A 45,586-nucleotide genomic window follows, 5' to 3' on the forward strand; every position below is an offset into this window, starting at 1 on the left:
CTGGGATGATCGTCTGTTGTTTGCGGGCACTGAAGTGGCCCCTCAATTCGGGGGCTATCTGGAAGGTGCGTTGGAAGCGGCAGAAAATGCGTTGAAACTTGTCGCAAAAGAAAAGGTGTAAGAACATGACGTCAGACACTGTATGGCAGAGGGCACCCGATTTTTTGCCTGCGAAACAGGATCAGACAGGACCGGATGTTGTTAGCGCAGTAAAATAGTCTTTGGGTGTTCCCTCCGGCTCGGCTAGCACAAATACAAGCGCAAAGAGTGTCAGCTCATCCCAGTCCTGTACGGTTTCAGGCGCAATGGAGCTGCCGAAGATGAGCCTGAGATGCGTCAGGGTTATTTCCAGCACATCAGTCGCCCACGGCAAATCAACCTTTTCAACCTCGGCGCCCATATCTTGGAACACCCGAACAGCCTGCTCCAGCGCGGCAGCGATTTCTAGATCGACCGGGAGTAACCCTAAGTCCGGCCACACTGCTATGCGAAGTCCCCTGGCGCTGACTGAAGCCGGCGCGATCCGTTGAAAGGGCAGCATTGTTAGATCATCCGGATGTGTGCCGGCAGCAGATTTTGAAACAGCAAAGTATCCGCAACTGTTCGCGCCACTGGGCCGATGTGACAATAGCCATCCAGGTTGAACGGCGCGTCCACAGGGTTTCGTCCACGTGGTGGTTTGTAACCGACCACGCCAAAACAGGCGGCAGGGATTCTGATCGATCCTGCGATATCGGACCCGGTGGCAAGCGTTGTCGAACCCGCTGCCAGCGCGGCACAGGCTATGCCTGAAGACCCGCCAGGGGTCATATCTGGATTCCACGGATTGCGCGGGATGCCCCAGCGTTTCGGCCATGTAACCGCAGCACAGGAATACTCGGGCGCGGCACTACGAGCGTGCACAATACCACCTGCCTCCAATACCCGTTGATCTATGGGCGACGTGACGGGTTGTGGCACGTCTTCCCACAGGAGTGAACCACCAGAGGTTGGTTGTCCTGCGACATGATCGGAATCCTTGACTGCGATGCAAATGCCATCCAACGGATGTAGAGGCTGAGAACCTTTTCCCAAATACCGCGCCTCGGCCTCACGAGCAACGGCGCGGGCTTAGTCGAAATCGGTATAGGTAAGCGCGTTTATCTCTGGCTCTGTCCGTTCAGCCAGGGCAATGACGGCATCCGTAACCTCAACTGGCGACAATTTACGCTGCCGGAATGCCGCCAATGCCTCAGTCGCTGACAGATAGGTCAATTAGTTCATGCGTCAGTCAACTGGGCCTGAACCGACTGCCTCATGATCGAGGTGATCTGATCGATTTCCGCGTCAGTGCATGTGTACGGTGGCGCAATCGCCAGAACCGGTCCGATGATCCGAAAGAACACACCAAGACGTTCAGCTTCTTCACCCACAGCACGCGCCTGCGCGTCGGTCTCGAATTCGACTGCGGCCAACATGCCTTGATTGCGTACATCCAATACTCCAGGATTTGTGCGCAAAGGCGCCAATCCATCCGTGATCCGTTGACCGAGACGCCCGACATGCGCGGGTAAATCCATCTCTTCATATATATCGAGGCATTCCAGCGCGACCGCCGCCCCAACCGGATGGCCTCCGTAAGTGACACCATGGCCCAATGTTCCATTGCTGTGACCCAGAGATTCAATCGCATCATAGACTTTGCCCGACACCGCAACCGCGGACATCGGGAAGACCGAGGCCGTCAACTGTTTTGCCACTGTCATCATGTCGGGATGAATGTCGTAGGTTTCACAGGCAAACCATTCGCCGGTTCGCCCGAACCCGCAGATGATCTCATCAGCGATTAGCAGGATATTGTGCTTGGCCAGAACGTTCTGGATTTCCGCCCAATATCCCTTGGGCGGAAGGATTACGCCTCCGGCTCCCATCACAGGCTCGCCGATAAACGCCCCGACCGTCCCGGGATCAGCGGCTTTAATCAGCGCGTCAAGTTCACGGGCGCGGCGTTTGGAGAAATCGATCTCGCTCTCACCTGGTTCTGCATCGCGCAGGTAATGGGGTCGCCCGGTGCGCAAGACCGCGTCCAGCGGCAGATCGAACCCGTCATGACAATAGGCCAAACCCGTCAGCGCTGCGCTCATCTGACCTGACCCGTGATATGCGCCCTCGCGAGCGATGATGCGCTTTTTCTGCGGGCGATCCTCTGCGTTCCAGTAGTACCGGACAAATTTCGATGCCGTTTCCACAGCCTCGGATCCCGAGGTGCCAAAAAACACCCGATCCATCCCCGGCAAGCGCGCAACCAGCCGAGCTGCCAGTTGATCTGCAACTTCCGGCGTGCGCCCCATGAACGAATGGTAATAGGCCAATTTACCCATCTGGTCTGTCATCGCGCGCGTCAATCGTTCGGGGGTGAAACCGAGCGACGCACACCAAAGGGCCGACACTGCGTCGATATAGGTTTTGCCCTTTGCGTCGAAGACACGAACCCCTTCTCCGCGCAAAAATTGCGTCGGCGGGGTTTCTTCTGCCACTACCGGATCAGTAAACGGGAAAATCTGGGCCAAGGGAGCCTCCACAAGTCGTTTCGCCACAGATTGATAAAAGCTGAAAACTCAGTCAAATTCGAAATATTCCTGCATTGTGAGAGTTTTCCTCATGCCAGAACGAAGCTTGCCAAATCTCAACGCGTTGCGTGTCCTGACCGCGGTCGCCCGGGAAGGCGGGTTCTCAAAAGCGGCCGAGCGTTTGGGTGTCACGCAATCGGCCGTCAGCAAACAGATCGCTTTGCTTGAGGCTGAACTTGGTCAACCTCTGTTTATGCGGTTTCACAGGCGAGTCGAGATCACGCCGTTCGGGCGGCAAGTCGCGGATCTGGCCACTGATGCGTTTAGCCGTATCGAAACAGGATTGCGCCACGCAAAAGATACCGCGCCCGAACAGATCCGGTTCTATGGGGATGCGGACTTCACCGAGCTCTGGCTGTTCCCTCGCCTCCGCCGGTTTGAAGCAACTTGGCCTAATACCAGAATTTCGATCTCGGTCGAGGTTGCTATGAACAAACCACCCGAACAAAACTACGATTGCGCGGTGATCTGGGGTCGAGGAGACTGGACCGGCTGCCGGTTTGACCCACTCCTTACTAATTCCTTCTTTCCCGTGGCCGCCCCTCATTACTTTCAAGCGCTGAATCGTTCGCCGCAGCTATCCGACATACCCGAACCCGACCTGATCCACGATCAGACCCGGTTCTGGTGGCGCGCCTTTCGAGAGGCAATTGGCGACCGCAGCCTGAACCCCGACGCTGGACGCATTTATAACCGGTCTTCATTGTGCCTCGCGGCCGCAGCGCGGGGCGATGGTGTAACAATTGGAGACGAAGTTACCGCATGGCAGTACATCGAGAATTCGTCACTCGTTAGTCCCTTCCAAACGCGCCTGCCTTCTCCGGACTCCTATTATTTTGTTCAGCCTGAGAACTCTCGTGGATCAAACGCCTTGACGCAGTTCAAGTCATGGCTGTTTGCTGAAGCCGCCGCGCACAAGCGTTTCTTCCGTAGGTTCTGGAAACAGCGAAATTAGCCGGTCTTCTCTGGCAGATAGGATGGTTGCGGCGATGGAGTTTGGCTCGTGAGCTATTTGAAAGCTTCAGAACCGCCCAAAGGTCTGAAATTCCGAGATAACGTGTATTAGTTTTAGGATAATTTCCTAAAGAACGAACGCCGAATTGTGAGTGGATTGCTGCTATCTGCAATTACCATGGCAATCGCAGATGCCCACCGAACATTTTTCACATTTCTGTTGACAGCCCGTCCCATGCTCGGGCAGCATTTTTTCGGAACGGAAAAGCGTGAGAGCGGTCATTTATGGCGCGATGCATGACTGAAAATCAGGGACGCCGGGCGACCGGCTGCGATCTCGTCGTCTGACGTGAAGCTGGTTTTTGTCGCTTCGGCTGGTGCCGGAGCGAGAGTCTGCATTCCCTCTGACTTTTCTCCTTTTCTGGTATCCCTACATGCGCGAAGAGAACGGGCTACGCCTTGCCGTCGATATCGGCGGTACTTTCACCGATACGGTTCTGGTTGATGGCCGGGGGCATATCCTTGCCACCACTAAAACACCGACCACCATAGAAAACCCGACCCTAGGAGCACTTGCGGGTGCAAAACATGTGTTAGCTGAATCCGGGTCGGAATGGTCACAGATCGGTGGTTTCATCCATGGCACGACCCTGGCCACCAATGCTTTGATCGAGCGGCGCGGTGCGGTTGTGGCAACAGTCACGAGCGAGGGGTTTCGCGATATTCTCGAGATCGCCTATGAGCGCCGCTTCAACCAGTACGAGATCAACCTTGTCAAACCTGATCTGATCGTGCCGCGTTCGCGTGCCTTTACGATCGGCGGACGGATGGATGCACGCGCGCAGGAATTGCAACCGCTTGAAGAGGAGGCCGTTTCCCGATTGGCCGCAGAGCTTGTGGCCTGTGGCGCCGAGGCCGTGGCGATTTGCCTGATGCATGCATATGCCAACCCGGCGCATGAGCTGCGGTTGCGTGATCTTCTGCGCGCGAGGTTGCCCGATCTCGTGATCTCGCTATCGCACGAAGTCAGCCCCGAGGCGCGTGAGTTCGACCGGCTCTCGACCACGATTGCCAACGCTTATATCCAACCGCAGATGGCCAGCTATCTGGCTGATTTCCAAGCGCGATTTAACCAAGAAGGATTGACTTGCCCAATCCTGATGATGACTGCGGCCGGGGGCATGACGACGATAGAAACCGCAGCGCGTCTGCCCATCCGGTTGGTTGAATCCGGTCCTGCGGGCGGGGCCATTCTGGCCGCGCGCCTCGCTGCTGAGACGAGCGAGCGCGAGGTGTTGAGTTTCGACATGGGCGGCACCACGGCCAAGCTTTGCCTGATTGACCAGTATCGCCCACAGGCAGCCCGCAAATTTGAAATCGCGCGCGCTGCGCGGTTCATCAAAGGCTCTGGCATGCCGGTACGCATTCCGGTGATCGAGATGATCGAGATTGGCGCGGGCGGCGGATCTATCGCGCATGTGGACCGGTTGTATCGCCTGCAGGTCGGACCAGAAAGCGCAGGGTCTGAGCCCGGGCCGGCCGCCTTTGCCAAGGGCGGAACTGAACCGACAGTGACAGATGCCGATGTCGTGCAAGGCCTGATCGAACCCGAGCGCTTTGCCGAAGGGCGGCTTAGGATCGATATGGACGCGGCGAAAACGGCGCTTGCCTCGGGTATTGGAGAGATTCTGGGGCTTGGCGCGGTGCAGGTGGCAAATGGGGTCAGCGAAATTGTCGATGAGAACATGGCCGCCGCCGGGCGGATGCACGCGGTGGAATCGGGCAAGGATTTGGCCGCGAGGCTGATGATCGCTTTCGGTGGGAATGGACCCTTGCATGCAACTCGGGTTGCAAGGCGCGCGCAGGTTGATCGCATCCTGATCCCGCGCGATCCCGGCGTGGGCTCAGCGGTCGGATTTCTGTTCGCACCCGTATCTTTTGAGATCATACGGTCGCGCTATGCCACGCTTGAGGCGCTCGATCTTGACGCGCTCAACGCCTTCTTTGACGCGATGATTGAAGAAGCTGAGGCTGTGGTAAGGGCAGGCGCGCCTGAGGGACGGCTGACCCGACGACGGCGGGCTTTCATGCGCTATCACGGGCAAGGGCACGAGATTGAAATCCCACTGCCTGACCGGGCGCTGGAAAAGACAGACATGCCTGCATTGCTTGGGGCATTCGAAAAGGAATACAGCCACCAGTTCAGCCGTGCCGTTCCAGGAATGACGGTCGAGATCCTGAACTGGGCTCTTGAGGTCTCTTCGGAGTCGCCCGCGCTTACGTCCCATTCTGAAGTTCTTGCGAAACAGCCTGCGCAACCAACCGGTCAGCGCCAAATCTTGTGTGAGGTATCCAGTGAATGGCGCAACGCGGACCTTTTTGATCGCTCTGCGCTTCGCCCGGGCGATCAATTGGGCGGGCCCGCCCTGATCATCGAGCCGCAGACCACAACTTTCGTGAGCGCCGATTTCTCCGCCGAAATCGATGGCGGCCTAAATATCTGGCTCACACGCAATCGGGAGGGCAACCGATGAACACTACAAACACGCGTCTTCAGGTGATGTGGAACCGGCTTCTGGCCGTGGTTGAAGAACAGGGACAGGCGCTGATCCGTGCGGCTTTCAGCCCTATCGTGCGAGAATGCGGGGACATTTCAGCTGGTATCTTCGACCTGCAGGGTCGCATGTTGGCACAGGCGGTGACCGGCACACCGGGCCATATCAACACTATGGCCGAGGCCGTAAAAACATTGCGCGGTCGCTTCCGGCTTCAGGACATGCGGCCGGGAGATATCTACCTTACCAACGATCCATGGATCGCCTCGGGGCATCTGAACGATTTCTTGCTGTTGATGCCGGTGTTCCACCGGGATCAGGTGGTTGGCTTCACTTCCTGTACCTCGCATTTGGTCGATCTGGGTGGGCTAGGCATGGGCCCTGAGGGTGCAGATATCTATGACGAAGGTCTGCTCATCCCGCCCTGCAAACTGATGGACGAGGGTGTGTTGAACACCCTCCTGATGGAGATCGTCAAAGCCAACTCACGCGAACCCGTCGCCAACGAGGGCGATATCTATGCGCTGATCGCGTGTTGCGAAGCTGGCGCTAAGCGGCTTGCGGGCATGATGGATGAGTTCGGCATAGACCATTTGGATGAACTTGCCGACTATATCATCGACGCCTCATATCGCGCTTCCGTTGAAGCCATCGCAGAACTTCCGAAAGGGACGTGGCGCAATGTGCTGAAGGTGGACGGTTATGAGCGTGAGATTGATCTGCACGCAGCCCTGAGCATCGGCGAGGATCGTGTTGAGCTGGATTTCACCGGAACATCGGGGCTGTCCAGCAAGGGCATCAACGTGCCGCTCAACTATGCGACCGCCTATTCGGTCTTTGCCCTTCGCTGCATAATCGGGCCGGATATTCCAAACAATGCAGGCTCACTTGCACCATTTCACGTAACCGGGCCGAAGGATTGTATCCTGAACGCTCAGCCTCCCGCACCAGTGGCCATGCGTCATACGCTGGGGCAGATGACGCCCGATCTGGTCTATGGCTGCCTCTCGCAGGCTGTGCCGGATTCCGTACCGGCCGAAGGGGCATCGTGTATGTATGATTTACCCCTTCGGCATGCGCCCGAGGCGGTTTCGCGCGGCGATGAGCAGTTTGCGTTAGAGCTTGTGTTCAGCGGCGGAACAGGCGCGCGGCCCGGTCTGGACGGCTTGTCGGCCACCGCCTTTCCGTCGGGCGTCTGGGGAAGCCAGGTGGAAACCACCGAAGCGGTCGCGCCGGTTCTGATCACCCGGCGTGAGCTCAAGCCGGACAGCGGCGGGTCCGGACGGACACGTGGAGGATTGGGACAGCATATCGAAATGCGTTCGTCAAAGGACGAGGATTTCATGCTATTCCTTTCGGTTGAACGGGTCTTGAACCCCGCGCGGGGCCGGTTCGGCGGAGAAGAAGGTGCACCTGGGCGCATCCGCATTGGCAAGGACGGACCTGACCTGCCAGGCAAGGGCGAGGTCCGGGTGAAGGCGGGCGAAACTCTGATCTTTGAAACTCCGGGGGGTGGCGGCTTTGGGGATCCGCAGGATCGTCCGTGCGAAGATGTTCAGCGCGACCTTGAAGAGGGACTGATAAGTCAAAAAATGGCGCGCGAAATTTATGGTATCGATCCATGATCAACCCCGTCGCCCATATCAATGCTATGTCGCCATATGCTCTGGCTGAACTGAATGCGCCCGAAGGCAAGCGCCTGATCTCGCTGTCGCAGAACGAAAGCCTGCGCCCGCCCAGCCCGCGTGCGATCCAGGCTGCTGCCAAGGCTTTGGAGGCGGCGCATCTTTACCCCGATCCGGACTGGGGCGAACTGCGTGCTGCCCTGTCCGCACTGCACGGCATCCCGGCCGAGGGCATCCTTTGCGGCAATGGGTCGATGGAACTGATCGCTGGCCTGACGCATGTCTTTGCCGATGAGCGAAATGCAGTACTGGCCCCGGCGCATGCCTATCCGTTCTTCCGAACTGCCGCGCAACTGGTGCGGGCGCGTTTCGACACTGCCCCCGAGGAGAATGGCAGCGTATCGGTGGATGCCCTACTAAAGGCTGTCCGGCCAAACACACGCATCGTAATTGTTGCCAATCCCGGCAACCCCAGCGGTACCCGCATCCCGCGCGCCGAGCTATTGCGCCTTCGCGACGGATTGCCGGGCAATATATTGCTAGTGATCGATGAAGCCTATGGTGAATTTGCCGATCATCTGGGTGAGCACATGTTCGATCTGGTCGCGCGGGGCGACACGGTAGTTCTGCGCACCTTCTCCAAGGCATACGGTCTGGCCGGAATGCGGGTGGGCTGGGGCCTGTTCCCTCTCAACATCGCGCGCGAGCTTCGTAAAGTCATGAACCCCAACAACATATCGGTCGCTGGACAGGCCGCTGCCGCTGCTGCGTTGGCGGATCAGGCTTATATGGTCGCAACCTGCAGCGAAACGGCTGCATTGCGCGACAGGTTTCGGATCAGGCTACGACAGGCCGGGTTTGACGTGCCTGAAAGCTACACCAATTTCGTGCTGATCCGAATGGCTAACCCCGAGGCGGCAAGTCGCGCCGATGAAGCGCTGCGCAGCGAAGGTGTCTTTCTACGTCCACAGGGCGGCGCCGGGCTTGCCAATTGCCTGCGCGCGACCATTGGTGTCGCAGGTCATCTCGACATCGCAGCCGGGTTATTGGAACGCTGGGCAAAGGAGGAAACGCCATGAACAGTTCACGCGGACGCGCCCGCTTTGGCATTCTGGTGCCTTTCACCAACACCAATCTCGAACCTGACATGGTGCTGCTGCGGCCCGATGGTGTATCGCTGCATTTCGCCCGAATGGGGGGCTATGATCAGGATGAGATTCCGGATGCTGACCAAATGCACGGGCTTGGCGCGGCCGATCTGGACGAGCCTTTGGGCCTGCTGCAGGGCGTGCGCCCGGATGTAATCATGTATGGCTGCACCTCAGCCACGCTGACCCATGGCCCGGCCTTCGACCGGGGACTCGCTGAGCGGATCAAAGTCCAAAGCGGGGCCGAGACGGTAACGGCAGCTGGGGCATTGGTGCATGCGCTGCAAACTCTGGGCACGACCCGCATCGGTTTTGCCTCGCCTTACGTGCCCACGATAAACGACATGGCCATCAGATTTCTGGCCGCATCCGGTATTGAAACCGTAGCCCGGTCGGAGGTGAGTGGTAAGCTCGACAATTACGGTCAAGGTGATCTGGACCCGCAGGCGGTGTTTGATCTGGGCCTTGCCGCCAACCATCCCAAGGCCGAAGCGATTGTGCTGTCCTGTACTGACATGCGCAGCGTCGAGATTATCGCGCGTCTTGAGCAGGCTGTAGGCAAACCGGTCATCACGTCAAATCAGGCGATGGCTTTTCAGGCCATGCAGCTTGCAGGTTTCAGTGAGGCCTTGCCGGGATATGGCCAGCTCTTGGAGAGAACGCTGCTATGAGTTTTGATAAAATCGCAGAATTTGTGCTCTCGCGCCGGGACATGCCGCAAAGCGCGATTAACATGTCAGCAACGCTGCTTATTGACACGGTTGGCGTGGCGGCAGGGGCCGCCGACATGGAAGCAGGGCGGATCGCGCGCGATCATGCGTTTGCCTTTCACGGCGCAGGTGCCCCGGATCACGCCGCCCACATAATGTTCGATGGCCGCCGTGCTTCGGTCCCGGGGGCCGCCTTTGCCGCGGCCACGCAGATCGACAATCTCGATGCCCATGACGGATATAACCCGACCAAGGGCCATATCGGATGCGCCGTGGTTCCCGCTCTTTTTGCCTTCGCCGAAGCCCGGTCGGAACTGACCGCACACGATGCGCTGATTGCGCTGGTCATGTCCTATGAGATCGCCGCGCGGGCTGCCTTGGCTCTTCATGCGACGGTCAGCGACTATCACACTTCCGGTGCATGGAATGCGCTGGGGGTGGCTGCACTGGGTTGTCGCCTGATAAGTGCAAGCCCTGATCATCTCCGCCACGCGTTGGGAATTGCCGAATACCATGGCCCGCGCAGCCAAATGATGCGCGAGATTGCCAACCCGACCATGCTGCACGACGGCTCGGGCATGGGTGCGTTGGTCGGTTCAATGGCTGCGTTGATGGCGCAGGACGGGTTCGAAGGCGCACCTTCGATCACGGTCGAGGCCGATGACGTTGCCCAGCACTGGGCTGATCTGGGCGAGGTCTGGACGATTGAACGGAACTATATCAAACCCTATCCGATTTGCCGCTGGGCGCATGCAGCACTTGATGCCCTGTCCGGGCTGATGCGCGATCATGCGTTCTGCGCAGACGACGTAATCCGGATCGAGGTGAACACGTTTTCCCAAGCGGCGGCACTGTTTCCCGACATGCCCGCGACCACATCACAAGCGCAGTACTCCCTGCCTTTCGCGCTTGCGGTGATGCTGGTGCATGGCCGCATCGGGCCAAAGGACATTTCCGGCGCTGCACTGAGCGATCCGGAGATAGCCGCCGTTCTGGCAAAAGTCTCGGTGCGTGAGGAGCCCCGGCACAGCCAGCGCTTCCCTGTCGGGCGGTGGTCTGATGTCGTTGTCACACTGAATGATGGCTCCCGGCTTGCCTCGGGCGATGTGCAAGCGCGCGGCGGGCCCGAAGCACCAATGGCGCTGAGTGAAGTCGAGGCGAAATTCCGTGTGATGGCTGCGTCACTCCCCGAGCCTCGCGTCACGGCGATGTGGAAAATGCGCGAGCGTATATTGCAGCCGGAGGCCAAGTTCGACGAATTGGCTCAGCTTGTCTGCGCCCCGACGGAGGAAAACCATGTCTGACACCCCGCGTATCGTTTTACATAACGGCGATACTACTCCGCTGGTCCGATGGTTGCGCGCTGAATACCCGCAGGCAGATTACCGCGAATGCAACAGTTATGAGGCGCTTCCTGCCCTGATCGAAAGCTACCGACCCGAGATTGCCTATTCTGTCCGCTTTGCGGGTACGCCGGGCTTTCCGCGGGATGCGTTGATTGGGCCTGATGGCCCACGTTGGATCGCCAATGGCGGTGCTGGCACCGACCATTACGGCCAATGGGATCCCCAGAAGACCACCATCACCAATGCCGCAGGCGTGGCTGCTGGGATGATGGCCGAGTATATCCTCGGCGGTTTTTTGCACTTCACGCTGGATGTACCGGGGCTGCAAAAGGACAAGGCCGCCCGGGTTTGGAACACCCGAATGGTTAGACCGTTATCGGGCAAGACGCTTCTGATCGTTGGGCTGGGCCATACCGGTCAGGCGGTGGCGGCGCGCGCCAAGGCCTTTGGCATGGAGGTTCTGGGAACCCGCGCCCGCCCCGTGCCGATGGAGTATGTCGATCAGGTACATGCAGCGGATGAATTACATGACCTCCTGCCCCGCGCGGATTTCATCGCAGTCTCGACACCGCTTACCCCAAGGACACGCGGTCTGATCGGCGCGCAAGAGATTGCGGCGATGAAGCCCGGCGTTATCTTCGCGGATGTTTCGCGCGGTGGCGTAGTGGACCTGAGGGCCCTGCACGACGCGCTGAAGGCCGGACACATAGCGGCTGCGGCGCTCGATGTGTTCGAGACCGAACCCCTGCCCGAGACGAGCCCGCTCTGGGCGCTTGAAAACGTGATCATCTCGCCGCATTGCTCATCGGTATATGCCGAATGGGAACAAGCTTCATTCGAGTTGTTCATGCAAAACCTCGGTCGCTGGATACGCGGTGAGGAACTGCTCAATGTCGTGAACCCTGCCCGTGGGTATTGATAGGGACGCCTTGGCAAACCGGTTTTCAGGGGTCACAACCCTGCTACTCACCCCCTACAAGGATGACCTGAGCGTTACCGAAGGCCCAAATCCAGACTATGCAACTTTCTGCCTAGCGGGTGACTAAAATTACCTCTCAAATTTCAGAACCCCCAACCTCTGACGACGTACAGATTGCCTTTGATCAGCCTCATTTGTGTGGTCCAATTTGATTGTTAGTTCATGACCGGCCTTTGGTCCATTTGAACGATGGTTTCCGGGGCCGGGGGCTTATATCCCAGAGCGCTGTGCGGACGTTTTGTGTTGTAGTGTTTCCTCCATTCTTCGATCAAAATCTGCGCTTCTTCTAGACAGTAGAAGACTTCTCCATTCAGGAACTCACCTCTAAACCGCGCATTGAACTTTCACAGTAACCATTCACCAATGGGCTGCCTGGCTCGATGTATTCAAAGCCGCGATCACCCATGTTGGTGCACACATCGAGCATATGGGTGCGCGTCGACTGCCCAAGGCGTTGAAACCTATTCAGTTTGCGCTGGTCTCGATTCTGGAAGATACGCGGGCCGAGCTGCTGGCCGCGCGCAAATATTCCGGGCTGCTGAAACTGTGGAAATCCTTTCACACGGTTTCAGGCCATGCTGAGGTGCAGGAAACCGATCAGAACGGTGTGTGCTATGTGGTGACCGATACCGCGCCCGCCACCAACAACCTGCTGGCCCGTAATGCGCGCGCTCTTATCGATGAAGATTTCGTAGACGATCATCCCTGGGTACAACAAGGCCGCCGGATGTTCCGTGATGCAGGCCCTGATTGGGACCCCGAGGATATCCGCCGGGTCAGCGTTCTGCTGGGCAATGACATCGGGCAGATGCGGTTGCAGTTTAACGCCAAGACCTATGTGGTCGAACCGCCCTATAGCGACGACAATATGGGTATTTGGGATTTTGGCGATCCGCCCGAGGATGCCGAAGAGGAGACGGACACAGTTTTAGCTTAGATGAGGATCGAGCAACAACAGCAGGACAATCCTGACACCGACCCGCAATCGCTGCCCGATCTGGACGAAATCGAGACCAAGCACCGCCCGGTCAACTCCGAATAGGATGCGGATTTGCCGCTCTGCAAATTACCGGAATGGGATCACAAGGCGGCCAGCTTGCGCGCCAACTGGGTCACCTTGGTCGAACCTAAGCCCAGGACGGCTCCGCCGCATAGAATTGACACAATCGTGGCCAAACAAGCAGATGTGGCGGCGCAGATTGAAAATCTGGTGCGCCAATCCAAGATCGGCCAGACGCGGCGTCTGAAACGCCAGCACGAAGGCGACCGGTTGGATCTGGATGCCTGCATCCAGCATCGTATCGATCTGCGCAGCGGCCAGATCCCCGATATCGGTCTTTATGAAACCACCGCCTTTTCTCAGCGTGATCTTTCGGTTCTGGTGCTGAAGGATATCTCGGAATCCACCAAGGATTTTGTCAATGGCACCACCAAATCCATCTATCAACTACAGCGCGAAGCGACGGCGCTGCTGGCCGAGGCGATGCATGGTATGGGAGATCCTTTTGCGCTTCACGCCTTTTGTTCGGATGGTCGCAGCGCATTGAAATACCACCAGATAAAAGGGTTTGGCTTTCCCTACGACGTTCAGGCCAAAAGTCGGTTCGCCGGCTTGCGTCCGGGATATTCCACTCGGATGGGGGGTGCGCTGCGCTTTGCTGGGCAAGAGATCGCGGCCCAGAAAACCCGACGCAAACTGGTTCTGGTCATTACGGATGGCGAGCCTTCGGATATCGATGTGAGCGATCCGAATTACCTGATCGCCGACACCCGTAAGGCGGTTCTGGGGCTGACGGCAAACGGGATCGATGTGTTCGCGGTGGGGTTGAACGGCTCTGATAACACTGCGCTGCCGCAGATCTTCGGCGCGCGTAACACGTTGCAGATCAGCGACTTGGAAAGCCTGCCTCTGCTGTATTTCCGTCTGGTTGGATAAGTGCAAGATGGTTCTGTTGCAATATATTGAGAACAGTGAGCTGTTTTGGCGGATGTATGCGCCGCGCCCTGGATACGACATGGTCGCGCAATGCCTCGGGGTCTGATCAGTATGGTCGGTGAAGAAGGACGTTCGTCGTCCATGGTTCCAATCGCCATAGATGATATTATGACGTGTCTGACGTCAGCGCGTATGGGTCCATTTAGGGTTGTTTGCCAAGAGAGTGTTTGTTGCTCATTGTTACGACCAAGGAATGTATGATGAGAAAGACAACGAAGAGCCCTGGCGAGCAGATCGTCAAAGATATCAAGCGCGCCACACGCAAGCAGTATTCCAGTGAAGAGAAGATCCGGATCGTGCTTGATGGGCTGCGTGGCGAGGACGGTATCGCGGAGCTGCGCCGTCGCTAGGGCATGTCGCAGGGCCTTTACTACAAATGGTCCAAGGACTTTATGGAGGCCGAAAAGAAGTGTCTGGCCGGGGACACAGCGCGGGCTGCAAAAAGTGATGAGGTCAAGGATCTGCGCAGCGAGGCAAAGGAACTCAAGGAAGTGGTCGCTGAACAGGCGCTTAAGCTGCGCCTTTTTAATAAAAAAGCATGCTCGGGGATGGCGACAACCACGAATGAGGTACGCCGCATCAGAGAAGCTAGAGATCATTCGGTTAGTGGAAGAAAGCCATCTGTCAACACGTCGGACATTGGCTAAGCTGGGCATTCCTCGCACCACATACTACCGCTGGTATGATCGTTATCTGCAGCGTGGTGAGGCGGGCCTGCGGGATCAATCGCCGCGACCAAAGCACGTCTGGAACCGGGTGCCAACCGAAGTGAAGCGCAAGGTTGTCGCCCTCGCGTTGCAGGAAACGGAGCTGTTATCACGCGAACTGGCAGTGAATTTTACTGATCAAGAATGCTATTTTGTGTCGGAATCCACTGTATATCGCACGCTCAAGGCGCATGATCTGATCACTAGCCCGGCCTTTATGGTCCTTAAGGCGGCAGAAGAGTTCCAGCACAAGACAACAGCTATCAACCAGCTTTGGCAGACCGACTTCACCTATCTCAAGGTGATCGGCCGGGGTTGGTTCTATCTCAGCGTGCTCCTGGATGATTATAGCCGCTTCATCATCTCCTGGAAGCTTTGCACCAATATGCGGGCCGAGGATGTAACGGACAAATTAGATCTGGCGTTGCAGGCGTCCGGCTGCGATCGGGTTCATGTCGTTCACAAGCCACGCCTGCTCAGCGGCAACGGATCGAGTTGTGTCTCAGGGGATCTGGCCGAGTGGTTGCATGCCACTTATTCGCATTTCCAAAGCGTGGCCGTGTTTTGACGGATGATTCCTGTCGGCGAATGGGTTTCGTGTTTACCGCGAAAACCGGCCGAAATAGGCTTACTTTTTAGTGACTTGCGATATTGCCTAGCCCGGATCGATCAAAAGATGACTGCTCGGCTTTTGCTTCACGAATTCGTCCTCTATCCAGCGGAGAATGCGCCGTTGGCCCCCGAAAGCAACCATTTCTATCGGATCATCAAAGCAAACCCAGCGGAAATCGCTGCGTTCATGATTCAATGAAACCTAGGCAGTGGCATCTACGAATGCAATAAAGACCGGTGCCATGGTGATGGCATCGCGATCTGCTTCGTAAAACTGCTCGCAAATATCCGCCGAATACAAAGTTCTGGGCCGCAAGCCGGTCTCTTCGGCCAGTTCTCGAATTGCGGCCTGCCAAGCTGTTTCACCGTCCTCAATACTACCAGCAACTTGGCACCATTCGCCAATCAACGTCTGGGTCCACTTAAGAAGAAGGACCTCATGACGCCCGTGCGTCTGTCGAATGGCGACAAGCGAAGCAATAAACGACCTGATAGGGATTTCCGCCATCTGAGCACCTTGGGCCGAGAATAAACTGGTCTAAATAGGTTTAGAGGATGGTTGGCTGGAGGCAAGCTCGGCTTTGCTCAGACAACCGACTTCGTTTATGGAACATCTATGGCTGCGTGTGACGTGTAAATCTGATGCACCTTATTGGGGTCACTGACCATTACCGCCGCTGGCCCTTGAAAGCGCGCGAAGCTTACTCTCCCAAGGCGGGATCTTTCCAATCTTTGCGATGAGAAAGTCCATGAACACACGGACCTTGGGCGAGAGTACATTTGACTTAGGGTAGATCATCCACAACACATTTTCTTCTGCCGCTTCATAATCGGGTAGAACGTGTTCTAACAGTCCGGAGGACAGCTCTTCGTGTACGCTCCAGACCGCATTCATCGATATGCCCGCCCCCTCTATTGTTGCGCGCTTTTGGGTTAGCCCGTCATCCACGATCAATTGGCTCTTTTTGTCCCCGTACTCAAACATCGCTATGTCCCCTTGAGCAGATTTTAGGGGCCTTGGATCGAGATTGCTGAAAGCAATAAGCCTGTGATGCGCCAAATCGGCGGGGGTTGCGGGGGTTCCGTGGGCCCTAAGGTAGGATGGAGACGCACAGAGTATGCGTTTGTCATCTGCCAGCTTGCGCCCCTTCAGACTTGTGTCTGAGAGCGGGGAATACCGTAGGGCAAGGTCATAGCTGCCCTCGATAAGATTGAACTGAAGGTCAGACATGCGCAAATCCAGCGTCACATCGGGGAAGGTGTCGAGAAATTCGGGGAGGATTGGTGCGATATAGATCTGTGCGAAGGTGCTGGGAGCAGTAAAGCGCAGCGTTCCGCTTGCTTTGGCTGACCCTTGTCCTAGCGCAGCAAGCGCCGCCTCCTCCTGCGCAACCATTTCGCGTGCAAAGGGAAGGAAATCAACGCCCTCGACAGATAGGGATACTCTGCGCGTGGTCCGGTGCAACAGCTCGGAGCCCACCCTGTGTTCGAGCTTGGCAAGCTTTGCGCTTGAGACAGCTGGAGCCATGCCCAGCTTCCGTCCGGCTGCGCTAATGTTCAGCAATTCTGCCGCGAGGATAAACAGCCGCAGCTCGTCTGTATCTATGCCCATTATGTCAGCTTTCCGAATTCTGAATACAAAAGTGTCCACTTTATTTAGTAAATATCAGAAGCCATATGTTTGAAAAGGAAATGTCGCAGATTTCAGGAGATCGCTGCAATGACAGGGACCGCCACAGTCAACTACCATGTCAGGCGGCTACCACCCGACCTATGCGATGCAGATGACGCAGGCACCGTTCACCGACAACAATGTCAGGCTGGCTTTGAAATATGCTATCAACCGGCAAGAGCTGGTCGACCGGGTCTTGCGCGGGCACGGTACCGTTGCCAACGATCACCCCATCGCACCGACAATGCCGTTCTATGATGCTAGCATCGAACAGCGGCAATACGATCCAGATCGCGCCAAGTACCATATCAAAGAGGCTGGTCTGGATAGCCTGAAGGTCAGCCTGAGCGTCGCCGATTCAATATTCGCAGGGGCGGTGGATTCTGTTGTTTTATATCGCGAACACGCGGCAGCGGCAGGTATCGACCTCGAAGTCGTGCGCGAGCCCGCAGATGGGTACTGGTCGGACGTTTGGCTTAAGAAACCGTTTGTGACCTCAGCCTGGGGTGCGCGCCCAGTGCCGGATATGATCCTGTCAACCGCCTATCAAACAGGTGGCGCTTGGAACGAAACGCAGTTTTCAGATGAAAAGTTCATGCAGTTGATGGTTGCGGCACGGTCGGAACTGGATCAGGCCAAGCGGGCGCAGATGTATTCGGATATTGCAGATGTATTCGGATATTCAGGTGATCCTGCGTGATAAAGGTGGTGCAGTTGTACCGTTCTTCCGCAACCACCTCTATGCGCGACGGTCCGAGGTCGCCCGCTCAGATCAGGTTGCTTCGAACTGGTCGCTTGACGGGTACAAACCGCTTGAACGGTGGTGGATGGCCTAATCTAATCTCCCCTACTGAAGGGTGCCATCCTGGCACCCTCTTTTTCTAAAGCGCGCGAAACATGCATCTTCTTCTGAAACGTCTTCTCCAACGCCTTGCATTGGGGTTGGTGACACTCTTTGTGGTATCGCTGGTCATCTTTCTTTCGATTGAACTTTTGCCCGGTGACGCCGCCGAGCAGGTTCTGGGACAGTCCGCGACGCCCGAAACCGTCGCCGCATTTCGCGCGCAATTGGGCTTGGACGTTCCCCCGCATATTCGCTATGTCGACTGGCTGGGAAATTTGTTGCAGGGGGATTTGGGTACATCGGTCGTGTCCGGTTTGCCGATCACCGAACTGATCGGTGAACGGATCAAAAACACACTGTTCCTAGCGATATTTGCGGCATTGATGGCTGTTCCGATGGCTTTGATTTTGGGCGTCGTTTCCGCGCTGTATCGTGAAACCTGGCTGGATAAATCCATTAACGTCCTCTCATTGACAGCAATATCAGTGCCCGAGTTTTTCGTGGCCTATATTCTGGTATGGCTATTCGCGGTTCAGCTGGACCTGTTCCCCTCCATCTCATCGGTATCGGACAGCGCCTCTTTTTCTGACCGAATATATCTGACTTTCGTGCCTGCGCTAACCATGACCGTCATCGTTATGGCCCACATGATGCGCATGACGCGCGCCTCGATCATTAACGTCTTGGCATTGCCTTATGTGGAAATGGCTCGGCTAAAAGGGGCAAACCCACGCCGTTTGATCGTGATCCACGCATTGCCGAATGCGATTGCTCCGATTGTCACGGTGATTGCGATCAACCTGGCCTATTTGATCACTGGGGTCGTGATTGTCGAAGTTGTCTTTGTCTATCCAGGCATGGGCCAACTGTTGGTGGACAGCGTCGCCAAGCGCGATTTCACGGTTGTTCAGTCGTCCTGCCTGATCTTCGCAGCAAGCTATATCCTGCTGAATTTGGCATCTGATTTGATCTCAATCGCGACCAACCCCCGCCTCATGCACAGGAACTAAGACCAAATGAACAGATTTCTGCATGAGTTGCGCAAAGTACCGCCAACGGCAAAGTTTGGGATACTTGTCGTATTCATCTATGTGTTTGTGGCGCTCTTTGCGCCACTGCTTGCCCCGTATGGTGAAAGCGAGATTGTCGGCTTCGAATTTGAGCCCTGGTCAGCGCAATACTGGCTTGGGACAGACAGTCTGGGGCGCGATATGGCTTAACGCATGATCTATGGCGCGCGTAACACCATCGGAATTGCCCTGATCACAACCATCATTGCCTTTCTGGCCGGCAGTATCGCGGGTTTCTTCGCGGCGGCCTTGCAGGGTTGGGTCGATCAGCTGCGGTCGCGCGCTGTAGATGTGGTGATTTCGATTCCGACACTGATTTTTGCCCTGTTGCTGCTGACAACATTTGGCACGTCAGTAGGCAGCCTGATCTTTGTCATTGCTTTGATCTATTCCACCTTCGTGTACCGGATCGCCCGAGCTGTCGCGATGGTGGTGGTTGTGATGGATCACTTCGAAGCCGCCCAGATCAGGGGTGAGAAACTCTGGTGGATGATCACGCGCGAAATCCTGCCCAACGCTGCATCGCCGCTGGTGGCGGAGTTTGGATTGCGATTCTGTTTCGTATTTCTGACCATTTCAGGACTGTCTTTCCTGGGATTGGGCATTCAACCCCCCGCCGCCAATTGGGGATCGATGGTGCGTGAAAACGCGTCGCTGATCACCTTTGGTGATCTGACCCCACTTATTCCGGCCTCAGCCATCGGATTGCTGACGGTTGCGGTGAACTTCATCGTCGACTGGATGCTGCACAAAGCCAGTGGCTTGAAGACGTGAGGGCGCAAGAGATGACCAAACATGACCCCCTTCTCAGCATACGAGATCTGCATATCGAAGGTCTGGCACAGGACAGCTGGACACCCATCGTCACCGGCGTCGATCCTGAATTGTCCCTTGGCGAGGTTCTGGGCCTCATCGGCGAAAGCGGCGCAGGAAAATCGACGCTTGGCCTGGCCTGTATGTGATACGCCCGGGATGGGTGCCGGTTCGCAGGCCGTAGTGTTCATTTTGATGGCATCGAATTGACCAATGCATCTCGGGAAGATCGGCGCGGGCTGCGTTCATCGCGTATCGCTTATGTCGCCCAATCCGCTGCTGCCAGTTTCAATCCCGCGTTCAAACTGATCAAGCAACACGCTGATTTTGCTGTTCTGCGGCAGCTAATGACAAAGGAAGAGGCCCGCCAGGGCGCGATACGTCTTTATCGAAAACTGCAATTGCCCAATCCGGAAGACATCGGATTTCGCTATCCGCACCAGGTATCCGGGGGCCAGCTGCAGCGCGCCATGACGGCCATGGCCATGGCCTGTCGTCCGGATCTGATCATCTTTGATGAACCAACAACGGCGCTGGACGTGACCACTCAGGTCGAAGTGCGGGCCGCCATACGTGACATCGTGGATGAATACAGCACCGCCGCAATCTATATCACGCATGATCTGGCCGTCGTGGCCCAGATGGCCGACCGCATCAAGGTTTTACGCCATGGTCGTGAAGTGGAAGATGCCGAAACTCAGACTATGCTGAAAGACCCGCAGCAGGACTAAACCAAGTCGCTTTGGGCGGTACGGGAATTTCGAACAGACGCCAAGCCTCCTGTGCCTCCGGCGCAGACCCCTGTGCTCTCAGTCAATTCCATTACCGCGCGATATCCCGGTGCGGAAACCAACGTGCTGGATGACGTATCGATCGATTTTCATGCAGGCCGCACTGTTGCAATCGTTGGGGAAAGCGGTTCGGGAAAATCGACGACAGCCCGGTCGATAACGGGGTTGTTACCGCCCCTGACGGGCGAGATTTTTCTGGATGGCGCGCCGTTACCCAATGCGTTCCGGGCGCGGTCTAAGGGTCAGCTTCAAAGCGTTCAGATGATCTATCAGATGGCCGATACTGCCCTGAACCCCAAACAGCGGATCGGGGAAATGATTGGCCGCCCAATGACTTTCTATCGGGGCCTCAAGGGGCGTGAGCTGCTCGAAGAAATTCGGAGCCTGCTGGACGCCATCGGTTTGGAGCCTGACAAGTTCATCAATCGTTTGCCGTCAGAACTCTCAGGCGGCCAGAAGCAACGTGTTGGTATTGCCCGTGCGCTTGCCGCCAAACCTAAACTTGTTATCTGTGATGAAGTCACCAGCGCGCTGGATCAGTTGGTCGCCGAAGGTATTCTGAGGTTGTTGGCCGATCTGCAAAAACAGTATCATTTGGCCTATATGTTTATTACCCATGACATCTCAACCGTCGAAGCCATCGCTGATGATGTTGTCGTCATGCGCTATGGCCAGATTGTCGAGCAAGGGCCAAAGGCGCAGGTTCTGTCTCCGCCGCATGACGATTACACACAACTTCTGTTGTCCTCGGTGCCACAGATGGATCCGGGTTGGCTGGACGAGACAATCAGCAACCGCCGCAGCGCTCAAGAAGGGTGAATGCTCTAGCTTTCTACATATGCGGCAACAGTTACTCCTTTGAAGGTTTTCAAATATCTTCATGATATTCGGAATCTTTTCTGGGAAAACTAATCATGCACCTTGAATTCCGTCATCTAAGCGCGATCAAGACTGTGCATGAAGCCGGCGGGCTGGCGCGAGTGAACATAACGCAAAGCGCGCTGAGCCATCAGATCAAGGGGTTGCAGGAACAGGCCGGAGTTGACCTGTTCATGCGTAAAATAAAGCCTCTGCGCTTGTCCGCTGCAGGGTTGCGGTTGCTGCGTTTGGCTGACCAGATCCTGCCGATGGTTGAGGCCACGCAAACCGAGTTTGCTGGTCTGCGCGAAGGCAGGGCAGGCCGTTTGCATATCGCTATCGAGTGTCATGCCTGTTTTGAGTGACTTTTTCCGGTACTTGAGGGCTTTCGGGAATCCTGGCCCGACGTCGACATAGACATACGCCCCGGACTTGGTTTCAACGCTCTGCCTGCGCTGAAAAAGGAAGAAGTTAACCTGGTCATTTCGTCTGACTCCGAGGACATTTCCGGCGTCGATTTCATTGAGTTGTTCGATTAAGTCCCGAAATTTCTTGCCTCCAGCAGCCACGCTTTGGCCGACAAACCATTCATCGAAGCCGCCGACTTCGCTGACCAGACGCTGATCACTTATCCCGTGGAACGCTAATGGCTTGATATGTTCAACCATCTGCTCAACCCGGCCAAGGTGGAACCGGACCAAGGTCGGCAGGTAGAATTGACCGCCGTCATTTTGCTGTTGGTTGCGTCTTCCAGGGGGATAACCGTTCTGCCGGATTGGGTACTGCGATCTGCGAAGAATTCCACCGATTACGTCACAAAACCCCTCACCAAAGACGGTATCAGACTGCATCTCTATGCCGCCGTTCGCAGCGATGAAGCAGGTCAGGAGTTTATGTCCGACTTCATCACGCAAGCACAGCGGGAAACCCGATGAAGGCAAAAGAGCACGAATTGACTTTGGTGTTGTAGCGCAGTTCGTGCCTCTTTTAAGTTAGGCTCTGGCAAAAGAAATTTTTCTCAACGTAGATTAAAGTACACCAAGAAATTTATTAGAGTGAGCGCCGCCGATCGACAATACAGCGTAATCAAGCCAAAGGGATGAGCCAAACTCTCTTCTACTTCAAGCCGCCATTGGCCTCAAAAGCCCCTGATGACGGACAATCCTAAATTGACCGGCATTGCTTGAGCTGTCCGCGGAAGAACCTCTAGCTGTCCAAGAAGAACGCATTGGCCTTCAGGGCGATATCCATAGGTCCAAACCATGGGGCGTGGGCATCTCCGGGAAGAAGTTGCAGCCGCGCGCCTGGGATTGAGCGTGCTAACCACCGCCCATGGTCCAATGGTACAGCGTGGTCCTCTTCACGGTGCAGCACAAAGGTTGGCACATCGATTTTGGGTGCGTCGAGCTTTGCATCGATCTTCCAGCTTAACTCGAGCATGGAAGCTGCCTGTTCCGGATCAGCAGCAGCACGTTGTTGAACGGCAAAACGGTGCCGATCGTCAGCGTCCGCCGATGGAACGAAGATATCTGCAAGGGCGCGCGATCCAACGCCCCAATGCTGCCTTATCAACGCAAGAAGCATTTTCTTTGAGGCTGGTGGGGCTAAATCTTCACCAGAACCATAAGCGCCATAAAAGCAAATGCGCTTAACACGTTCAGGGTGGGTGGCAGCGTAGCGAATAGAGACCGGACCCGCAGCAGAGATTGCAAACAGTGCAAAACATTTGGTTCCGAGCGCCTCGACCATGTCCTCTAGAACTGCAACTTCATCTTCCAGCGTCTCATTCGGAGATGCATCTCGACTCAGGCCTGAGCCTGGCCTGTCATAGCGCAATATGCGAAGCCCCTTTCCCAGCGAAAGGAAGAACGCCCTTATGTCAGGATGATCATGCCACAAGTCCGAGGCCGTGACCCAAAACGGGGGGAGGATGACGAGCGGACCACTGCCATGGATCGCATATCCGATGGAACGACCTTTCCGGTCCGTAACATAGCCGATTTCGGGTGCTGTCGATTCATCGGTTCCAGAGCTGGAGTTAACTTGCGCCACAAGAGATTCGGCAACAGCTACAGGCTTTTGTGTTTCACCAGCTGGAAACATCTCTTTCGCGCACCCGTCAAAACGATACCCAACTTTTGGTAACGTGCGGATAAATCGCTGCGTACGGCCATCATCGCCAATCGCTTTTCTTGCGGTTTTGATCCGGCTGGTGATTGCATCATCTGAAATCGCGCGCCCGTTCCAGATCTGTTCAACTATTTCATCTTTGGTAACGGTCCGCCCATTGGCTTGTATCAACAGAACCAGCAGATCAAAGACCTGTGGCTCGATATGCTGGGGGATCTCATCGCGTAACAACTTGCGACGATCGAGGTCCAGAACGCAGTTGAAGAACGTATAGATCACGGGTTTCTGATCTCCGAGCTGTTTAGCGCGATGTTCACAGTGAACTCGAAAATCCAGCGTTTCTTCATTGCTTCTCCAGAACTCCGCCAAGTGTACTGCGCACATCGCCGACATGGTCTTCGCATCGTCACCAGACAGAAAGCGAGATCATGTCTTTTTACAATAAACATATCCTTCCCCGAGTTGTCGATTGCGGCTGTGGCGGGCGGGCTTTTGAAGGCCAGCGTAAGCGCATTATACCCAAAGCGCACGGAGTAGTGCTGGATCTGGGAATCGGTACGGGTTTGAATATACCGCTTTATGATGAGAGCCGTGTAACTAAAGTCATTGGGCTGGACCCTTGCCAGAGCAGCTTGAACATGGCGAGGAAGCTGGTGGATCCGTCACGGATTTCGGTCGAATTTATCCACGCCTTTGGCGAAGATATCCCGCTTGAGGATGAGTGCATCGATACAGTGATCCTCACCTATACTTTATGCACGGTTCAGGACGTCGCTGCCGTACTGCGTGAAGTCAGACGTGTGCTGCGCCCGGATGGCGAAGTGCTGTTTTGTGAACATGTCAGTGCGCCCACACCGTGGATTTCACGATTTCAGAGCATCGTCAAACGGCCTTGGGCATCGTTGCTTGGCGGCTGTCAGCTGGATCGCCGGGCTGCGACCGCACTGCGGCGTGCAAAATTCCGGGTCGATGCAGAAACAGTGCGTCTGAGCAAGGTTCCGTTCCCCATCGCATGGCAAACAACCGGCCATGCGCGCCCGCTGAAACCCGGCGAGAAACCGGACCGCAGCGCGACTGGGCCAGACCTTCATCTTTCCATTTGATTGAATGAAAGGAGTAAACCAGATGGTTTTTCATATTTCCACCGAACGGTTTCCCGGCACAGATTGCGGACGGGGATCACCAATTCTATTCGTTCACGGGGCAGCCTGCGATCATCGGATTTGGGGGCCACATATCCAGAAACTATCCAGACTCTACCGCTGCATCGCGCCAACTTTGCGCTGGTTCGGGTCAACTCCTTGGCGACCTACGGATTTAGAGTTTAATGAGAAGACCCATGCGAATGATATGGCGTCAATCGTTGATAGACTGGATTGCGGCACTGTCTTCGTCGTGGGGTGGTCCTATGGCGCGAATATTGCGTTGCGGCTAGCGTTTGATAGGCCCGATCTTGTTTCCGGCATCGCTGTTTACGAGCCAAGCGCGACGAGCTTAATCAGCTCGCCGATGGAGATCATTACCCATCAACTGCAAATGCAAGAGACGTTTGTGCCTGTAACGGAAGCGGCAAGTACGGGAAACGCGTTCGAAGTGCTGAGGGCTTTTGTTGAAACCGTCGGCGGCCTTGGGACATTCGAAAACCTACCGCCAGAATTCCACCAGATTTGTCAGGAGAATGCACATACGCTGATTCCGCTTCTGAACTCGAAGCACCGCATCAACTCTGTCACGGCTGCAGAGCTTGCCACGCTGTCAATGCCGATCCACATCGCTTGGGGCGATCGGTCAGGTGATGTCTGGACAATACCAAGCAAAGCTGCAGCCGGCCTCGCAAATACCCAAGGATACAACATCCCCGGTGCAAATCATGTTTGGCCAGCACATGACCCAGCGGCCTTCCTGTTATGGCTGCAAAGGGTGCTTGATCACGACGCGGACCCACTGCCGTTTCCGGCTGCAGCAATCGGTTAACAGCTGCACGGGCTCGGCTCACGACCATGCCAATAGGATACTGTGGTGGGTCGGGCGAAACAGAGGGCGCAGTGCGAGTCTATTCCACATCTGCGGTGATTTCGCCGGCGCGGCCAGATCTATTGAGATGTATGCTGTCGTATTACTACACTCCTGATACCTGCGCCTTGGCAACCCATATCGTTCTTGAAGAGGTGGGCGCGCAATACGAGACGTACCGGATCGACTTTGCGACCAAGATGCAGGCCTTTGAGAGTTATTTATGCTCAACTCTTCACGTGGCCCCCGCCCGTCGGATGAGAGGGTGCCGCTGGACCGATGACGCCACAGCGATCGAAGCACTAAAGCGAAGGTGCCAGACTCTGAAACTGCATGCTATCGGTATATTGAGGATGAAGCCTTCGAAGGGCCTTGTGTTTATGGCACGAACTATACCGTCGCCGGACCATGAAGCACGCGGTGTATTGCACTTTAAGATACCATCCTTTGAATAGCTTCTTCAGCGTGGTAACGAGGTTCGTTTAGATTGCGTGCCGGGTTTAAGATTTTACATGCTAAGACCCACGTCGTTTCGTCTAAACTTTGATGCACTCGTCGCTAAGCAATCTGGTCTGCGGAAAATTGATTTGGATTGATGTTCAGAAAGAAGTCTCAACTGCAAAAGTGTCGTCCTAGTTTCTGAAGCGACCGGAGCGTTGATGCGCATTGTATGAGCCTCATGAACCCTGATTGTTGGGCGTTTCTGATTCTCAACCGCTATCTCATCCAAGGTTCGACCTAAAATTTCACAGTGCCCTGCCAAGATTTTTCATTTCCGAATTAACTTTACTGAAAAATGAAAAAAGGTCTCAGCCATCGTTTTCAGGGCTTTACGCATGTTTTTCACATACCAAAAAATTTTTTCGAGAAAATTGCAAAACCTCAAAACTGGTAAGATAATTTTACCAAATTGGAGGAAAAGGCAATGTCAAACCAAAACCCGGTCTTTATCCCAGGCCCCACCAACATTCCTGACCGACTGCGTCTGGCGATGCAGGTTCAAACCCAGGATCACCGCGCACCGGATTTTGTGGAAACATTCGCCCCGGTGCTTGAAGACACAAAAAAGGTGTTCTCGACCACCTCAGGTCACATCATTACTTTCCCGGCCAGCGGAACCGGAGGATGGGAGGCTTCGATCACGAATACTCTCAGTCCCGGTGACGCGGTTCTGGTCGCGCGGTACGGGATGTTCAGCCATCGCTGGATAGATCTGTGCCAACGCCATGGTCTGGACGTTCGGATTATCGAATGCCCCTGGGGCAGTGGCGCGCCGAGCGATAAATTCGCCGAGGCTCTGGCTGCGGACACCGGGCATGAGATCAAGGCCGTTCTGGTTACGCATAATGAGACTGCGACCGGCGTACGCTCGGATATTGCAGGGGTGCGCAAGGCGATGGATGCCGGCAATCACCCGGCGATGTTGTTCGTGGACTGTGTCAGTTCGCTGGCTTCGATGCCATTCGAATTCGATGCCTGGGGTGTTGATATTGCGGTGTCGGGCTCGCAGAAAGGATTCATGCTGGCAACCGGCATGGCGATACTGTGCGTCAGTCCCAAGGCGCTGGCGGCGATGGAAACTGCCAAACTGCCGCGCACCTTCTTTGACTTCCGCGACATGATGAACGCAAACGCATCCGGTGGTTTTCCGTATACACCGCCGTTGCAGCTGATCTATGGCATGGGCGAAAGCCTGAAGATGCTGTTCGAAGAGGGGCTCGACAACGTCTATGCCCGCCACTACCGCCTGGCCGAGGGCGTGCGCAAAGCCACCGCAGCCTGGGGGCTGGAGCTGGTGGCGCAGTCGCCCGAGCTGTATTCGGACACTGTCAGCGCAATCTACGTGCCCGAAGGCTTTGACAGTAACGCCCTGACCGACCACGCCTTTAATGCCTATGGCGTCAGCTTTGGCATCGGATTGGGCGAGATGAACGGCAAAGCCTTCCGCATCGGCCATCTGGGCAGTCTTACGGATGTGATGGTTCTGTCGGGCCTTGCGACGATCGAAATGGCCATGGCTGATCTGAGCTATCCGATCAAGCTGGGCAGCGGTGTGGCAGCGGCACAGGAATACTTCCGCTCCGGTGATGCCGCCCCACTGAAATCCGCAGCGTAAGGAGGACCAGATGTTGGACTCGTTGACCACAGCAGACAGCCTGACAATCGCCGATATGCGCGCGGCGCATGATCGTATTCGGCCTCACATCAATCGTACACCCGTGCTGCAATCGCAGTACCTCAACGATCTGACAGGCGCCGACCTGTACTTTAAGTGCGAAAACTTTCAAGAGGCTGGTGCGTTCAAAGTTCGTGGAGCGTGCAATGCCGTGTTTGACCTAAATGAAGCAGCGGCCAAGCGCGGGGTGTGCACCCATTCCAGCGGCAATCACGCGCTTAGCCTGTCTTATGCCGCCGGTCGCCGGGGCATTCCGTGCAATGTAGTGATGCCGCGCACTGCGCCGCAGGCGAAGAAGGATGCCGTGCGCCGCTATGGCGGGATCATCACCGAATGTGAGCCTTCGACCACCTCGCGCGAGGCACTGTTTGCAGAAGTGCAGGCCCGGACGGGTGGAGAATTCGTGCATCCCTATAACGATCCTCGTGTGATTGCAGGGCAAGCGACCTGTTCGGCCGAGTTGCTGGAACAGACCGACGGTTTGGATGCGGTAGTCGCGCCAATTGGTGGCGGCGGCATGATCTCGGGCACCTGCCTGACCCTGTCGAACCTCGCCCCCGAGGTGCAGATCTACGCCTCGGAACCTGAACAGGCTGACGATGCCTATCGCAGCTTCGAGGCCGGTCACATCATCGCTTATGACGCGCCGGTCACCATTGCTGACGGCCTGAAAGTGCCCCTGAAGGAAAACACCTGGCACTTCGTGTCGAACTTCGTGCGCGACATCTACACCGCCAGCGAGCAAGAGATCATCGATGCGATGAAGATTACCTGGAAATACCTTCGCATCGTGATGGAGCCCAGCTGCGCTGTGCCGCTGGCCACCATCCTGAAGCATCCCGAGGTGTTCAAGGGAAAGCGCGTCGGCGTGATCGTCACCGGCGGCAATGTGGATCTGGACAAACTGCCCTGGATCAAGGGCTGAGGAGGAAGAGAAATGAATATGCCTGTGAATATCGAGCAGCTTGAGGTCGGTTACGACATCCCCGCCGCCATCGGCATGGACGCGTCCGAGATTCAAACACCAGCGCTGGTGCTGGACCTGGACGCACTCGAACGCAACGTCAAGAAAATGGGCGATTACGCAAAAGCCCACGGTATGCGCCATCGGGTGCATGGCAAGATGCACAAATCTGTCGACGTGGCCAAGTTGCAGGTCGAACTGGGCGGAGCCTGCGGTGTGTGCTGCCAGAAGGTTTCCGAGGCAGAGGTCTTTGCCCGCGGTGGTATCAAGGATGTCCTGGTCTCGAACCAGGTGCGCGATCCTGCCAAGATCGACCGGCTGGCACGAATGCCCAAACTGGGTGCGCGCACGATCTGCTGTGTTGATGACATCGACAATGTTGCCGATCTGTCAGACGCCGCGCAGCGCCACGGTACTCAGATCGAATGTCTGGTCGAGATCGACTGCGGCGCGGGCCGTTGTGGTGTGACGACGACGCCCGACGTCATCACCATCGCCAAGGCTATCGATGCGGCCCCAGGACTGAAATTCGCGGGCATCCAGGCCTATCAGGGCGCCATGCAGCACATGGATATCTATGAGGATCGCAAGGCCAAAATCGACATTGCCGTGGCGCAGGTTAAAGACGCTGTGGATGGGCTCAAGGCCGAAGGGCTGGAGTGTGATATCGTCGGCGGCGGCGGTACCGGGTCCTATTACTTCGAGAGCACCTCGGGCGTATATAATGAACTGCAATGCGGATCCTACGCATTCATGGACGCCGATTATGGCCGCATCCTCGACAAGGACGGCAACCGCATCGACCGCGGTGAGTGGGAGAACGCCTTCTTCATCCTCACCAGCGTCATGAGCCATGTCAAATCGGACAAGGCGATCGTTGACGCGGGCCTCAAGGCGCAGTCGGTCGATAGTGGCCTGCCGGTGATCTTCGGTCGAACAGACGTGGAATACGTCAAATGCTCGGACGAACACGGCGTTGTTGCTGATCCGGACGGCGTTCTGAAGGTGAATGACAAGCTGCATCTGGTGCCGGGCCACTGTGACCCGACCGCCAATGTGCATGATTGGTATGTGGGTGTGCGGAATGGCAAGGTTGAAAGCCTCTGGTCAGTCTCCGCGCGCGGCAAAGCTTTCTAAGCTGCCGCACATGATCCGGGCGGCAGTCTCTCCTTCCCGTGCCGCCCGGACAAATCCCTGCAATCACAAGGATAAGGTTATGAAAGATATGTCGGAAAAGGGTTTGCTGATCGTAGGTGAAGACCTGTGCCAGCAACTTGTTGGCCGCCGCGATGCATTTGACGCGGTACAGGATGTCTTTGCCGCCATGGCGCGTGGTGACGCCTATAACTTTCCGGTCATCCGCGAAGCTATCGGCTATGCCGACGCGCTTTACGGGTTCAAATCCGGTTTCGACCGCGCAGGTCAGGTTCTGGGCGTGAAATCCGGCGGGTACTGGCCAGGCAATATGGACCGTGGTCTGACCAATCACCAATCCACCGTCTTTCTGTTCGACCCCGACACCGGACAGCTGTCGGCGCTGGTGGGCGGCAATTATCTGACCGCTGTGCGCACCGCTGCGTCGTCGGCTGTATCGATCGCTCATCTGGCGCGCAAAGATTCCAAAGTTCTTGGCATGGTTGGCGCAGGCCACCAATCGGCGTTCCAACTGCGGGCCGCAGCCGAACAGCGCAAGTTCGAGAAAGTTGTCGCCTGGAACCCGCATCCCGAGATGCTGCCCCGGCTGGGCGAAGTTGCGCGTGAAATCGGTCTGGAGTTCGAGGCCGTCACTCAGGAAGAGCTTGGTGCTCACGCGGATGTCATCATCACGATCACCTCGGCGTTCGAGCCTTTGCTGATGAAAGACTGGATCAAGCCTGGCACGCATCTGGCCTGCATGGGAACGGACACGAAAGGCAAGCAAGAAGTCGACGCCGCGTTGGTTGCATCCGCCACCGTCTTTACCGACGAAGTTGCCCAGTCGATCTCGATTGGCGAGGCGCAGCACGCGGTGTCTGACGGATCTCTGCTCGAGACTGCGATTACGCCGATTGGCGCAGTCATCAACTCTGATCATTCAGGTCGCACAAGCGACGATGAGATCACTTTGTTCGATGGCACCGGCGTTGGTCTGCAGGATCTTGCCGTGGCCTCGGTCGCCGCACGTTTGGCGGAACAATCCGGGCTGGCAACGCGCTCGGCACTCTGACCGCGCGCAAGGGAGGATACCATGTCAAGCATCGCAATGCCCCAACCGGACCAGGACGTCCTGAACCGCAAGTCGGCCATTGTCGCCGCACTGGCTGACGTGTTGCCGTCGGACAGCGTGATCAGCGATGAGTATGAAACCCGTGCATATGAATGCGATGCTCTGACCGCCTATCGTTGCCCGCCGCTTGCCGTTGTCTTGCCGCGCACAACCGAAGAATGCGCAGCAGCAATGAAGGTCTGCCATGATCTTGGCGTTGCGGTTGTCCCGCGCGGGGCAGGCACATCGCTGGCCGGTGGGTCCTTGCCAACGGCCGACAGCGTGATCCTCGGCACAGCGCGCCTCAAGGATGTGCTGGAGGTTGACTATGACAATCGTTTCATCCGGGTTCAGACCGGTGTTACGAACCTGTCGGTGACAGGTCAGGTCGAAGAGGACGGGTTCTTTTATGCGCCAGACCCTTCGTCTCAGCTGGCCTGTGCAATTGCCGGCAACATTGCGATGAATTCCGGCGGGGCGCATTGTCTGAAATACGGCGTGACCACCAACAACCTTCTTGGTGTCAAGATGGTCATGACCGATGGCGAGATTGTCGAGATCGGTGGCCCAGCGATGGACGCGCAGGGTTTGGACCTTTTGGGCCTGATCTGCGGCTCGGAAGGTCAGCTGGGCATCGTGACCGAGGCCACATTGCGCATCCTACCCAAACCCGAAGGCGCACGCCCTATTCTGATCGGATTTGACGATGCCGAGACGGCAGGGGAATGCGTCGGCAACATCATCAAAGCCGGTGTTTTGCCGGTTGCCATCGAATATATGGATCGCCCGTGCATACGCGTAGTCGAGAATTTTGCCAAAGCCGGTTACCCGATGTGCGAGGCCCTGTTGATAGTCGAGGTCGAGGGCTCGGAAACCGAGATTGACGAACAGCTGTCCAAGATCAGCGAAATTGCTCAGAAACTGAATCCCGTCGAGCTGCGCCGCAGCCAAAGCACCGAGGAAAGCGCGCTGATCTGGAAAGGTCGCAAGTCCGCCTTTGGCGCGATGGGGCAGATCAACGACTATATGTGCCTGGATGGAACGGTGCCTGTTTCGGCCCTGGCCCAAACGCTGAAGCGCATCAGTGAGTTAAGCAAGCAGCACGGCCTGGACGTTGCCAATGTCTTTCACGCCGGTGATGGCAACATGCATCCGCTGATCCTGTTTGATGCCAACAAGCCAGGTGATCTGGAAAAGGCCGAAGCGTTCGGCTTCGATATCCTGCGCGCCTGCGTCGATGTGGGCGGATGCCTGACCGGCGAACACGGCGTGGGCATCGAGAAACGCGATCTGATGACCTACCAATTCAGCGAGGCCGATTTGGAAGCACAGATGCAGGTGAAGGACGTATTCGATCCTGAATGGCTACTGAACCCGACCAAAGTTTTCCCGTTGGAACTGAGCGCGGATCGGAGGAGCTGCACCGCCTGACGGGATGATTTGACGCTCTGACCACAGAGCAGGAGGAGGAAAGACCATGACCGGTTTTGCAACGCCGACCACCGAGTCGGCGATCCGGGAAGCTGTGCTTGAAGCACGGAAAAAAGGTACCCGCCTGCGGATCATCGCAGGTGGCACCCGCAGCCAGATCGGCAGCCCGGGCGAGGTCGCGCAAGCCCTGGACATCTCGGGCCTGTCTGGCATCACCCGGTACGAGCCCGGCTCACTGACGCTTGAGGCACGGGCCGGTACACCGCTGTCCGAAATTGAGGCCGCTCTGGATGCCGAAGGTCAGATGCTGGCCTTTGAGCCGATGGATCATCGCGCATTGCTGGGCACGACCGGCAGCCCGACCATTGGGGGCGTGGTTGCCTGCAACATCTCGGGGCCCCGTCGCTTTGTCAGCGGCGCGTGCCGCGACTTTCTGCTGGGCGTGCGTTTTGTTGACGGTCAGGGCCGGGTTATCGCCAATGGCGGCCGGGTCATGAAGAATGTCACCGGGCTGGATCTGACCAAGCTTGCCTGCGGTGCCTTTGGCACGCTGGGCATCCTGACCGAGGTCGCGCTAAAGGTCTTGCCGCGCCCGGAACGGGCCACAACTCTGCAATTCGAAAGCGTGACCGAGGCCGAGGCAGTCCAGCTTTTCTATCAGGCTTTGAAGACCCCTTACGAAGTATCGGGCGCTGCGTGGCAGAACGGAACCGCGATGCTGCGGGTCGAAGGGCTGTCAACGCAGGTCGACTACCGCTTGGCCGGGCTACAGTCCTTGCTGGGCGGCGGCTCGGTTCTGGAGGGGGCGGTGCACGCCTCACTGTGGACAGCGATCCGTGATGTTCACCTGTTTTCCAGCACAAAAGACACAGTTTGGAAGCTGTCGGTGAAACCAACCGATGCACCATTGGTCATAGCGGCGGCGCGCGACGCGCTTGGGGCGCAGGCAATGATGGATCAGGGTGGTGCACTGGTTTGGCTGGCGGTGCCATCTGACGCGCCAATGCAGGCTGAAACACTCCGCGACCTGATCCCTTATGGTAATGGTTACGCGACGTTGATCCGTGGCAGCACCGATCTGCGTCGTAGCGTTCCGGTCTTTCAGCCGCAACATCCGCGTGTGCGTCAGATCTCGGACCAGTTGCGCCACCAGTTCGATCCCGACGGCCTGTTGAACCCTGGCCTGATGGCGGCCTGAACGGGAGGAAACCATGCAAACCAATTTCACCCCCGAACAGCTGACGGATCGTGACACACAGCGGTCAAACGATATCCTTCGGTCCTGCGTACACTGCGGGTTTTGCACTGCCACCTGCCCGACCTTTCAGGTGCTGGGGGATGAGCTCGACAGCCCACGTGGACGCATCTACCTGATCAAGGACATGCTTGAGACCGAGCGTGTGCCGGACGAAAAAACCGTTACGCATATCGACCGTTGCCTGTCTTGCCTCGCATGTATGACGACGTGCCCTTCGGGCGTGCATTATATGCACCTTGTCGACCATGCGCGCGCGTATATCGAACAGAACTACAAACGCAGCTGGGATGACCGCCTGTTGCGCTGGGTTCTGGCGCGTATCCTACCTTACCCAACACGGTTCCGCTTGGCTTTGCTGGGTGCCAAGATCGCGTATCCCTTTCGCAAGCTTGTACCCGATGCGCGCTTGCGCGCCATGCTTGAGATGGCCCCAAAGGTCATTCCGCCGGTCAGCCGAAATGACGATCCGCAGACCTTTGCTGCCGGTGGACCCCGCCGCAAACGCGTCGCGTTGATGACCGGTTGTGCGCAGAAGGCGCTGAATACCGATATCAACGACGCCACAATTCGCCTTTTGACCCGGCATGGTTGTGACGTGGTGGTGGCCGAGGGCGCGGGCTGTTGCGGGGCCCTGACGCATCACATGGGTAAGTCCAAGGAAAGCCACGCGACGGCGGCGAAAAATATCCGCGCCTGGGCGGCTGAGATGGATGCAGGCGGGCTCGACGCGATTGTCATCAACACCAGCGGCTGTGGCACCACCGTCAAAGATTACGGGCACATGTTCGCCGAAACTGATCTGGCCGAAGACGCCGCGCGCGTTGCCGCCATTGCCCGCGATATCTCTGAGGTGATGACCGATCTGGACCTGAACGACCCGATTCAGGCCGAGCCGATGCACGTGGCCTATCACGCGGCGTGCTCTCTGCAGCATGGCCAGCAGATCAAGACCCACCCCAAGACCCTGCTGAATCAGGCCGGATTCGAAGTGTCCGAGCCGCAAGACAGCCATCTCTGCTGTGGCTCGGCTGGCACTTACAATCTGATGCAGCCCGAGATTTCAGCCGAATTGAAAGCACGCAAGGTCCAGACGCTTGAGGCCAAAGACCCCGAGGTCATCGTGGCAGGGAATATCGGCTGCATGATGCAGATCGGCTCGGCCACGGACATCCCGATTGTCCACACGGTCGAGATGCTGGACTGGGCGACAGGCGGCCCCAAACCGCGCGCCCTGACCGAACCCACGCAACGCGTAACCCCCAAAGGGTTCAAGTTGCCCGAAGAACCACCCCGAAGAGCGGCGCGCACCTGCGCCTGATCCAACTGCTCGATCCGAGCAAACGCAACATGTCCAACAGGAGGAAACAGACATGAAAACCCTAGCAACCCTGACCGCAGCAGCAGCGCTGGCTGCCGCCCCGGCGCTGGCCGCTGACAAGATTTTGCTGAAAACGCCGGTTGCCTTTTCGACTGAACTGCCCGGCCTAGGCACCCCTATCGTGCGCGTGGCCGAAGATCTGGACAGCGTGTCTGGCGGCTCGATTAAGATGAAGGTCTATGAGCCCGGCAAACTTGTACCACCGTTTGAAATCCTCGACGCCGTGTCGTCGGGCAAAATCAACTCGGGCTTTGCCACCGCTGGTTACTGGGCGGGCAAGATCCCCGCTGCACCCCTGTTCTCGGCTGTGCCCTTTGGCCCCGAAGCGGGTGAGTACATGGCATGGATGTACTATGGCGACGGGCTGGAGCTGTATCAGGAAATGTATGACCAGGCCGGATACAACGTCAAAGTCTTCCCCTGCACGATCATCGCCCCCGAAACCTCGGGCTGGTTCGCGGAAGAGATCACCTCGGTCGAGCAGCTTGACGGCCTGAAGATGCGCTTCTTTGGCCTTGGTGGCAAAGTGATGCAGAAACTGGGCGTCGCCACTTCGCTGCTGCCGGGTGGTGAGATTTTCCCGGCGCTGGAAAAGGGCGCAATCGATGCGACCGAGTTCTCGATGCCTGCCATCGATCAGCGTCTGGGTTTCGACAAGCTGGTGAAATACAACTATTTCCCTGGCTGGCACCAGCAAGCGACAATCTTTGAGCTTCTGATCAACAAGGATGAGTGGAACGAGCTGAACCCGCAATTGCAGGCGCAGATCGAGCTGACATGCCGCGCGCAAATGACTGAAAGCTTTGCCGAAGGCGAGGCGATCCAGTTCACCGCCATGCAGCGCAATGTCGAGGAAAACGGCGTGACCATCGTCGATTGGACACCTGAGATGCTGGATATCTTCCGCGCGACCTGGGAGGAGGTCGCCGAGGAAGAAGCCGCCAACAATGAATTCTTTGCCAAGGTCTACGGCAATCTGAGCGAATTCAGCGACGGCTACGCACTGTGGAAATCACACGCGTTTCTACCACGCCAATAAAGCAAGCGTTGGGTCCGGTGACGAAGGTTCCGGACCCTTCAATCGCCCCAAAGGGAGGGGCCCCGGATCAGGGGAAAAGAGATGATGAGCGATAGTTTTGAAACCAAGCTGAACAAGCATGTCGACCCGCATTGGGATGAGGTTGAGGGTGATGACCGCAGACAACCCGGACTCTCGGCCCGGCTGGATGACGTTGTCTCGGGTGTTGGGCATGTGGTTATGTGGGCCAATGTCGCGCTGGTTCTGGCCATCGTTACACAGGTCGGGATGCGGTATGCCTTTGACCTGAATTTCCCGAAACTGGATGAGTTGCAGTGGCATCTTTATGCCCTGACCACCATGATCGGCATGTCCTATGCCCTGACCCATGATGCGCATGTGCGCGTCGATATTCTGCGCCTTGGCTTTTCCCACCGCGCCAAGCGTGTGGTCGAGATGCTGGGTATCTTTATCCTGCTGCTGCCTTTCTGCTGGCTGATGATCGATCAGGGTTACGACTATTTTCACGACAGCTACCGGGTCAATGAGCGCTCGGACAGCCCGACCGGTTTGCCTGCTCGCTGGGCCCTGAAATCCGTCATCATGATCAGTTTTGTACTGGTCGCAATGGCGGCCATCGCACGCCTGATCCACGACGGATACATGCTGTTGACCAACGCGGATGAGCGCGCCGAAAGCTCGGGTCTGATCAAGCTGATGGTGATGTGGGCCATCTTTGCGACCGTTACTTTTGGCCTGATCCAATTGGTCGAAACGCCCGAAGACACGCTTGTCATCATCATGTTCATGACCTTCGTGGCCCTTCTGTTCTCGGGGTACCCCGTGGCCTGGGTGCTTGCGGGTGTCGGCGTTCTGTTCACAGGTGTGGCCTATATGGGCGACAATGACCTGCTGCTCTGGACAGGGATGGAAAGCACATTTACCGGCCTCGACTATCTGACGCTGGGTGCGGTGGTGAACCGGGTCTATGCGACCATGTCGAATGCTGTTCTGGTCGCCCTGCCGATGTTTATCTTCATGGGGTTGATGCTGGACGAATCCGGTGTGGCGCAACGCCTGATGACATCGATGCAACGCCTGTTTGGCACCATGCGCGGCGGGCTTGCGATCACTGTCACCGCAATCGGTATCATCCTGGCTGCGTCAACCGGCATCGTGGGCGCCTCGGTGGTGCTGTTGGGTCTGTTGTCGATGCCGGCGATGATGAAGCAGAACTATTCCAAAACTCTGGCGGCTGGCGTTATCGCGTCGTCGGGGACGCTGGGCATTCTGATCCCGCCTTCGATCATGCTGGTGATCATGGCGGACCAGATGGCCCTGTCCGTAGGTGATCTGTTCATGGCCGCCCTGTTTCCGGGGCTGATCATCGGCGGGCTCTATATCCTCTACATCGTCATCATTTCGACGATCAACAAAGAGGTCGCTCCACTGCCCGAAGGCGCCAAGCGTGTCGACTGGGCCGCAATCCTGGATGTGTTCAAGGCGGTCCTGCCGCCGGTTGCCCTTATCTTTGCTGTGCTGGGCTCAATCTTTGCGGGCATCGCTACTCCGACCGAGGCCTCTGGCGTGGGTGCGGCTGGCGCGACGCTGATGGCGCTGGCCTACGGCAAGCTGAACTGGCGCAACCTGTTCGAGGTCACGCGGAACACGTTCAAAACGACGGCCTATATCTTTGCGATTTTCTTGGGTGCGACCTGCTTTGCCTTTGTTTTGCGCGAGTTGGGCGGAGACGAGCTGATTACCAAAACCATTGAGGGCATGGGCCTTAGTGAAATGGGTACGATCCTGTTCATCTTGCTGATCGTTTTCCTGCTGGGCTTTGTTCTGGACTGGATCGAGATCACGCTGATCATCCTGCCACTGGTTGCCCCGATTATCATGGCAATGCAGATGACCGTTCCGGGCTATGGTCTGGATAACCCCGAACTGATCTGGTTCGTGATCCTGGTCGCCGTGACGCTGCAAACCAGTTTCCTGTCACCGCCGGTGGGCTTCTCACTGTTCTACCTCAAGGGTGTATGCCCACCCGAAATCCGGCTGCAGGACATCTATAAGGGCGTTATCCCCTTCATCCTGTTGCAGCTGACCGGGTTGGCCTTGGTGATCCTGTTCCCTCAGATCGCGACGTGGCTGCCATCAGTGGCTTACTAAAAACAAGCTGCGGCACTTGTCCAGAGTGCCGCACTGAACGGAGATTTCAGACATGCTGACCAAGACCCACACCAAACCATCGGATGCTCTTGCCTATCATGGTCAGGGGCGACCCGGAAAACTGGCCATTCGGGCAACCAAACCACTCAGCTCACAGCGTGATCTGGCTTTGGCCTACAGCCCTGGTGTGGCCGAAGCGAGCATGGCTATCGTGGAAGACGACGCCAATGCCTCGCGGTATACGGCGCGCGGCAATCTTGTTGGCGTTGTCTCGAACGGATCGGCTGTTCTGGGCTTGGGAAATATCGGCGCCCTGGCCTCAAAACCCGTTATGGAGGGCAAGGCTGTTCTGTTCAAAACATTTGCGGATATCGATTGTTTTGACATCGAAATCGATGAAAGCGACCCTGACATCCTGTCAGACACGATCCGCAGATTGGGTCCGACCTTTGGAGCCATCAATCTGGAAGACATCAAGGCCCCAGAATGCTTTGTCGTCGAAGAGCGGCTGAGGAAAGAGTTGAACATTCCGGTTTTTCACGACGATCAGCACGGAACCGCGATCGTCGTGGGGGCGGCTGTTTACAACGCGATGCGACTGGTGGGCAAAGAATTGTCCAACTGCAAAATCGTATCAACTGGTGGCGGAGCGGCTGGAATTGCCTGTCTGAACCTACTGCTGGACATGGGGGCACAGCGCGAGAACATTTGGTTGCTGGATAAAGAAGGTTTAGTGTGCAACGAGCGCGAGACAGAAAAACACAAAGCGGCCTTCGCGCAGTATTCCCCGCCACTGGTACTTGATCAGGTTATCGATGGCGCGGACATTTTTCTGGGTCTTTCTGGTCCACGCGTTCTAAGCCCCGATCAGGTCGCACGTATGGCGAATGCACCCTTGATTATGGCTTTGGCGAATCCTGAGCCCGAAATCCGTCCCGAAAAGGTTCATGCCATACGTCAGGATGCGATCATTGCTACCGGACGGACGGATTATCCCAATCAAGTCAACAACGTGCTGTGTTTCCCATTCATTTTCCGTGGCGCTCTGGATGTAGGAGCAACGGAAATCAATGAGGACATGAAAGTTGCTTGTGTTAAAGCCATCGCCGATCTGGCGCATCGCGGCGCGTCTGATGAAGTCGCGCAAGCCTACGGCGGGCAAACGCTTAGTTTTGGAACGGACTATATTCTTCCGAAGCCGTTTGATTCCAGACTACTTGTGTCCATTGCGCCTGCAGTCGCCAAAGCAGCGATGGAAACCGGCGTTGCAACGAGACCGATCGCCGATCTGGATGATTATCGCGCTGAGCTGACCAGGTTTGTTACCCGAAGCGCACCTCTGATGCGCCCGGTTCTTTCGCGTGCGCGTCAATCGCAAAAACGCGTCGTGTTTGCCGAAGGAGAGGACCCCCGGGTGCTGCGCGCGGTTGATGAAATTCTGCGCGAAAACTTGGCCCGCCCGATATTGACAGGCAGGCCGGATGAGATTGCAAAACAAATTCTCGAATTGGGTCTTGAGTTCGAGCTTGGTTTGGATGTCGAGGTTCTTGATCCTTCAGATCCAAATGTCGTCGATCCGTATTCCCGCCGGTTCCATTCGTTGCAGGCCCGTGATGGCGTTACTCCTGAGCTTGCACAGCGGCTGATCAGGTCAAGCGATACTTTGACCAGTGCCATGCATGTGCATCAGGGCAATGGCGACGCAGTGATTTGCGGAACTTCGGGGGCTTATCTAGCGCACCTTGAGCGTCTCAAGCAGGTTTTCCAAGATGCGGATTCCCCTTCGCAGTTCGCGACACTCGTGCCGATCTTGCTGGAACAACGCACCATCTTTGTCGCCGATGGTTACATCAACATTGACCCCACCGCCGTTGAGCTTGCCGAGATTTGCCGCATGGCCGCGCAGGAAGTCCGACAATTCGGACTGACCCCGCGTGTCGCCTTGATCGGGCACGCAAACTTTGGATCACATGCGACGGATACAACAACAAAGCTGCGAGAAGCCGCTGCGATCCTGACAAGGCAGGATGTGGATTTTGAATTCGAAGGTGAGATGCGGCTGAACCTTGCCTTCGACAAGTCGGAACGCGATCGAGTTTTGCCATGCGGTCGGCTTAGCGATGACGCCAATGTTCTGGTATTTCCGAATGTGGATGCAGCCAACGCCGCGATCAATGCGCTCAAATCTCTCGGGAACGCAGAAACCGTTGGGCCGCTTTTGATGGGCATGAACAAAGTTGCGCATGTTGTAACGCCCTCCATCACCGCGCGGGGCCTAGTTAACATTACGGCTGTGGCAAGTGCCGGTTATCGTTGAGCAATCCTGCCTGAAGCCTGAATTGAAAGAGGAAGTGTTTCGGCTAACCCTTGTTTAAAAGCCGCTGATTTAGCAATTCTTTAATTGTGCCCGAGTGTGACAAAACGTTGTTCTAGTGCGATCCACCCCAGAATTATCGAACGTCTCAGATACAGCTGACAAGAAAGGGCCAGCGATAGAGAGGGGGATTTTTTATGTGGAGCCTCAAAGCCAAACAAGACTTTAACATCAACTAGGGCGGTCAGGATGACGGAGATGTCGTTCCCGTCTCGAAGGACTTGAAGGGTTCGCATCGGATCAGCTGTTTTCTATGGGTTGCAGCGGTTATTAAAAAGGATCAAACTTAGAAACGCAGAAAGTAAATGCGTTGAGTCCAAGGTCAGGAATCATAGCCAGTAGTTGAAGAGTGCTGCCATCGCGATGGCTGGCAGTAAGACCTTTGGGCATCTGTCGTAACCGGGTCGCGACCCGCCGCCAATCCTTCAACCTGCCGAACATGATTTCGATTCAGTTGCCCCGTTTGTGGCGACGCACGACATACTTCACCGCTCATTTTCCGGACCGTGAAACACGCAGCCAATCGAAAACCGATGTATCCGCTTTATGGCCGGATGCGTGGTTTGGCAGAACTGCGCGTTGTGATCGCGGACTTATCGCTGGCCGAGGCCGAAGCATTGTTTGGCAAGATTCAAAGCGGTAATTTCACGCCTGAAGACGCAGATGTCTTCCGGGGTCAGGTTTTGTTGGAAATGGCGCGGATGAGCCTGGAGGACGCTCTGGTGCTGCAACTGCATGCTGGTCCGGTGCGCAATCATAATCGCCTGGTTTTTGAACGATATGGCCGCGACAAAGGCTTCGATATTCCAAAGCCGACGGAGTTTGTCCAAGCGCTTCGGCCGCTGCTGAACGCAGTTGGCATGGAGAAGGACCTGACCATCATTCTCTTTACGCTTGATGAAACCTCTTACGGCCGCGAATTGGCACCCTTGGCCGGAGCCTATCCAGCCCTGCGTCTGGGTCCACCTTGGTGGTTCTTTGACAGTGCGGACGGTATCAAACGGTTCCGAGAGGTCATGACCGAAACCGCTGGATTCTACAACACCACTGGTTTCAATGATGACACCCGCGACTTCACGTCGATTCCGGCACGGCACAATGTGTCACGCCGTTCCGACTGCGCCTGCCTGGCCCGGCTGATCGCAGAGGGACGTCTGACCGAAACCGAAGCACATGAGCTGGCGCACGACCTGACCTATGGCCTAGCCAAATCTGCCTATAAACTATGAGCGAAATCGTGCCTCAATCAACATTGCCTTGTCTCAATCGACGTTCCGAAAAGCCCAGGCCGGGCATCGTTCACCTGGGACCAGGCGCGTTTTTTCGCGCATTCCAGGCGGTTTACACACAGGACGCCATGGAGAAATCGGGCGGGGATTGGGGCATTGTCGCCGTCTCGTTGCGTAGCCCGACGGCACGAGACCAGTTGATCCCGCAGAACTGCGCTTATACGACTGTCACTCTTGGACCAGACAAACGCGACTATCGCCAGATTGAATCCATCGTTGACGTGCTGGTCGCCCCGGAAGACCCCGAGGCTGTGATCGCGGCAATGGCCGATCCGAATATCCGCGTCGTCACTTTGACGATCACGGAAAAGGGCTATTGTCAGCCGGCAGGCAAAGCGGCGCTTGATCTGAGCCAGCCGGATGTTCAGCATGACCTACAGACCCCGGCCAAGCCAAGAACTGCGCCGGGTTTCATTGTCGAAGCTCTTACTCGCCGCAAGGCGTCCGGCGCGCCAGCACTGACCGTTTTGTCTTGTGACAATCTGCCATCAAACGGAGAGCTGGCTAAGGCTGTCGTGTTGGATATGGCACGTCACCGTGACGACGGTTTGGCAGGCTGGATCGAAGCCAATATTCCGTTTCCTTCAACCATGGTTGACCGGATCACGCCTGCAACCACGGAAGAGGATGTGTTGTCCGTATCCAACGCTCTGGGCGTAAAAGACGAAGCCTGTGTCCTGCACGAACCCTTCCGGCAGTGGGTGATCGAAGACAACTTTGCCGATGGTGGCCACCCCAATTGGGAAGCTGGCGGCGCGCAATTCGTTACGTCGGTTGAGGCGCACGAACATATGAAACTGCGCTGTCTCAACGGAACACATTCGACAATGGCTTACCTGGGGTGCCTAATGGGTTTGCAGACCGTAAAAGACGCCATTTCAGACCAGCGCATCATGACCCTCTGCCAGCATCTGTGGAAGGCCGAGATCGTACCAACGCTGATCCAGCCGCAGGGCGAAGACCTAGAGGCCTATACGCATCGACTGTTGGAGCGATACCAAAACAGAAACATCCGCCATTCGACCGCGCAAATTGCGCAGGACGGGTCACAAAAGCTGCCGCAGCGTATTTTGGCACCTTTGCTGGAAAACATCGCCGCCGATCGTCGGTGTGACGGCCTGGCATTCGTATTCGCCGCGTGGGTGTTCTATTTGGGGAAAGAGGATCCAATAGATCCGCTGCGCGACAATATTGTACCCGTCGCGCGCGCTGACAGGTCCATCCAGGAGAGAGTGCGTGATATTCTCAGCCTTATTCTAACAGAGGCGGCGGGCGTCGAAGACACCACTCTTGCGGCCGCGCAAAGCCTGCTTTCAGATCAACTTGCCCGTAGCGAAGATCATGGGGTCGAGACTGCGCTAGAAGAGTTGTTGGCCTCTTTCTAGCTTTCGTGTTTTGGGAATTAACTCAAGGTATTGTTGAGATCATTTGGCGTTGAATGTCGAGGTTGACTTTTTTGGATAGAGCAACTGCCGTCGGCATGACCGGCGGGCAGTGAGGCAAGACTTAGTTCATCACACGAGTCGCAAAGAAATTGCGGATCTTTTTTGCGATCAATTCCCCATCTTCCTCCAACGCAAAGTGGCCGGTGTCGAGGATGTTGTAATCAACATCTTTAAGATCACGCAGAAAACCTTCTGCACCGGGGACGGGGAAATAGGCGTCGTGTTCTGCCCAGACGATCAGTGCGGGTGGCTGATGTTCGCGCAGGTAGGCCTGCCATTCGGGGTACTTGGCAACGTTGTTGCGGTAGTCATAAAACAATCCCAACTGAATCTCGTGCTGGCCTTCGCGATTGATCAATTGATGATCCAGCAACCAATTATCCGGTAAGATCCCTTCGGGATTACGGGTGCCGTGTGTGTATTGCCATTTCAAACCTTCCAGGCTGAAAACCTGTGCTGCGATCTGTGCCTCAATCTCGGCATCGCGTCCATTCTCCCAGATGTGCATTAGCGGGGCCCAGGCGTCTTTGTTGAGGCCTTCTTCGTAAATGTTTCCGTTTTGGACGATCAACGCTTCGACCCGTTCGGGGTGCTCGGTCGCGATGCGCATTCCGACCGGTGCGCCATAATCCTGAATGAACAGAGAGTAGCTGTCGATGCCGCGCTGTTCGAGGAAACTGTCGATCGTGTTTGCGAAACTGTCAAACGAATAGGTGTATTCGGTGGCGGCCGGGAAATCGCTGGCACCGAAGCCGGGATAATCCGGGGCGATCAGGTGGAACTCATCGCTGAGGTCATCGATCAGGTTCCGATATTGATGAGATGAGCTGGGAAAGCCATGAAGCAGAACCAACGACGGGTTGGCGGGGTTGCCCGCTTCTCGGAAAAAGATTTTGTGGCCGTCGACCTCTTCATAGCCATAGGTCGTTTCTGCGGCAGAGGTCGTGGCGACGATGATCAGTGCCATCGCTAGGCTACTTTTGTGGTGCATGAGCATAGATGGGTTCCTTTTGGCTTGTATATAGTAACCGTAAAAAAGAAGATTAACGGTTTCTATATGTGGAGCCTTGTGTAACCGTTCAACCCCCTTTAATCTGGTTATATGGAAAAACCCGAGATACCCTTTCAATTTGTCGGAAATGACTTGTCGCTGGACCTGATCAATACGCGGGTCATGTTTGAAGGCGAAATGGTTGACCTCATCGAAGCGCGCGACCGGCTGGATGCATGGCTGAACGAAGTTTCAAACGTAACCCCGGTCAAGCACTGGACAGCAAGCGACATTGCTGCGCTTCATGCGTTACGGGACGCGTGCCAATCCGTTCTACATGCACAGTTTTCTGGGGCGCAGGCCAATCCCAGAGATCTGGGCTTAATCAATTCGCATCTGAAAGAAATCGGTGCTGCATCGCATCTGACCCAAACCGTAAATGGCTTTGCCATGGCAGCAGATAACGCAAACCTTTCACCTCGGGCATTCCTGGCAAAAGTGGTGCAAAGCTTTGCGACCTTACTAACCGAAACTGATCCGAAACGGATCAGGGAATGCGCACATGATCAATGCGTCTTGGTGTTCAAGGATATTTCCAAAAGCGGCAGACGCAGATGGTGTAGCATGGAGACCTGCGGCAATCGGGCAAAGGCAGCAACCTTCAGGGCCACATCGCACAATTAAACAAGAAGCAATTGAGCTACCGTGCGTGGTCGGGTTCCGGTCAACAGCGGGATTTCAATATGCCCACAGCGTCATCGAATGTCTTGATGTTTTCTTCGGCGCGGGCGGTCAGCTGAGAACCTTCCAGCAGAGCAAGGGCAGCACGTGCTTCGGATGCAGGGTCAGTTACACCCTCAATCGTCTTGTCTTGTTGCCCAAGCTCAAAAATTGCTTCGATACGATTAACCATCATGGCGCGGAAAGCTCTGATCTTTTCAATAACCTCATCTGAAAGGCTTTCCCGGCTGCTGATCAGTGAGACGCAAAGACACAGGGTTTTACCATCGTTCAGGGCATCCCGATACAGCCGGATCAAAGCCTGCAGACGTTCGCAGCCTGTTTCATATTTCGCTTCGATACCTATGCACTCATCTTCGAGTGCGGCGTGGTAGCGTTCCATCAGCGCGGCGGACAAAGCGGCCTTTGTCGGAAAGTGATAGTGGATCGACGCCTTGCGGATACCTACTGCCTCGGCCAGATCGGCATAGCTGAACCCGTCAAACCCGCGCGCGCGCGCAGCGTGTTCTGCAACATCCAGTAAGGCGGTTTTGGTATCTGACGTCATGTTCTTACACCTTTTCCTTTGCGACCAGTTTCAGCGCATTTTCTGCCGCTTCCAACGCACCTTCCAGATAGCCCCCGAATTGAGGGGCCACTTCAGTGCCCGCAAACAACAGACGATCATCCCAG

General features: G+C 56.3%; 37 protein-coding genes and 9 pseudogenes. 34 read left to right on the top strand and 12 right to left on the bottom strand.

From position 1 onward, the window contains the following. Positions 1 to 121, top strand: a pseudogene (locus ACR0NN_RS24135) (amine oxidase); the annotation flags it as partial. Between the two features lie 60 nt (positions 122 to 181). Here ACR0NN_RS24135 and ACR0NN_RS24140 read toward each other — a convergent pair. From ACR0NN_RS24140 to ACR0NN_RS24155, 4 genes and pseudogenes are all read right to left on the bottom strand, one after another. Next, a complete protein-coding gene (locus ACR0NN_RS24140) occupies positions 182 to 541 on the bottom strand; it encodes an amidase (protein ID WP_170726996.1) in 360 nt (119 codons plus the stop codon). Positions 542 to 543: 2 nt separating this feature from the next. After that, positions 544 to 1,095 (bottom strand): annotated as a pseudogene (locus ACR0NN_RS24145) (amidase family protein); the annotation flags it as partial. 15 nt (positions 1,096 to 1,110) lie between these two features. Then, positions 1,111 to 1,254, bottom strand: coding sequence for an amidase (locus tag ACR0NN_RS24150; RefSeq protein WP_170727000.1), 144 nt, complete (start codon positions 1,252 to 1,254; stop codon positions 1,111 to 1,113). Positions 1,255 to 1,259: 5 nt separating this feature from the next. Further along, positions 1,260 to 2,549, bottom strand: a complete 1,290-nt coding sequence (locus ACR0NN_RS24155; RefSeq protein WP_170727004.1) for an aminotransferase class III-fold pyridoxal phosphate-dependent enzyme — start codon at positions 2,547 to 2,549, stop codon at positions 1,260 to 1,262. A gap of 91 nt (positions 2,550 to 2,640) precedes the next feature. Here ACR0NN_RS24155 and ACR0NN_RS24160 point away from each other — a divergent pair, with 91 nt between their 5' ends. From ACR0NN_RS24160 to ACR0NN_RS24190, 7 genes are all read left to right on the top strand, one after another. Then, positions 2,641 to 3,564, top strand: coding sequence for a LysR substrate-binding domain-containing protein (locus ACR0NN_RS24160; RefSeq protein WP_170727006.1), 924 nt, complete (start codon positions 2,641 to 2,643; stop codon positions 3,562 to 3,564). Positions 3,565 to 3,997: 433 nt separating this feature from the next. After that, a complete protein-coding gene (locus ACR0NN_RS24165) occupies positions 3,998 to 6,097 on the top strand; it encodes a hydantoinase/oxoprolinase family protein (RefSeq protein ID WP_480685749.1) in 2,100 nt (699 codons plus the stop codon). After that, positions 6,094 to 7,743 carry a hydantoinase B/oxoprolinase family protein gene (locus ACR0NN_RS24170; protein WP_480685751.1) on the top strand — a complete coding sequence of 550 codons (1,650 nt, stop codon included), beginning with the start codon at positions 6,094 to 6,096 and terminating at the stop codon, positions 7,741 to 7,743. Before ACR0NN_RS24165 ends, ACR0NN_RS24170 begins: the two co-directional genes overlap by 4 nt. After that, complete coding sequence (locus tag ACR0NN_RS24175) at positions 7,740 to 8,822, top strand: aminotransferase class I/II-fold pyridoxal phosphate-dependent enzyme (RefSeq protein ID WP_170727018.1); 1,083 nt, start codon at positions 7,740 to 7,742, stop codon at positions 8,820 to 8,822. The genes ACR0NN_RS24170 and ACR0NN_RS24175 overlap by 4 nt, the downstream gene beginning before the upstream one ends. Next, the gene (locus ACR0NN_RS24180; protein WP_170727021.1) at positions 8,819 to 9,562 is read left to right on the top strand and encodes an aspartate racemase/maleate isomerase family protein; all 744 of its coding nucleotides are present in this window, start codon (positions 8,819 to 8,821) and stop codon (positions 9,560 to 9,562) included. The genes ACR0NN_RS24175 and ACR0NN_RS24180 overlap by 4 nt, the downstream gene beginning before the upstream one ends. Then, positions 9,559 to 10,905: an MmgE/PrpD family protein gene (locus ACR0NN_RS24185; RefSeq protein WP_170727023.1), complete on the top strand. Its 1,347-nt coding sequence runs from the start codon at positions 9,559 to 9,561 to the stop codon at positions 10,903 to 10,905. Before ACR0NN_RS24180 ends, ACR0NN_RS24185 begins: the two co-directional genes overlap by 4 nt. Then, entirely contained in the window at positions 10,898 to 11,866 is a 969-nt protein-coding gene (locus ACR0NN_RS24190; RefSeq protein WP_170727024.1) for a D-2-hydroxyacid dehydrogenase, read from the top strand. Before ACR0NN_RS24185 ends, ACR0NN_RS24190 begins: the two co-directional genes overlap by 8 nt. Before the next feature lie 215 nt (positions 11,867 to 12,081). Here the strand turns inward: ACR0NN_RS24190 and ACR0NN_RS24195 are convergent. Beyond that, positions 12,082 to 12,311 (bottom strand): annotated as a pseudogene (locus ACR0NN_RS24195) (integrase core domain-containing protein); the annotation flags it as partial. 69 nt (positions 12,312 to 12,380) lie between these two features. Here ACR0NN_RS24195 and ACR0NN_RS24200 point away from each other — a divergent pair. The 4 genes and pseudogenes from ACR0NN_RS24200 to ACR0NN_RS24215 all read left to right on the top strand — a co-directional run bounded on the left by ACR0NN_RS24200 (position 12,381) and on the right by ACR0NN_RS24215 (position 15,440). Continuing rightward, positions 12,381 to 12,863 carry a hypothetical protein gene (locus ACR0NN_RS24200; RefSeq protein WP_480685753.1) on the top strand — a complete coding sequence of 161 codons (483 nt, stop codon included), beginning with the start codon at positions 12,381 to 12,383 and terminating at the stop codon, positions 12,861 to 12,863. Positions 12,864 to 13,094: 231 nt separating this feature from the next. Then, positions 13,095 to 13,862: a VWA domain-containing protein gene (locus ACR0NN_RS24205; protein ID WP_170727030.1), complete on the top strand. Its 768-nt coding sequence runs from the start codon at positions 13,095 to 13,097 to the stop codon at positions 13,860 to 13,862. Positions 13,863 to 14,119: 257 nt separating this feature from the next. Beyond that, positions 14,120 to 15,155: pseudogene (locus ACR0NN_RS24210) on the top strand (DDE-type integrase/transposase/recombinase); the annotation flags it as partial. Between the two features lie 150 nt (positions 15,156 to 15,305). Further along, positions 15,306 to 15,440: a hypothetical protein gene (locus ACR0NN_RS24215; protein ID WP_480685756.1), complete on the top strand. Its 135-nt coding sequence runs from the start codon at positions 15,306 to 15,308 to the stop codon at positions 15,438 to 15,440. A 3-nt stretch (positions 15,441 to 15,443) separates the two neighbouring features. Here ACR0NN_RS24215 and ACR0NN_RS24220 read toward each other — a convergent pair whose 3' ends face one another. Next, positions 15,444 to 15,749, bottom strand: coding sequence for an NUDIX domain-containing protein (locus ACR0NN_RS24220; protein ID WP_480685757.1), 306 nt, complete (start codon positions 15,747 to 15,749; stop codon positions 15,444 to 15,446). Between the two features lie 150 nt (positions 15,750 to 15,899). Next, positions 15,900 to 16,853, bottom strand: a complete 954-nt coding sequence (locus ACR0NN_RS24225) for a LysR family transcriptional regulator (RefSeq protein WP_480685758.1) — start codon at positions 16,851 to 16,853, stop codon at positions 15,900 to 15,902. A gap of 136 nt (positions 16,854 to 16,989) precedes the next feature. Here ACR0NN_RS24225 and ACR0NN_RS24230 point away from each other — a divergent pair, with 136 nt between their 5' ends. The 7 genes and pseudogenes from ACR0NN_RS24230 to ACR0NN_RS24260 all read left to right on the top strand — a co-directional run bounded on the left by ACR0NN_RS24230 (position 16,990) and on the right by ACR0NN_RS24260 (position 22,224). Beyond that, positions 16,990 to 17,613, top strand: a complete 624-nt coding sequence (locus ACR0NN_RS24230) for an ABC transporter substrate-binding protein (protein ID WP_170727036.1) — start codon at positions 16,990 to 16,992, stop codon at positions 17,611 to 17,613. Then, complete coding sequence (locus ACR0NN_RS24235) at positions 17,582 to 17,749, top strand: periplasmic substrate-binding domain-containing protein (RefSeq protein ID WP_170727039.1); 168 nt, start codon at positions 17,582 to 17,584, stop codon at positions 17,747 to 17,749. Before ACR0NN_RS24230 ends, ACR0NN_RS24235 begins: the two co-directional genes overlap by 32 nt. Before the next feature lie 61 nt (positions 17,750 to 17,810). Further along, on the top strand, positions 17,811 to 18,767 hold the full coding sequence (locus ACR0NN_RS24240; protein ID WP_170727041.1) for an ABC transporter permease: 957 nt from the start codon (positions 17,811 to 17,813) through the stop codon (positions 18,765 to 18,767). A gap of 6 nt (positions 18,768 to 18,773) precedes the next feature. After that, positions 18,774 to 18,977 carry a hypothetical protein gene (locus ACR0NN_RS24245; protein WP_480685760.1) on the top strand — a complete coding sequence of 68 codons (204 nt, stop codon included), beginning with the start codon at positions 18,774 to 18,776 and terminating at the stop codon, positions 18,975 to 18,977. 3 nt (positions 18,978 to 18,980) lie between these two features. Then, complete coding sequence (locus tag ACR0NN_RS24250) at positions 18,981 to 19,601, top strand: ABC transporter permease (protein ID WP_480685762.1); 621 nt, start codon at positions 18,981 to 18,983, stop codon at positions 19,599 to 19,601. An 11-nt stretch (positions 19,602 to 19,612) separates the two neighbouring features. Next, a pseudogene (locus tag ACR0NN_RS24255) lies at positions 19,613 to 21,250 on the top strand (ABC transporter ATP-binding protein). Between the two features lie 95 nt (positions 21,251 to 21,345). Further along, positions 21,346 to 22,224 (top strand): annotated as a pseudogene (locus tag ACR0NN_RS24260) (LysR family transcriptional regulator). 271 nt (positions 22,225 to 22,495) lie between these two features. On the opposite strand, the gene ACR0NN_RS24265 reads toward ACR0NN_RS24260, so the two are convergent. Beyond that, complete coding sequence (locus ACR0NN_RS24265) at positions 22,496 to 23,698, bottom strand: alpha/beta hydrolase (RefSeq protein WP_170727043.1); 1,203 nt, start codon at positions 23,696 to 23,698, stop codon at positions 22,496 to 22,498. Between the two features lie 149 nt (positions 23,699 to 23,847). Between ACR0NN_RS24265 and ACR0NN_RS24270 the strand changes: the two genes are divergently transcribed. The 12 genes from ACR0NN_RS24270 (at position 23,848) to ACR0NN_RS24325 (ending at position 40,391) form a co-directional block, all read left to right on the top strand. Next, positions 23,848 to 24,522: a class I SAM-dependent methyltransferase gene (locus ACR0NN_RS24270; RefSeq protein WP_170727045.1), complete on the top strand. Its 675-nt coding sequence runs from the start codon at positions 23,848 to 23,850 to the stop codon at positions 24,520 to 24,522. Positions 24,523 to 24,544: 22 nt separating this feature from the next. Then, positions 24,545 to 25,393, top strand: a complete 849-nt coding sequence (locus ACR0NN_RS24275) for an alpha/beta fold hydrolase (protein WP_170727047.1) — start codon at positions 24,545 to 24,547, stop codon at positions 25,391 to 25,393. 964 nt (positions 25,394 to 26,357) lie between these two features. Next, the gene (bhcA, locus tag ACR0NN_RS24280) at positions 26,358 to 27,548 is read left to right on the top strand and encodes an L-aspartate--glyoxylate aminotransferase BhcA (RefSeq protein WP_170727051.1); all 1,191 of its coding nucleotides are present in this window, start codon (positions 26,358 to 26,360) and stop codon (positions 27,546 to 27,548) included. Between the two features lie 10 nt (positions 27,549 to 27,558). After that, on the top strand, positions 27,559 to 28,533 hold the full coding sequence (bhcB, locus tag ACR0NN_RS24285; RefSeq protein ID WP_170727054.1) for a beta-hydroxyaspartate dehydratase BhcB: 975 nt from the start codon (positions 27,559 to 27,561) through the stop codon (positions 28,531 to 28,533). Between the two features lie 12 nt (positions 28,534 to 28,545). Next, on the top strand, positions 28,546 to 29,709 hold the full coding sequence (gene bhcC / locus ACR0NN_RS24290) for a 3-hydroxy-D-aspartate aldolase BhcC (protein ID WP_170727056.1): 1,164 nt from the start codon (positions 28,546 to 28,548) through the stop codon (positions 29,707 to 29,709). Between the two features lie 79 nt (positions 29,710 to 29,788). Next, positions 29,789 to 30,778, top strand: a complete 990-nt coding sequence (bhcD, locus tag ACR0NN_RS24295; protein WP_170727058.1) for an iminosuccinate reductase BhcD — start codon at positions 29,789 to 29,791, stop codon at positions 30,776 to 30,778. A 30-nt stretch (positions 30,779 to 30,808) separates the two neighbouring features. Beyond that, positions 30,809 to 32,248, top strand: a complete 1,440-nt coding sequence (locus tag ACR0NN_RS24300) for an FAD-linked oxidase C-terminal domain-containing protein (protein ID WP_170727103.1) — start codon at positions 30,809 to 30,811, stop codon at positions 32,246 to 32,248. 46 nt (positions 32,249 to 32,294) lie between these two features. Next, positions 32,295 to 33,446: a glycolate oxidase subunit GlcE gene (gene glcE / locus ACR0NN_RS24305; RefSeq protein ID WP_170727060.1), complete on the top strand. Its 1,152-nt coding sequence runs from the start codon at positions 32,295 to 32,297 to the stop codon at positions 33,444 to 33,446. Positions 33,447 to 33,459: 13 nt separating this feature from the next. After that, positions 33,460 to 34,824: a glycolate oxidase subunit GlcF gene (gene glcF / locus ACR0NN_RS24310; protein WP_170727063.1), complete on the top strand. Its 1,365-nt coding sequence runs from the start codon at positions 33,460 to 33,462 to the stop codon at positions 34,822 to 34,824. Positions 34,825 to 34,876: 52 nt separating this feature from the next. Beyond that, positions 34,877 to 35,923, top strand: coding sequence for a TRAP transporter substrate-binding protein (locus ACR0NN_RS24315; RefSeq protein ID WP_170727066.1), 1,047 nt, complete (start codon positions 34,877 to 34,879; stop codon positions 35,921 to 35,923). Positions 35,924 to 36,007: 84 nt separating this feature from the next. Beyond that, positions 36,008 to 38,074, top strand: coding sequence for a TRAP transporter large permease subunit (locus ACR0NN_RS24320; protein WP_480685767.1), 2,067 nt, complete (start codon positions 36,008 to 36,010; stop codon positions 38,072 to 38,074). A 52-nt stretch (positions 38,075 to 38,126) separates the two neighbouring features. Beyond that, positions 38,127 to 40,391: an NADP-dependent malic enzyme gene (locus ACR0NN_RS24325; protein ID WP_170727068.1), complete on the top strand. Its 2,265-nt coding sequence runs from the start codon at positions 38,127 to 38,129 to the stop codon at positions 40,389 to 40,391. A gap of 386 nt (positions 40,392 to 40,777) precedes the next feature. On the opposite strand, the pseudogene ACR0NN_RS24330 reads toward ACR0NN_RS24325, so the two are convergent. Further along, positions 40,778 to 40,937, bottom strand: a pseudogene (locus ACR0NN_RS24330) (IS5/IS1182 family transposase); the annotation flags it as partial. A 101-nt stretch (positions 40,938 to 41,038) separates the two neighbouring features. Between ACR0NN_RS24330 and ACR0NN_RS24335 the strand changes: the two are divergent. Continuing rightward, positions 41,039 to 41,677: pseudogene (locus ACR0NN_RS24335) on the top strand (glucuronate isomerase); the annotation flags it as partial. After that, entirely contained in the window at positions 41,674 to 43,122 is a 1,449-nt protein-coding gene (locus ACR0NN_RS24340) for a mannitol dehydrogenase family protein (RefSeq protein WP_170727070.1), read from the top strand. The pseudogene ACR0NN_RS24335 and the gene ACR0NN_RS24340, both read left to right, overlap by 4 nt. 121 nt (positions 43,123 to 43,243) lie before the next feature. On the opposite strand, the gene ACR0NN_RS24345 is transcribed toward ACR0NN_RS24340, so the two are convergent. Then, positions 43,244 to 44,149, bottom strand: coding sequence for an alpha/beta fold hydrolase (locus ACR0NN_RS24345; protein WP_480685769.1), 906 nt, complete (start codon positions 44,147 to 44,149; stop codon positions 43,244 to 43,246). 135 nt (positions 44,150 to 44,284) lie between these two features. On the opposite strand from ACR0NN_RS24345, the gene ACR0NN_RS24350 reads away from it, so the two are divergent. Next, positions 44,285 to 44,857, top strand: coding sequence for a CGNR zinc finger domain-containing protein (locus ACR0NN_RS24350; RefSeq protein ID WP_170727075.1), 573 nt, complete (start codon positions 44,285 to 44,287; stop codon positions 44,855 to 44,857). 40 nt (positions 44,858 to 44,897) lie between these two features. Here the strand turns inward: ACR0NN_RS24350 and ACR0NN_RS24355 are convergent, their stop codons facing one another. Together ACR0NN_RS24355 and ACR0NN_RS24360 are read right to left on the bottom strand one after the other, a co-directional pair. Next, positions 44,898 to 45,461, bottom strand: coding sequence for a TetR/AcrR family transcriptional regulator (locus ACR0NN_RS24355; RefSeq protein WP_170727079.1), 564 nt, complete (start codon positions 45,459 to 45,461; stop codon positions 44,898 to 44,900). 4 nt (positions 45,462 to 45,465) lie between these two features. After that, positions 45,466 to 45,586 (bottom strand): annotated as a pseudogene (locus tag ACR0NN_RS24360) (amine oxidase); the annotation flags it as partial.

It is taken from the genome of Ruegeria sp. BA2 (assembly GCF_056539605.1).

What these genes read in the sequence shown, in the direction of transcription:
- ACR0NN_RS24175 (WP_170727018.1), top strand. Translation starts at nt 7,740, where the DNA reads ATGATCAACCCCGTCGCCCATATCAATGCTATGTCGCCATATGCTCTG.
- ACR0NN_RS24340 (WP_170727070.1), top strand. Translation starts at nt 41,674, where the DNA reads ATGAGCGAAATCGTGCCTCAATCAACATTGCCTTGTCTCAATCGACGT.
- ACR0NN_RS24250 (WP_480685762.1), top strand. Translation starts at nt 18,981, where the DNA reads ATGATCTATGGCGCGCGTAACACCATCGGAATTGCCCTGATCACAACC.
- ACR0NN_RS24180 (WP_170727021.1), top strand. Translation starts at nt 8,819, where the DNA reads ATGAACAGTTCACGCGGACGCGCCCGCTTTGGCATTCTGGTGCCTTTC.
- bhcC (WP_170727056.1), top strand. Translation starts at nt 28,546, where the DNA reads ATGAATATGCCTGTGAATATCGAGCAGCTTGAGGTCGGTTACGACATC.
- ACR0NN_RS24185 (WP_170727023.1), top strand. Translation starts at nt 9,559, where the DNA reads ATGAGTTTTGATAAAATCGCAGAATTTGTGCTCTCGCGCCGGGACATG.
- ACR0NN_RS24355 (WP_170727079.1), bottom strand. Translation starts at nt 45,461, where the DNA reads ATGACGTCAGATACCAAAACCGCCTTACTGGATGTTGCAGAACACGCT.
- ACR0NN_RS24325 (WP_170727068.1), top strand. Translation starts at nt 38,127, where the DNA reads ATGCTGACCAAGACCCACACCAAACCATCGGATGCTCTTGCCTATCAT.
- glcF (WP_170727063.1), top strand. Translation starts at nt 33,460, where the DNA reads ATGCAAACCAATTTCACCCCCGAACAGCTGACGGATCGTGACACACAG.
- ACR0NN_RS24320 (WP_480685767.1), top strand. Translation starts at nt 36,008, where the DNA reads ATGAGCGATAGTTTTGAAACCAAGCTGAACAAGCATGTCGACCCGCAT.
- ACR0NN_RS24345 (WP_480685769.1), bottom strand. Translation starts at nt 44,149, where the DNA reads ATGGCACTGATCATCGTCGCCACGACCTCTGCCGCAGAAACGACCTAT.
- ACR0NN_RS24140 (WP_170726996.1), bottom strand. Translation starts at nt 541, where the DNA reads ATGCTGCCCTTTCAACGGATCGCGCCGGCTTCAGTCAGCGCCAGGGGA.
- ACR0NN_RS24270 (WP_170727045.1), top strand. Translation starts at nt 23,848, where the DNA reads ATGTCTTTTTACAATAAACATATCCTTCCCCGAGTTGTCGATTGCGGC.
- ACR0NN_RS24315 (WP_170727066.1), top strand. Translation starts at nt 34,877, where the DNA reads ATGAAAACCCTAGCAACCCTGACCGCAGCAGCAGCGCTGGCTGCCGCC.
- ACR0NN_RS24230 (WP_170727036.1), top strand. Translation starts at nt 16,990, where the DNA reads ATGTCAGGCGGCTACCACCCGACCTATGCGATGCAGATGACGCAGGCA.
- bhcA (WP_170727051.1), top strand. Translation starts at nt 26,358, where the DNA reads ATGTCAAACCAAAACCCGGTCTTTATCCCAGGCCCCACCAACATTCCT.
- ACR0NN_RS24275 (WP_170727047.1), top strand. Translation starts at nt 24,545, where the DNA reads ATGGTTTTTCATATTTCCACCGAACGGTTTCCCGGCACAGATTGCGGA.
- ACR0NN_RS24225 (WP_480685758.1), bottom strand. Translation starts at nt 16,853, where the DNA reads ATGGGCATAGATACAGACGAGCTGCGGCTGTTTATCCTCGCGGCAGAA.
- ACR0NN_RS24190 (WP_170727024.1), top strand. Translation starts at nt 10,898, where the DNA reads ATGTCTGACACCCCGCGTATCGTTTTACATAACGGCGATACTACTCCG.
- ACR0NN_RS24170 (WP_480685751.1), top strand. Translation starts at nt 6,094, where the DNA reads ATGAACACTACAAACACGCGTCTTCAGGTGATGTGGAACCGGCTTCTG.
- bhcB (WP_170727054.1), top strand. Translation starts at nt 27,559, where the DNA reads ATGTTGGACTCGTTGACCACAGCAGACAGCCTGACAATCGCCGATATG.
- ACR0NN_RS24245 (WP_480685760.1), top strand. Translation starts at nt 18,774, where the DNA reads ATGAACAGATTTCTGCATGAGTTGCGCAAAGTACCGCCAACGGCAAAG.
- glcE (WP_170727060.1), top strand. Translation starts at nt 32,295, where the DNA reads ATGACCGGTTTTGCAACGCCGACCACCGAGTCGGCGATCCGGGAAGCT.
- ACR0NN_RS24350 (WP_170727075.1), top strand. Translation starts at nt 44,285, where the DNA reads ATGGAAAAACCCGAGATACCCTTTCAATTTGTCGGAAATGACTTGTCG.
- bhcD (WP_170727058.1), top strand. Translation starts at nt 29,789, where the DNA reads ATGAAAGATATGTCGGAAAAGGGTTTGCTGATCGTAGGTGAAGACCTG.
- ACR0NN_RS24160 (WP_170727006.1), top strand. Translation starts at nt 2,641, where the DNA reads ATGCCAGAACGAAGCTTGCCAAATCTCAACGCGTTGCGTGTCCTGACC.
- ACR0NN_RS24220 (WP_480685757.1), bottom strand. Translation starts at nt 15,749, where the DNA reads ATGGCGGAAATCCCTATCAGGTCGTTTATTGCTTCGCTTGTCGCCATT.
- ACR0NN_RS24165 (WP_480685749.1), top strand. Translation starts at nt 3,998, where the DNA reads ATGCGCGAAGAGAACGGGCTACGCCTTGCCGTCGATATCGGCGGTACT.
- ACR0NN_RS24235 (WP_170727039.1), top strand. Translation starts at nt 17,582, where the DNA reads ATGTATTCGGATATTCAGGTGATCCTGCGTGATAAAGGTGGTGCAGTT.
- ACR0NN_RS24215 (WP_480685756.1), top strand. Translation starts at nt 15,306, where the DNA reads ATGACTGCTCGGCTTTTGCTTCACGAATTCGTCCTCTATCCAGCGGAG.
- ACR0NN_RS24240 (WP_170727041.1), top strand. Translation starts at nt 17,811, where the DNA reads ATGCATCTTCTTCTGAAACGTCTTCTCCAACGCCTTGCATTGGGGTTG.